Genomic DNA, 57671 nt, shown 5'->3' on the forward strand with positions numbered 1-57671 from the left:
GTTGCTCGATCGACGCCAGTCTCAGGTACAAGAACCCGCGTGTCGAGCGAAAGTGGCTGCTCCGCTAATCCGCCGCCAGTCGGCGTAACGGTATGGGTGGGCGATAGCACGTGGATAGTGAAAATCGAGGATAATATGAAACTGATTCAACTTTCTGACCTCCATCTGATCGCACAAGGTGGCAATTTGCATGGGCGCGATCCAGAGCAGCAGTTGAAGGCCGCGATTGCCGATATTAATGCCCATCATCGCGATACCGATCTGGTGGTGATCTCCGGCGATCTGTCCGATGACGGCAGTGCGGCATCCTATACGTTTCTGGCCTCAGCGCTGGCTGAATTGCAGGTTCCCTGGCGTGTGACGATGGGGAATCACGACGATCGGGAAATGTTTTTGGCTCAATTCCCGATGCTGGCGGATGAGAACGGATTTGTGCAGAGCGTGACGAGTGTGGGGGACGATTGCGTCATTCTGCTGGATTCGTTATATGCAGGTGAAGTCGCTGGAACGCTGTGTTCTGAACGGCTGACATGGCTTGCGCGACAACTTCAGGCAGCGGAAGGCAAGAACGTGTTCCTGTTTCTACATCACCCTCCGATGTCGATCGGGCTTCCAGCGCTTGATAGCGTGCGATTGGCTCCCGAGGCGGCAGAGGCGCTGTATCAGGTGTGTCACCGTTTCGGCAATGTGCGGCATATCTCCGCAGGGCACGTACATCGGCCTGCCAGCGGCAATTGGCGAGGAATGTCGTTCAGTACGATACGCGGCACCAATCATCAGTCTGCCCTGCGTTTCGCTCCTGGATTTGAAGTCAGCCTGGAAGCTCCGCAGTACGCCATTTTTCTGACGGCAGAAGACGGGCATACCGTACATTTTCACGATTTTCCCTGTGGCTGAGGGCGTATCCCCTTTCGTTTATGTAGCCCGAGAGATGGTTTCGTGCGTCACAATCCTGCCATTTTCATGCGACCTCGTAGCACACGCCCGACACGGGGCGGCTCAGCGCCGCTCGCGACATGCTCCCAGCATGGCGCAAGCTTTCGCCGCGTCCTTGTGGCTCATCCTAAGCCCGTACTCTCCTCAGCATAATTTTTTACGCCGGATAACGGCACAACTCACGATACTTCTGGGTTTGTGTATAAAAGTCACTACTCCTGATCCATCATGAACTTTTTTCATTTACCGTGAGTAATCATCACCACCTGCTGAGCTGAAAAACGTTGACTCTTTAAGCAGATTACGTCATTTTCTATATAGACGTCTAAACGTATAGACGTTTAACGAATGATAATAACAATCACGGTCAACGGGGTAGCAGGTATGAGCTTTTTTCACGCAAACCAGCGGGAAGCGCTGAATCAAAGTCTGGCGGAATTGCAGGGACGAATTAACGTGTCGTTCGAATTTTTCCCGCCGCGTACCAGCGATATGGAAGAAACCCTGTGGAACTCTATTGACCGACTGAGCAACCTGAAACCCAAGTTCGTTTCTGTGACCTACGGCGCGAACTCTGGCGAGCGTGACCGTACTCACAGCATCATCAAAACGATTAAAGAGCGGACTGGTCTGGAAGCGGCGCCTCACCTGACCTGCATTGATGCGTCGCGTGAACAACTGCGTGAAATCGCTCAGGATTACTGGCAGAGCGGTATCCGCCATATTGTCGCGCTGCGTGGCGATTTGCCTCCAGAAGGCGGCAAACCGGATATGTACGCGGCGGATCTGGTTTCCCTGCTGAAAGAGGTTGGCGATTTCGATATTTCCGTTGCCGCCTATCCTGAAGTACACCCTGAAGCGAAAAGCGCCCAGGCTGACCTGATTAACCTGAAACACAAGATTGATGCCGGCGCGAATCGCGCTATCACACAGTTCTTTTTCGATGTAGAAAGCTATCTGCGATTCCGCGATCGCTGTGTGGCGACGGGCATCGATGTTGAAATTGTGCCGGGTATCCTGCCCGTGTCGAACTTCAAGCAACTGCAAAAATTTGCCACGATGACAAACGTCCGTGTGCCGAACTGGATGACGGCCATGTTTGACGGTCTGGATAACGATCCCGAAACCCGCAAAATGGTGGGGGCGTCTATCGCGATGGACATGGTGAAAATTCTTAGCCGCGAAGGCGTAAAAGATTTCCATTTCTATACGCTGAACCGTGCTGAGCTGAGCTACGCGATTTGCCATACGCTGGGTGTTCGCCCTGATGTAGCACGCTAAGGCAACGCGCAAGATTTCAGGAAGAACGAGGCCGCAATGCGGTGATGAAGAAGAACGGTAGCGGAACACCTTTCAACGTCACTTACAGCGGCCATGAAAAGGGGGAGTCTCAGGGATGAGATTCCTATTCACACGGCGTACAGTAGGAACCGAATCACTTTCTTATTTCCCTTTTGATGGCAGCGTTACAAACCTTGCTAATCCCCTTCTGTGAGTTTGTCCTCCTCCGTATTGTTCATTATCGGCCTGTGCATCGGCTTTCTCTGCGTCTATCACACCTCTTTAGCTGACCGAACTACACAAAATGCTGTCAGCGTCAAATCACTTGAATATATTAGCCTGCTCGGTATAGCGTGACAGGTGGTTGGAAGAAGCAGACGCGCTTTAAGGGATATATTATTCATTTTGGATGTTGATAGGGATTATCGTTCATTGATATCCTATCTATCGCTGTTAGCTATCATGATAAGGAGAATAATAATGAATATTCGGGACTTAGAGTATCTTGTCGCGCTGGCAGAACATCGTCACTTTCGGCGTGCGGCAGATTCCTGCCATGTGAGTCAGCCAACACTCAGTGGACAGATTCGTAAACTGGAAGATGAACTCGGCGTGATGCTGTTGGAGCGTACCAGTCGTAAGGTCTTGTTTACGCAAGCTGGGCTGCTGCTGGTCGAGCAGGCACGAACGGTATTACGCGAGGTTAAGGTACTTAAAGAGATGGCGAGCCAGCAGGGCGAAACCATGTCCGGGCCTCTACATATCGGCTTGATCCCCACGGTGGGGCCTTACCTGCTGCCGCAAATCATTCCAATGCTGCATCGCACTTTTCCCAAGCTCGAAATGTATCTGCACGAAGCGCAAACCCATCAGTTATTGGCCCAGTTGGACAGCGGCAAACTGGACTGCGCCATTCTGGCGATGGTGAAAGAGTCCGAAGCCTTTATCGAAGTCCCCCTCTTCGATGAGCCGATGAAGCTGGCTATTTATCAGGATCACCCGTGGGCGAACCGCGAGCGCGTGGCAATGTCCGATCTGGCAGGTGAAAAACTGCTGATGCTGGAAGACGGTCACTGCCTGCGCGATCAGGCCATGGGCTTCTGTTTTCAGGCTGGAGCGGACGAAGATACGCATTTCCGGGCAACCAGTCTGGAGACGCTGCGTAACATGGTCGCCGCAGGAAGTGGGATTACGCTGCTGCCGTCGTTATCGGTTCCGCATGAACGCGAACGCGACGGCGTCTGTTATTTACCGTGCTATAAACCGGAGCCCAAACGCACAATTGCGCTGGTGTATCGCCCCGGTTCACCGCTGCGCGGACGCTACGAGCAGCTTGCTGATACCATCCGCGAGCATATGCAGGGCTATATGGAAAACCTGTCAAAATAAGCGGTTAAGCCCGTTCAGTGCCGCGACGCGGTACGCTTCTGCCATGGTTGGATAGTTGAAGGTAGTATTAACGAAATACTCGATAGTATTGCCTTCACCTTTTTGTTCCATGATGGCTTGTCCGATGTGGATAATCTCAGCGGCGCGCTCACCAAAGCAGTGAATACCCAGAATCTGTTTGGTTTCGCGGTGAAACAGAATCTTCAAGCTTCCCACATTCATCCCAACAATCTGCGCCCGCGCCAGATGCTTGAACTGCGCCCGCCCGACTTCATAAGGCACTTTCATCGCGGTGAGTTCTTGCTCGGTTTTCCCCACGGAACTGATTTCCGGGATGGTATAAATGCCCGTTGGGATATCTTCAATCAGATGCGCGCTGGCATCGCCTTTGATGATGGCCTGCGCGGCGAGCCGACCCTGATCGTACGCCGCTGATGCCAGGCTGGGATAGCCGATGACGTCGCCAATGGCGTAAATATGTGCCAGCGCCGTCTGGTACATGCTGTTGACCTTGAGCTGGCCGCGGCTGTCGGTGCTCAGGCCGATATTCTCCAACCCCAGTGTTTCCGTGTTCCCCGTGCGTCCATTGGCATAGAGCAGGCAGTCCGCCTTCATCTTCTTGCCCGATTTCAGATTGACGATAACGCCGTCTGACAGCCCTTCAATACTCTCGAACTCTTCGTTGTGGCGGATAACCACGCCGTTGTTCCAGAAGTGGTAGGACAGGGCATCCGACATTTCCTGATCGAGAAAGGCCAGTAGTCTGTCACGGGTATTGATTAAATCGACCTTAACACTCAGACCGCGAAAGATAGAGGCATATTCGCAGCCAATCACGCCCGCGCCATAGATGATGACGTGTTGAGGTTCGTGGTCGAGTTGCAGAATAGAATCGCTGTCGTAAATACGCGGATGGTTGAAATCAACTTCCGCTGGATGATACGGACGTGAGCCCGTCGCGATAATGATATTCGCGGCGGTCAGCGTTTCATGGGTGTTATCTGGATAGTGAACGGCAATCGTATGTGCGTCGATGAAGCTGGCTTCACCAGAGAACAACTCGCACTGGTTGCGCTCATAAAATCCTTGCCGCATACGGGTTTGCTGACCAATGACGCTGTCGGCATGGCGCAGGATGTCGGAAAATGAGGAGCGAATAATGCGGGAGTTGTCACTGTAGAGGGGGTTTTGATTGAACTCGATAATACGGCTGACGGCGTGGCGGAGGGCTTTGGAAGGAATTGTACCCCAGTGGGTACAGCCACCGCCGACATTGTAGTGACGTTCAATCACCGCAATTTTGGCACCGTGCTTGGCCAATCCCATTGCTGCACCTTCACCGCCGGGACCGGAACCAATCACAATGGCATCATAATCGAATTGATGTTCTAGAGTCATGGTAGGTTAAACCTGTTTTTATACAAAATAATAACGTGGCCTTAACATTGTGTGATTGTAACATCGACTGCGACAGAACCCAATCATCCCTGCTTTTTCTATGGAAACAGATTCTCACATTCTTAATATGGCAAACTTTGTCTCATTCTGCGGACAATAAAGTTTGCTATAGTGCCCCTCTGGAAAGGGGAGAGATCATTTGGGCAGCATAATGGGTGTCAGAGCACAACAAAAAGAACGGACACGTCGTTCCCTTATTGAAGCTGCATTTAGCCAGTTAAGCGCTGAGCGCAGTTTTGCCAGCCTGAGTCTGCGTGAAGTTGCCCGAGAAGCGGGTATCGCGCCGACATCTTTCTATCGTCATTTTCGTGACGTGGATGAACTGGGGCTGACAATGGTTGACGAAAGCGGGCTGATGCTGCGTCAGTTAATGCGACAGGCCCGGCAGCGTATTGCCAAGACTGGTAGCGTCATCAGGACGTCGGTTTCCACCTTCATGGAATTTATTGGCAATAATCCTAATGCGTTCCGGTTGTTGCTGCGTGAACGCTCAGGGACGTCGGCGGCCTTTCGTGCGGCAGTCGCGCGCGAAATTCAGCATTTCATCGCTGAACTGGCGGATTATCTTGAGGTGGAAAACCATATTCCCCGCAGTTTTGCGGAAGCGCAGTCGGAAGCGATGGTGACGATTGTTTTCAGCGCGGGGGCAGAAGCTCTGGATGTTTCTCTGGAACAACGTAAACAGCTGGAAGAGCGGCTGGTACTGCAACTGCGGATGATCGCCAAAGGTGCTTATTACTGGTACAGAAAAGAACACGATAGTAGCTTTACCGTGCCATAAAGCCTCTATACCAACAACATGAAAAGGGAGAAACCATGACAGAAAAACCTCACCAAGAAAAAGGTACGCTGGTGCTGGCGTTGATTGCGGGCTTATCCGTAAACGGCGCATTCGCCGCCTTATTCAGCAGTATTGTTCCGTTCTCGATTTTTCCCCTGATTGCGCTGGTATTGTCCGTTTACTGCCTGCATCAACGCTATTTGCACCACAGTATGCCGGAAGGTATTCCGATGCTGGCGGCGGCCAGTTTTCTGTTGGGATTACTGATTTACAGCGCCATCGTGCGTGTTGAATATCCCGCCATTGGATCGAACTTTATTCCTTCAATCCTGTGTGTAGTGTTGGTTTTCTGGATTGGTCTGAAGCTGCGCCGCAGAAAAGCCACGGAATCAGTATCCGCAGAAGAGAGCGAAACGCTGTAGCGGAGCATGCTGGCGGGGTGACCCGCCAGATTGTGTACTGTTACTGACGTTTTTCCAACAGCACACCACACTCCATATGGTGGGTGTAAGGAAATTGATCGAACAGTGCCAGACGGCGAATATCGTGGGTTTCTGAGAGCGTTTGCAGGTTATGGCTCAGCGTTTCCGGGTTGCAGGAAATATAAAGAATGCGCGGATACGCCTGCACCAGCTTCACCGTTTCGTCATCCAACCCGCTGCGCGGCGGGTCAACAAAAATGGTCTCGCACTGGTAGCTTGTCAGGTCGATGCCCTGTAAGCGGTTAAACTGACGCACACCCTGCATGGCCTGCGTAAATTCTTCGGCCGCCATGCGGATAATCTGCACGTTCTCTATTTGGTTCGCCGCGATATTATACTGTGCTGCCGCGACGGATGGCTTGGCGATCTCGGTCGCCAGTACGCGTTCGAAATTCCTTGCTAGCGCGAGTGAAAAATTGCCATTGCCGCAATACAGCTCCAGCAAATCTCCCGTCGATCCCGCCGTCGCATCCAGCGCCCATTCTAGCATCTGAATATTGATTGCGGCATTCGGCTGCGTGAAGCTGTTTTCTACCTGTCGGTAAATCATATCCCGACCTGCAATCGGCAGGCATTCATCGACATAATCGCGATCGAGGCAGATTTTGGTTTTTGTCGCACGGCCAATCAGTTGTAGGCGGAATCCCTGCGCCGTCAGGCTATCGCGCAGCGCACGGGCGTGTTCCTGCCATTCCTCGTCCAGAGCACGGTGATACAACAGCGAAACGATCACTTCTCCGCTCAGAGTGGACAGATAGTCTATCTGGAACAGTTTGCGGCGCAGGACGGAATCGGGCTGGATTGCGGCAAGCAGCTCCGGCATCAGGCGGTTGATTAACTCACTGGCTGCCGGAAAGCGATCGACCCGAATGCGCTGTTTGGTTTGCTGGTCAAACATGATGTGGTAAAGCTCGTCACCCTCGTGCCAGATACGGAATTCGGCGCGCATCCGATAGTGACTGACGGGAGAACGGAAGACGACAGGTTCCGGTGCATTGAAAGGCGCCATCATTCCACGCAGACGCTCGGTTTTCTCTGCAAGCTGGTCGTCGTATTGTTCGATGGGCAGGATTTCTGGCGTCATGGTTTTCTCGTCAACAGCGTCTAAAAGGGTGTTATTGGCCGGGAATTGTAGGGAATCCGGCCAGGAAGTCCAGTTTTGTTACGTTATTATCCTGTAGTGATATAGAAGTCTAGACTTCCACAATTCGCGATTGTAGGATGAGCGTCCGGTCTTGTATCACAAGTCAAAAGGGAATCCAGTGTAAATCTGGAGCTGACGCGCAGCGGTAAGGAATGCCCCGGCGATAGCATTATTATGCAGACACTGTCTTCAACTTTTGAGGATGGGAAGTCATCGCTTTCGTTGTATCCCTTACCGTTGTTGACGGTTTGTGGTAACAACGGCATCCGAGCCCGAAGACCTGCCGGAATACGTCGCAATTGGTTCTGCATATCGCGTGCTATTAACAGAGCCTGCGGCATCCTTATTATTTCTCGGATGCTTTAACAATGATTAAAAAAATTTCGCTGCTGACGGCGCTTTCCGTCACGGCATTTTCTGGCTGGGCGCAGGAAAATCAAAATTCGTCATCGGAAAAAAATGCTGATGACATGGTTGTAACGGCAAATCGTTTCGCACAGCCGGTGTCTTCGGTGTTGGCTCCAATTGATGTGGTTACTCGTGATGATATCAATAGGTGGCAAGCGAAAAATGTTTTGGAAGTTATGCGTCGATTGCCAGGGGTGAATATTGCTCAAACCGGTGGAGTGGGGCAAAGCGCATCAATGTATATTCGGGGCTCAGAAGCACGTCATACGTTGGTACTCATTGATGGTGTTCCTATTGCTAAATACGGTATTACAGGCAATCCAGATTTCAACCTTATTCCTATTGCTTTAGTACAACGCATTGAATTTATGCGTGGCCCACGTTCGGCGGTATACGGGGCTGACGCTATTGGTGGCGTAATTAATATCATTACGCAAACAACAGAAAATAAAACCGTACTCAGTACTGGGATTGGTTCGAACCGCTATCAGGAATACAGTGGCAGCCTGCATCAGTCGGTTGGTGATAACACTCGGGTCTCTTTAGCTGGAGCTTATCAGGATTCTCGGGGATTTAATGTTTACCCGAACTCTTCTAATCAAGCGTTAGACTCAGATAAAGATGGCTGGCGTAACAAAACATTCTGGGCGGGTGTTGAACACCAGTTTAACGATTCAATTTCTGGGTTCTTCCGTGGCTATGGCTATGGCAATAATAGCGATTATGATGCGCTGTCTGATGACACCTATGGCCCTATTAATGATGAACAGCAGATCTACAACCATACTTATAGTGGTGGTTTGCGGTTCTCTCATGAAAATTACGCTTCTCAGTTGATCGCCAGCTATCAGAAATACACTTCAATTCAGTATCTCAGCACTCAAGGACGTTATGGTGCCTATAATTCCCAAGATGATATAGATCAATATGACATGCTGTGGGGAAACACTTTGGCGTTAAGTCATGGCATGGTTAGTGCCGGTGTTGATTGGCGCCGACAGAAGTTAACTTCAGAAGGCGTTAGTTTTAATACGCTAAATCGTGAAAGTAATCGCTATAAGCAGGATAATTCAGGCGCTTATTTAACCGCGCAACAGCAGTATGGTGCTGTTATCTTGGAAGGATCTGTACGCGGTGATGATAATGAGAAATTTGGTAGACATGGTACTTGGCAGTTGGCATCAAGCTGGGAGTTTTTCCCCGACTATCGGGTAACCCTTTCCTATGCGACAGGTTTTCAAGCACCTACTTTAGGGCAGTTATATGGTCAGAAGCGTTTCGATATTGAATCAAATGAAAACTTAAAGCCTGAAGAGTCGAAACAATGGGAAGCTGGATTGGAAGGTGTAACCGGGCCATTAAGTTGGCGTTTGTCGGGTTATATTAATAAGATCGATAATCTGATCGCGTATGAGTATGCTTTTGCAACAAATACCGGGACTTATTATAACGTTGATGCAGCAACGATGAAGGGTTTGGAGTGGACGGGGTCATTTGAGACAGGTGTTCTGAATCATCAAGTCACTTTGGACTATCTCGATGCCCGCAACGATGAAAATGATAAGGTTTTGGCTCGTCGTGCGAAACAGCAAGCAAAGTACCAGGTTGATTGGAATTTGTATGACGTCGATTTTAATCTGAGTTATCAGTATGTGGGTAAGCGGTTTGATAATGCAGCGAATACTCGCCGCTTGCCAAGCTACAGTACTGTTGATCTCGCTGCCTCATATCCAGTCACCTCTCATCTGACAGTTCGTGGTAGAATCGCCAACCTGTTTGATAAAGATTACGAGACGGCATATGGCTACCGCACGGCAGGGCGAGAATACTATCTCACCGGAAGCTATACCTTCTAACCTGCCATCCCGTCCTACGGTTCTGGTCTTCGATTCCGGCGTAGGCGGGCTGTCTGTTTATGATGAAATCCGGCAGCTCTTGCCGGATCTTCACTATATATACGCATTCGATAACGAAGCGTTTCCGTATGGTGAGAAATCACAGCAGTTTATTATCGAGCGCGTGGTTGAGATTGTTAATGCAGTTCAACTACGTCATCAGCTCGCACTGGTTGTGATTGCCTGTAATACGGCGAGTACGATTTCCCTTCCTGCGTTACGTGAGCGTTTTACTTTCCCTGTCGTGGGCGTCGTCCCAGCGGTGAAGCCTGCAGCTAAACTGACACGCAATGGCGTTGTTGGTTTATTGGCGACGCGCGCAACGGTTCAACGTCCATATACGCACGAACTGATTGCACGTTTTGCGACGGATTGCCAAATTTTGTCTCTCGGGTCGTCAGAGCTGGTTGAGTTGGCAGAGGCAAAATTGCAGGGGGAGACGATCTCCATTTCTGAGCTGCAAAAAATCCTTCGTCCTTGGCTGCGTTTGCCGGAGCCGCCAGATACGGTTGTACTCGGTTGTACGCATTTTCCGTTGTTAGCAGAAGAGCTGAAAGCGGCGTTGCCAGATGGAACACGCCTTGTTGATTCTGGTGCTGCTATTGCCAGAAGAACAGCATGGCTAATTGCTAATCTGGATAATCCGCCACTTTCGACAGATAAGAATCTGGTTTATTGCCTGGCGATTACACCTAAAGTCGCTACTTTGTGGCCAATATTGCAGCGCTATGGCTTCGATTCGCTGGAAAAACTACCACTTTGATAGCTTTGTGGGTGAATAGTAGACAAACGGAAATTATTTTGCATTTAGCGCTTGTCAGGCGGTGAGAAGTCCCTATAATGCGCCTCCACTGACACGGCAACAGCGACTTACGAAGTTGGTGTGACAGAAAAAGATTCAACGAAGGCGGTCAGTAATGACTTGACTTCACAGCGGAAAAACATAATATATGCGGCCCGCGCCACGGAAGATGTGGCACTGCTCTTTAACAATTTAATCAGACAATCTGTGTGGGCACTCACAAGACCGTATCTTAACGATATAAAAAGTCTTGAAGAGTGAACAACAGTAAATTCATTACGAATAAACAGTTTTAATTCTTTGAGCATCGCTGACGAGTTCAGCAAATCAAACAAATCTTAAATTGAAGAGTTTGATCATGGCTCAGATTGAACGCTGGCGGCAGGCCTAACACATGCAAGTCGAGCGGTAGCACAGAAGAGCTTGCTCTTCGGGTGACGAGCGGCGGACGGGTGAGTAATGTCTGGGAAACTGCCTGATGGAGGGGGATAACTACTGGAAACGGTAGCTAATACCGCATAACGTCTTCGGACCAAAGAGGGGGACCTTCGGGCCTCTTGCCATCAGATGTGCCCAGATGGGATTAGCTAGTAGGTGAGGTAATGGCTCACCTAGGCGACGATCCCTAGCTGGTCTGAGAGGATGACCAGCCACACTGGAACTGAGACACGGTCCAGACTCCTACGGGAGGCAGCAGTGGGGAATATTGCACAATGGGCGCAAGCCTGATGCAGCCATGCCGCGTGTGTGAAGAAGGCCTTCGGGTTGTAAAGCACTTTCAGCGGGGAGGAAGGCGGTGAGATTAATACTCTCACCGATTGACGTTACCCGCAGAAGAAGCACCGGCTAACTCCGTGCCAGCAGCCGCGGTAATACGGAGGGTGCAAGCGTTAATCGGAATGACTGGGCGTAAAGCGCACGCAGGCGGTTTGTTAAGTCAGATGTGAAATCCCCGAGCTTAACTTGGGAACTGCATTTGAAACTGGCAAGCTAGAGTCTTGTAGAGGGGGGTAGAATTCCAGGTGTAGCGGTGAAATGCGTAGAGATCTGGAGGAATACCGGTGGCGAAGGCGGCCCCCTGGACAAAGACTGACGCTCAGGTGCGAAAGCGTGGGGAGCAAACAGGATTAGATACCCTGGTAGTCCACGCTGTAAACGATGTCGATTTGGAGGTTGTGCCCTTGAGGCGTGGCTTCCGGAGCTAACGCGTTAAATCGACCGCCTGGGGAGTACGGCCGCAAGGTTAAAACTCAAATGAATTGACGGGGGCCCGCACAAGCGGTGGAGCATGTGGTTTAATTCGATGCAACGCGAAGAACCTTACCTACTCTTGACATCCACAGAATTCGGTAGAGATACCTTAGTGCCTTCGGGAACTGTGAGACAGGTGCTGCATGGCTGTCGTCAGCTCGTGTTGTGAAATGTTGGGTTAAGTCCCGCAACGAGCGCAACCCTTATCCTTTGTTGCCAGCGGTTCGGCCGGGAACTCAAAGGAGACTGCCAGTGATAAACTGGAGGAAGGTGGGGATGACGTCAAGTCATCATGGCCCTTACGAGTAGGGCTACACACGTGCTACAATGGCGTATACAAAGAGAAGCGACCTCGCGAGAGCAAGCGGACCTCATAAAGTACGTCGTAGTCCGGATTGGAGTCTGCAACTCGACTCCATGAAGTCGGAATCGCTAGTAATCGTAGATCAGAATGCTACGGTGAATACGTTCCCGGGCCTTGTACACACCGCCCGTCACACCATGGGAGTGGGTTGCAAAAGAAGTAGGTAGCTTAACCTTCGGGAGGGCGCTTACCACTTTGTGATTCATGACTGGGGTGAAGTCGTAACAAGGTAACCGTAGGGGAACCTGCGGTTGGATCACCTCCTTACCAAGAAGATGTGCGTTAAGTGAAGTGCTCACACAGATTGTCTGATGAAAATAACGAGCAGAAATACCTTAATAGGCTTGTAGCTCAGGTGGTTAGAGCGCACCCCTGATAAGGGTGAGGTCGGTGGTTCAAGTCCACTCAGGCCTACCAACTCTTCCGTGAGTGGTATCTAAGGTATCTGTAAGCAACGATGGGGCTATAGCTCAGCTGGGAGAGCGCCTGCTTTGCACGCAGGAGGTCTGCGGTTCGATCCCGCATAGCTCCACCATTAAAAAGACTTCAGAGCGTATTGGAAACAGTATGCTGCGAAGTATTTTGCTCTTTAACAATCTGGAACAAGCTGAAAATTGAAACATGACAGCTGAACGTGCGTTGATACCTTCGGGTGTCGATGGCGATGCAGTCTGTCAATGAGTCTCTCAAATAATCGCAGCGCGACAGTGACTTTGATTTATCAAAGACACCTTCGGGTTGTGAGGTTAAGCGACTAAGCGTACACGGTGGATGCCTAGGCAGTCAGAGGCGATGAAGGGCGTGCTAATCTGCGATAAGCGTCGGTAAGCTGATATGAAGCGTTATACCCGACGATACCCGAATGGGGAAACCCAGTGTGTTTCGACACACTATCATTATGTGAATCCATAGCGTAATGAGGCGAACCGGGGGAACTGAAACATCTCAGTACCCCGAGGAAAAGAAATCAACCGAGATTCCCCCAGTAGCGGCGAGCGAACGGGGAAGAGCCCAGAACCTGAATCAGTTTGTGTGTTAGTGGAAGCGTCTGGAAAGTCGCACAGTAAAGGGTGATAGTCCCGTACACAAAAATGCACAGGCTGTGAGTTCGATGAGTAGGGCGGGACACGTGACATCCTGTCTGAATATGGGGGGACCATCCTCCAAGGCTAAATACTCCTGACTGACCGATAGTGAACCAGTACCGTGAGGGAAAGGCGAAAAGAACCCCGGCGAGGGGAGTGAAATAGAACCTGAAACCGTGTACGTACAAGCAGTGGGAGCATCCTTCGGGGTGTGACTGCGTACCTTTTGTATAATGGGTCAGCGACTTATATTCTGTAGCAAGGTTAACCGAATAGGGGAGCCGCAGGGAAACCGAGTCTTAACTGGGCGTTAAGTTGCAGGGTATAGACCCGAAACCCGGTGATCTAGCCATGGGCAGGTTGAAGGTTGGGTAACACTAACTGGAGGACCGAACCGACTAATGTTGAAAAATTAGCGGATGACTTGTGGCTGGGGGTGAAAGGCCAATCAAACCGGGAGATAGCTGGTTCTCCCCGAAAGCTATTTAGGTAGCGCCTCGTGAATTCATCTTCGGGGGTAGAGCACTGTTTCGGCTAGGGGGTCATCCCGACTTACCAACCCGATGCAAACTACGAATACCGAAGAATGTTATCACGGGAGACACACGGCGGGTGCTAACGTTCGTCGTGAAGAGGGAAACAACCCAGACCGCCAGCTAAGGTCCCAAAGTCATGGTTAAGTGGGAAACGATGTGGGAAGGCATAGACAGCCAGGATGTTGGCTTAGAAGCAGCCATCATTTAAAGAAAGCGTAATAGCTCACTGGTCGAGTCGGCCTGCGCGGAAGATGTAACGGGGCTAAACCATGCACCGAAGCTGCGGCAGCGACACTTAGTGTTGTTGGGTAGGGGAGCGTTCTGTAAGCCTGCGAAGGTGGCCTGTGAGGGTTGCTGGAGGTATCAGAAGTGCGAATGCTGACATAAGTAACGATAATGCGGGTGAAAAACCCGCACGCCGGAAGACCAAGGGTTCCTGTCCAACGTTAATCGGGGCAGGGTGAGTCGACCCCTAAGGCGAGGCTGAAAAGCGTAGTCGATGGGAAACAGGTTAATATTCCTGTACTGGGTGTTACTGCGAAGGGGGGACGGAGAAAGCTAGGTTATCCGGGCGACGGTTGTCCCGGTTTAAGCGTGAAGGTGGGTGACTTTGGTAAATCCGGGTCATCGTTAACACTGAGGCGTGATGACGAGTCACTACGGTGATGAAGTAACTGATGCTACGCTTCCAGGAAAAGCCTCTAAGCTCCAGGTAACACCGAATCGTACCCCAAACCGACACAGGTGGTCAGGTAGAGAATACTCAGGCGCTTGAGAGAACTCGGGTGAAGGAACTAGGCAAAATGGTGCCGTAACTTCGGGAGAAGGCACGCTGATGGTAAGTGAAGTGACTTGCTCATGGAGCTGAAATCAGTCGAAGATACCAGCTGGCTGCAACTGTTTAATAAAAACACAGCACTGTGCAAACACGAAAGTGGACGTATACGGTGTGACGCCTGCCCGGTGCCGGAAGGTTAATTGATGGGGTCAGCCGCAAGGCGAAGCTCTTGATCGAAGCCCCGGTAAACGGCGGCCGTAACTATAACGGTCCTAAGGTAGCGAAATTCCTTGTCGGGTAAGTTCCGACCTGCACGAATGGCGTAATGATGGCCAGGCTGTCTCCACCCGAGACTCAGTGAAATTGAACTCGCTGTGAAGATGCAGTGTACCCGCGGCAAGACGGAAAGACCCCGTGAACCTTTACTATAGCTTGACACTGAACCTTGAGCCTTGATGTGTAGGATAGGTGGGAGGCTTTGAAGTGTGGACGCCAGTCTGCATGGAGCCAACCTTGAAATACCACCCTTTAATGTTTGATGTTCTAACGTAGACCCGTAATCCGGGTTGCGGACAGTGTCTGGTGGGTAGTTTGACTGGGGCGGTCTCCTCCCAAAGCGTAACGGAGGAGCACGAAGGTTAGCTAATCCTGGTCGGACATCAGGAGGTTAGTGCAAAGGCATAAGCTAGCTTGACTGCGAGAGTGACAGCTCGAGCAGGTGCGAAAGCAGGTCTTAGTGATCCGGTGGTTCTGAATGGAAGGGCCATCGCTCAACGGATAAAAGGTACTCCGGGGATAACAGGCTGATACCGCCCAAGAGTTCATATCGACGGCGGTGTTTGGCACCTCGATGTCGGCTCATCACATCCTGGGGCTGAAGTAGGTCCCAAGGGTATGGCTGTTCGCCATTTAAAGTGGTACGCGAGCTGGGTTTAGAACGTCGTGAGACAGTTCGGTCCCTATCTGCCGTGGGCGTTGGAAGATTGAGAGGGGTTGCTCCTAGTACGAGAGGACCGGAGTGAACGCACCACTGGTGTACGGGTTGTGATGCCAATTGCATTGCCCGGTAGCTAAGTGCGGAAGAGATAACCGCTGAAAGCATCTAAGCGGGAAACTTGCCTCGAGATGAGTCTTCCCTGGACACTAGATGTCCCTGAAGGGCCGTTGAAGACGACGACGTAGATAGGCTGGGTGTGTAAGCGTAGCGATACGTTGAGCTAACCAGTACTAATGACCCGAGAGGCTTAACCTTACAACACCGAAGGTGTTTTGTGAGATGACTCATAGAGAACGATATTCAGCTTGTTCGAAGATTGGTTCTGGTGGTTACGGAGATGACAAAGAAATAAGGTCATGTTAAGTAACGGTCGGAATGAAACAGAATTTGCCTGGCGGCGATAGCGCGGTGGTCCCACCTGACCCCATGCCGAACTCAGAAGTGAAACGCCGTAGCGCCGATGGTAGTGTGGGGCTTCCCCATGTGAGAGTAGGGAACTGCCAGGCATCAAATTAAGCAGTAAGCCGGAGCAATCTGGTGGTTGTAGAGAAATTCGGTGGAGCGGTAGTTCAGTTGGTTAGAATACCTGCCTGTCACGCAGGGGGTCGCGGGTTCGAGCCCCGTCCGTTCCGCCACCCTATTTAGGGGCGTAGTTCAATTGGTAGAGCACCGGTCTCCAAAACCGGGTGTTGGGAGTTCGAGTCTCTCCGCCCCTGCCAAATAAAAACCCTTCACAGCAATGTGAGGGGTTTTTTTTGATCTGAACTTTATGCCTAATCCTGTCTTTCATCCTTCTTCTTGGTCCCTTCGCTATTTCCCCTTTCTAGATGCCAAATCAATCTAACGTATTGTTATTTAATCGATAAAACTATTTTACGAACTCCTGTCAGATCGTGCTGATTTAGCTGTAAATATGCACAAAATCACCGTAATACCAGGTTGTGAACTTGCTCATCTACCTTGTTCGATATTTGAACTAAAACTATCTACAACCTGAGTGAAGGGTAAATCGTTTTTTAGAGCGATCCTTCAGGTTGCATTATCTGCCAACATCACATCGGTAGCGCTATAGCATAAATAGGTAGCGCTATGCTGTACCTGAAATCTGACTAAGTAGCTGTAAGACTACACAGAAGGAGTTTAAGTATGTACAGACGTTTACTGGTAGCTGTTGCTGTAAGCACGGCGTTATGTGGTGCCGTACAGGCAAAACCCTTAACTGTTGGGTTTTCCCAGATTGGTTCAGAATCAGGATGGCGCTCTGCAGAAACTAAAGTGTCAAAGCAGGAAGCCGAGAAGCGTGGAATAACGTTAAAAATAGCTGATGCTCAACAGAAGCAGGAGAACCAGATTAAGGCCGTGCGGTCCTTTATCGCCCAGGGGGTTGATGCCATCTTTATTGCGCCGGTTGTCGCCACAGGATGGGCGCCAGTGTTACAGGAAGCTAAGGAAGCAAAAATACCAGTGTTCCTGCTCGATCGAACGATTGAGGTAAGCGATCCATCGCTGTACACCGCTGCTATCGCCTCTGACAGCGTCTATGAGGGAAAAGTGGCAGGGGAATGGCTTGTGAAGGAGGCCGCAGGCAAGCCTTGTAATGTTGTTGAACTACAGGGAACTGTTGGGGCGAGTGTCGCGATAAATCGCAAGAAAGGGTTTGCTGAGGGGATAGCTTCAGATCCGCAGATAAAAATTATTCGTTCACAATCGGGAGACTTTACCCGCAGTAAGGGTAAAGAAGTCATGGAAAGCTTTATTAAAGCTGAGCAGAACGGAAAAAACATCTGTGCGGTTTATGCACATAATGATGACATGGCTATAGGCGCTATTCAGGCAATTAAAGAAGCGGGTTTGAAACCAGGTTCACAGATAAAAGTTGTCTCCATTGACGGTGTCCCTGACATTTTCAAAGCTATGATGAATGGCGAAGCTAATGCTACCGTTGAATTAACGCCTAATATGGCTGGGCCTGCTTTTGATGCTTTATTAGCGATGAAGAAGGATGGCAAACAGCCTGAAAAATTCATTCAAACCGAATCACGTTTATTACTGCCTGATACGGCAAAACAGGAATATGAAACTAAGAAAGATCTCGGTTATTGATATTTATATTGTGGATGCATCGTTGATATAAATTTGCCAAATACCTGGCAGAAATATGAATATGGAAAAGTGGGTTTGCTATGTTTTCTGCACCGTTAAACTACGGAACAGTGAATATTGCCAGCCTACTTATCCATCATATTGCTCAGGTGTGATATAGCCTAGTTTAGTTGTCGCATAGGTGATGCTGATGGAAACGACACGGTTGTTAGATATTCGGGGCATGAGCGTTGAGTTTCCGGGGGTAAAAGCATTAGATCAGGTGGATTTCACGCTTAATCGCGGCGAAATAGTGGCGCTATTAGGGGAGAATGGTGCAGGGAAATCAACCTTAATTAAGGCGTTGACTGGCGTTTATCACCGTTCGTCTGGTGATATTATCCTCGATGGTCTGGCGATTAATCCTGTTAATACTGCCCACGCTCAGTCATTGGGAATTGGTACGGTATATCAGGAGGTCAATCTATTACCGAATCTGTCCGTTGCGGCAAATCTATTTATTGGTCGTGAACCCACCCGCTGGGGCATCGTTGATCAACATAAAATTCTGCGTCAGGCTGAAGCACTTTTATTGAATTATGGGCTGGTGATTGATGTTAGCCATCCGCTTGGTAATTACTCCATTGCAGTCCAGCAAATTGTCGCTATTGCCAGAGCTATTGATCTTTCCGCTAAAGTCTTAATTCTTGATGAGCCCACCGCAAGCCTTGATGCAAAAGAAGTTGATATGCTGCTGGATATATTGCGGAAATTGCGGGATCGCGGAATTGGCATGATATTTGTCACGCACTTTCTGGATCAGGTTTATCGCATTAGCGACAGAATTACCGTTTTGCGTAATGGTCGACTCGTGGGGACATTACCGGTTGAAGAATTACCGCGTATTGAATTAGTCCAAATGATGCTGGGACACAGTTTTGATGAAACGTTATTGAAGCGGGGTGAACACAGTGACGTGGCGGGCGAACCCATCGTGCAATTTAAACACTATGGTCGGCGTGGTTCGATTAATGACTTCGAGCTTTCCGTGCGTCCTGGAGAAATTGTTGGCCTTGCTGGTCTACTGGGTTCCGGTCGGACAGAAACCGCGCAGCTGATATTTGGTATTAACGTGCCTGATGCCGGAGAAGCCAGGGTTGATGGCAAACAAGTCAGCATTCGTACGCCGCGTGCAGCAGGGAAACTGGGCTTTGGTTATTGCCCTGAGGATCGCAAAACTGACGGCATTGTTGGTGCGGCAACGGTACGAGAGAACATCATTCTGGCGCTTCAGGCGCAGCGAGGCTGGCTGAAACCCATTTCCCTGCGTGAGCAAACCCGTATCGCTGAAAAGTTTATTAGCCTGTTAGGGATTCGTACGCCCAATCCAGAGCAGGAAATTCAGTATCTATCGGGTGGGAATCAGCAAAAAGTCCTGCTATCGCGCTGGCTGGCAACAGAGCCGCGCTTTTTGATTCTGGATGAGCCAACGAGAGGGATTGATGTTGGTGCACATGCTGAAATTATTCGTCTTATAGAGAAACTGTGTGAACAGGGAATGGCGCTACTTGTGATTTCTTCTGAGCTGGAAGAACTGACAGGCTATGCCGATCGCATCATCGTGCTACGTGACAGGCAACACGTTGCACATCTCGAACATAGCGAGATCTCGGTTGCCGCAGTGATGCAGGCTATCGCAGTACAAACGGGAGCAGCCGATGACAGACAATAACGTCAAACCTGCCAAAAAAGTGCGTCTAACGTTCACCAAGGGCATGCCACAGCTTTTGGCGCTGGTCGCTATCTTGTTGATTGATAGCATGGTCGCGCCAAACTTCTTCTCCCTCCACATTCAGGATGGACGCTTGTTCGGTAGCCTTATCGACATTCTTAACCGTGGAGCACCCGTTGCGCTGCTGGCATTAGGCATGACGTTGGTGATTGCCACTGGCGGTATCGACTTATCGGTTGGCGCAGTTATGGCGATCGCAGGAGCGACGGCGGCAACGCTGACTGCTGCTGGTCACCCACTCCCTTCTGTGCTGCTGACTGCGTTATTGGTTGGCGCACTGTGTGGACTGTGGAACGGGTTTCTGGTTGCGGTATTACAGATTCAGCCGATTGTTGCGACGCTAATGCTAATGGTGGCCGGACGGGGTATCGCTCAGTTGATTACCGAAGGGCAGATTATTACGTTTGATAACGCTGGGTTAGCCAAGTTAGGCAGCGGAACTCTGTTCTATCTGCCTATGCCGGTGATTATTGCCTGCGTGGTATTGCTGGCGCTGTGGATTCTGACGCGTAAAACGGCGCTTGGGCTGTTTATCGAATCAGTTGGCATTAATCTGCGATCGGCTCGCAACGCTGGTGTGAGTACGAAGCTGGTATTAATCGCGGCTTATGTCATATGCGGCGTGTGTGCCGCCGTAGCGGGCGTTATCGTAACGGCGGATATCCGTGGTGCCGATGCGAATAACGCGGGTCTCTGGTTGGAATTAGACGCGATTCTGGCCGTCGTAATCGGTGGTGGTTCGCTACTCGGTGGCCGTTTTAACCTACTGCTCTCTGTCGTCGGGGCATTAATTATTCAGAGTATGAATACCGGCATCCTGCTTTCGGGCTATCGGCCGGAATTTAATCTGGTTCTAAAGGCTCTCGTCGTTCTGCTGGTTTTGGTTATGCAATCTCCGCGTATTTCACTGCATCACCTGTTCAGGAGGAAAACATAATGCTGAAACGCCACTTTCCCCTGTTGATGACGATTCTGGTATTTATTGCAGGTTATTTATTCTGTCTTAGCCAGTTTCCTGGCTTTGCTTCGACGCGAGTTTTCTTTGATTTACTGACGGATAATGCTTTTTTGGGGATCGTTGCAGTAGGGATGACGTTTGTCATCCTCTCTGGCGGGATCGACCTCTCCGTGGGGTCAGTTATTGCCTTTACCGGCGTGTTATTGGCCAAACTGATTGGTACATATGGCATCGATCCTTTCTTTGCATTCACAATCGCACTGGTGATGGGAGCTATGTTTGGCGGGGTGATGGGGTGGATTATTGATACGCTCAAGTTGCCTGCATTCATTATCACCCTAGCGGGGATGTTCTTTGTTCGTGGCATGAGCTTCATCGTCTCTCAGGAGTCGATACCCATCGATCATCCGGTCTATAGCCAACTGGCAGGTTTAGCATGGCGCATGCCTGATGGGGGACGTTTTACCTTTCTGGCGCTGATTATGCTGGTTGTTGTGCTGCTGGGGATTGTGATGGCGCATCGTACCCGTTTCGGTAACCGTGTTTATGCGATTGGCGGTAATAGCTATTCTGCGGAGCTGATGGGCGTGCCCGTCAGGCGGACGACGATTCAGATATACATGCTTTCCAGTACATTAGCAGTACTGTCAGGCATTGTTTTTTCGCTCTATACCTCGGCGGGCTATGCTCTGGCGGCAAGCGGTGTGGAATTGGACGCCATCGCGGCCGTTGTAATCGGCGGTACGCTCCTGACCGGCGGTGTTGGCACCGTATTGGGAACGCTATTTGGTGTATTGATTCAGGGGCTGATTCAGACGTATATCACGTTTGATGGCACCTTAAGCTCATGGTGGACAAAAATCGTCATCGGCTTCCTGCTGTTTGCTTTCATTGGGTTACAGAAAGCGTTAAGCACCTTCTGGTTAGCCAGACGTGCTTAAATCACCTATGAGCTGGATGGATCATGCGTTTATTAAAATAGGCGTTTTCAACAACTGACGGATCATTGTCTGTTGATCGCTATTTTGTAACCAAACGGCATAAAACGGGCGCACGACAGGCTGGCTATCGCCGACTATCCGCAGATTGGAATAGGTTTGTAACCAATGACTGGGTAAAAACGCGCAACCGCCGGTTGTTTCAAGCAACTGGCGGGTCAAATGAGCTGATGTTGTTGTCAAAACGGGAAGCTGATCGCTGGCTAAGAGGCGATGTTCCTGCTGATGAAAGTCCGCACCCCACTCCAATTTTATATAGGGCAATTCCTGTCCAGGTGGATGCGCTTCTGCCGCGAACAGCGAAAGGGAAAAATTTCCTAGTAACTGACTCGCCAGCTCCTCCATTTTGGGTTGCTCGGTCGTAATCAACAGATCCAGTTGACGCTCATGGAGTTGTTTTACCAGTGAATGACGTAAGGCAATGCGTGCTTCTAATTGGAGCAGCGGGCGCTGTTGGTACAGCGATTGTAGCCAGGGAGTCAGATAGGCTTCCCATAGTGAAGCAGTGGCACCCACTGACAGTAGGCTATGTTGTTGTGAGCGAGCGACTTCTTTTTTGGCGATCTGCCAGGTACCGATAAGGCTTTCCGCATAGGGCAGAAGCCGTTCTCCTGCGGGAGTCAGGCGTATATTGTTCCGATGGCGTGTGAACAGGTTGGCACCAAGCTGTGTCTCTAGCTGGCGAATCCGAAAACTCACCGCTGACTGCGTCAGATACAGGGATTCGGCAGCACGGCCAAAGTGTCTTGTCCTGCTGACTTCCAGAAAGGTTTTTAGTAATTCGGTATCCACGCCCATCTCCAAAAAAATTTTGTCGTAATGATTTAAATGTTTTGTTTTACACAATGTCAAGCCTATCTAATACTCCGCGCCATAAACAACACGACCATAGAAGAATTAGGAGCGTGTAAGATGGCAGAAAGCTTCTCTACCACTCATCGTTTTTTTGATAACAAGTTCTACCCGCGTGGTTTTTCCCGACATGGCGACTTTACGATTAAAGAAGCACAACTGTTGGAGCGCCACGGTTACGCGTTTAACGAGCTGGATTTGGGCAAACGTGAACCAGTGACTGAGGAAGAAACATCGTTTGTTGCCATGTGTCGCGGCGAACGTAAAGCGGAAACAGAACTGGAAAAAATCTGGTCCAAGTATCTGGAACGTGTCCGTCGCCCTAAACGCTTCCATACCTTATCTGGCGGTAAGCCGCAGATGGATGCGGTGGAAGAATACACGGAAAGCGATGATTAATTAAGAATGGGGCGTTAGCCCCATTTTCTTTTGCGGTGAATACATCTAACGCTTTGCTATTCAAGACTTCTGTGGAGCTGGATGAGCAATCGATCCATACTGCGATAGCTCAGTGCTTCGGCAAGATGTTTTCTCTCTATGCTCTTTCGATCGCCGAGGTCAGCGATTGTGCGTGCGACTTTCAATATCCTGTGCCAGGCGCGTACGGATAAGCCGAGTTTGTTCATCACTTCTTCCAGATAAGCCGCATCAGGCGCTTCTAACGCACAGTGTTGTTCTATTTCTCGTGAGGTGAGCAGCGCGTTGATTTTATTTGCCCGCTTCAGCTGTATCTGCCGTGCGATCAGCACGCGCTCGCGAATTGTTGCGCTGCTCTCTCCCTGATGACGTTGCTGAGATAAAACCCCTGGTGGTAGCAAAGGAACTTCGATCGAAAGGTCAAAGCGATCCAAAAAGGGACCGGAAAGTTTGCTGAGATAGCGCAGTATTTGTTGTGCGGGTAAGCGGTTATGGATGCCTTGATAGTGGCCTGATGGGCTGGGATTCATTGCAGCGACGAGCTGCACGCGTGCCGGGTAGCACACTTTGGCGCGCGTCCGGGAAATGATAATTTCACCGGACTCCAGAGGCTCTCGTAGAGAATCCAGAACGCGTCGCTCAAACTCCGGTAATTCATCCAGAAACAGCACGCCGTTGTGAGCAAGCGAGATTTCTCCGGGTTTTGGCAACGATCCTCCCCCCACGAGTGCGGCCATAGAAGAACTATGGTGAGGCGCTCTGAACGGTCTGGCACGCCAGCGCGTCATGGTGGCATCAATGTTGATGAGGCTGTTGATAGCGGCGCTTTCCAGCGCTTCTTCATCGCTTAATGGTGGCATCAGATTGCCTAATCGGCTCGCCAGCATGGTTTTCCCTGTTCCCGGCGGCCCCAGCAATAGCAGATTGTGACCGCCAGCCGCCGCGATTTCCAACGCGCGTTTAGCCTGCTCCTGACCGATGATATCCTTCAGGTCGAGTGCATCTTCTTCTGACTGCGGAGCCAGTGCGATATCGGAGCAACTGAGTAGCTCCTCTTCCCCGCTGAGAAAAGCACACACTTCCAACAAATGCCCAGCCATTAACGCTTCACCCTGCGGTATCAGCGTCATCTCCCGTTTGTTGTCATCTGGCAGGATTAGCTGGCGGCCTGACTTTATGGCTTCCAGTGCGGCGGGAATTGCGCCATTGACGCCACGTAGCGTGCCAGACAGGCCGAGTTCGCCAAGAAACTCGTAGCGGCTTAGCTTTTCCCCATCGATTTGTTCTGATGCCGCCAGAATCGCCAGAGCAATCGGCAGGTCGTAGCGTCCCCCTTCTTTTGGCAGGTCTGCGGGAGCAAGGTTGACCGTGATGCGCTTGGCTGGAAAGGTAAATCCGCAATTGATGAGTGCGCTGCGCACGCGATCGCGCGCTTCCTTAACGGTAGTTTCTGGTAAGCCAACTAGCGTTAGGGCCGGTAGCCCACTGCTGATGTGAACTTCGATATAAACGTCCGGCGCTTGTACGCCAATCATTGCTCGAGTATAGGTAACTGCCAATGACATACTATTTCCCCTTTGCTGATGGCGTGCATCATGTCTGGCAAGGGAGAAGAAGTAGAGGTCGTCGTTATCGGTCTGCGCGGCGGTATCATGAAATAATGCTCTGTTTCAGCAATGACGAAAATTTGTGCGTGATACGTCGCAATGATTTAGCGCTAATCGCTCGCTTAATGTTATCTGGCGATCGGCAACGTTCTTATTCACTTGCCATGTTCGCCGTGCAACGTTCATTTTTACGTCAATGGATGAAAATAATTTGATGCGATTCTACCTTATGATTACGTTGTATTTTTTTCCGTATCATAGGTAATTCTTACGGGGCGTCATGAAAAAAAGTTGTTGTCATGCCATATCTTACTGTGATAACTCTGTAGGCATTCGTTCGACAGAAGATTAATGAACAACCTATTATGAAAGCCCTATCCCTAGTGATTAGCCTAGTCGTGATTAGCGTGGTGGTGATTATTATCCCACCGTGCGGGGCTGCACTTGGACGAAGAATGGCTTAGAAATCAAGGCCTAATTCAAGAAAACCCCCGCACCGAAAGGTCGGGGGTTTTTTGTTGGGCGTAATCTATAACGGAAAGGAACAGAAAATGAACATCAGCATAAAATTCTGTTATTCCCATAAGATGTCGGGGAAATAACTATGAATGGGGCTCAGTGGGTGGTACAAGCGTTGCGAGCACAGGGAGTGGACACCGTTTTTGGATATCCGGGTGGCGCGATAATGCCCGTCTATGATGCACTTTATGACGGCGGCGTTAAACACCTGCTGTGTCGCCATGAGCAAGGCGCGGCAATGGCGGCGATTGGTTATGCCCGCGCTACAGGTAACGTGGGCGTTTGCATTGCGACGTCTGGCCCTGGTGCTACCAACCTGATCACCGGTTTAGCCGATGCGCTGCTGGATTCTGTGCCTGTGGTGGCGATCACCGGACAGGTCGGGTCGGCGCTGATTGGTACCGATGCTTTTCAGGAAATCGACGTGTTGGGGCTGTCGCTGGCCTGTACAAAACACAGCTTTCTGGTTGAGTCTCTCGAATCACTGCCGGAAGTGATGGCAGAAGCGTTTGCGATTGCCAATAGCGGCCGCCCCGGCCCTGTTCTGGTCGATATTCCTAAAGATATTCAGCTGGCCATGGGCGATTTCACCCCGAACTTTGCGCCTGTTGCTAACGATGTTGATTTCCCCGAGCAAGATATCACGCAGGCATGTGCCCTGTTGGCGAAAGCACAAAAACCGGTACTGTACGTTGGTGGCGGAGTCGGCATGGCGAATGCGGTTCCGGCACTGCGCGAATTCCTGAGTGTAACGGATATCCCCTCCGTTTCGACGCTGAAAGGCTTGGGTGTCGTGGATGCCAATCATCCCTATTACCTCGGTATGATTGGTATGCACGGCACGAAGGCGGCGAACCTGATTGTGCAGGAGTGCGATCTGTTAATCGCCGTCGGGGCGCGTTTTGATGACCGCGTGACCGGCAAGCTGAATGCCTTCGCGCCTCATGCCAGCGTTATTCACATGGATATCGACCCAGCAGAATTGAGCAAATTGCGCCATGCCAATGTGGCGTTGCAAGGCGATCTGAAAACGATATTACCGGCGCTGCAACAGCCGCTGAACATCAGCGCGTGGCGTCAGCAGGCGACCATGATGAAGGCGGAATACCCGTGGCGTTATGATCATCCCGGTCAGGCGATTTATGCGCCTGCGCTGCTGAGAACGATCTCTGAACGAATGGATGCGGATACCGTGGTGACGACCGACGTCGGCCAGCACCAGATGTGGGCTGCACAACATATGACGTTCAGCCGTCCTGAGAATTTCATTACTTCCAGCGGCCTTGGCACAATGGGCTTCGGCGTGCCAGCGGCGGTGGGGGCACAGGTTGCGCGCCCAGACGACATGGTTATCTGCATTTCTGGCGACGGTTCTTTCATGATGAACGTTCAGGAACTGGGCACCATCAAACGAAAACGGCTGCCGTTGAAGATCGTGCTGTTGGATAACCAACGGTTAGGCATGGTACGTCAGTGGCAGCAGTTATTCTTTGATGAACGCTATAGTGAAACCGACCTCTCCGATAACCCTGATTTCCTGACGCTGGCGAGCGCGTTTGATATTCCCGGCCAGCGCATCACCCGTAAAGATCAAATTGATGTCGCGCTGGATGCCATGTTTAACAGCGAAGGACCCTACTTACTGCACGTATCGATCGATGAATATGAAAACGTCTGGCCACTGGTTCCGCCGGGTGCGGGTAATGAAACGATGCTCGATAAAACCGAATAGGCTCGACAACACCCAATAATGGCCGACTTACACAGAATAAGTGCTGGAGACAACAGAATGACACATCATCAACTTTCGATTCAGGCACGCTTTCGTCCCGAGGTTCTGGAGCGTGTATTGCGTGTTACCCGTCATCGCGGTTTCAAAGTTTGCGCGATGAATATGGTGCAAACCACCAATGCCGATCACATTAATATTGAACTGACCGTTGCCAGCCATCGCTCGGTGGATTTATTGTCAACACAACTAAGTAAGCTGTTGGATATTGCCTGCGTTGACATTCAACCGATGACGACATCACAGCAGATCAGCGCCTAACGCATAAAGAGTAAGGAAAAAAAAGAATGACAAAAAAAGCGGATTACATTTGGTTCAATGGCGAAATGGTTCCATGGGCTGAAGCAAAAGTACACGTGATGTCGCACGCCTTGCATTATGGTACCTCTGTGTTTGAGGGCGTTCGTTGCTACAATTCACACAAAGGTCCGGTGGTTTTTCGTCACCGCGAGCACATGCAGCGCCTGCGTGATTCGGCAAAAATTTACCGTATGCCAGTCGCGCAGAGTGTGGATGAACTGATGGAAGCCTGTCGTGAAACGCTGCGTAAAAATAATCTGACCAGTGCGTATATCCGCCCGCTGGTGTTTATTGGCGATGTGGGGATGGGCGTTAACCCGCCAGACGGCTACCAAACTGATGTGATTATCGCGGCCTTTCCGTGGGGCGCGTATCTGGGTGAAGAAGCGCTGGAAGCGGGCATTGATGCGATGGTGTCGTCCTGGAATCGCGTTGCGGCGAATACCATTCCAACCGCCGCTAAAGCGGGTGGCAATTATCTGTCCTCCCTGCTGGTGGGCAGCGAAGCACGTCGCCACGGCTATCAGGAAGGGATTGCACTGGATGTCCACGGCTATGTTTCTGAAGGTGCAGGCGAGAACCTGTTTGAAGTGAAGGACGGTATTATCTTCACGCCGCCGTTTACCTCTTCGGCGCTGCCGGGCATTACGCGTGATGCCATCATCAAGCTGGCGAAGGACGCGGGATATGAAGTGCGTGAGCAGGTGCTGTCCCGCGAGTCACTGTATCTGGCGGATGAAGTGTTCATGTCCGGCACGGCGGCGGAAATTACCCCAGTGCGTAGCGTAGACGGTATTCAGGTCGGCATTGGCAAACGCGGTCCGGTCACCAAAGCCTTGCAGGAGGCGTTCTTTGGCCTCTTCACGGGTGAAACCGAAGATAAATGGGGCTGGTTGGATCCGATAAATCAGTAATCAATTAAGACAGATAGTCAGGCGGTGATACGTTCCATCATCGCCCAATTCGTAATTTTTGGAGTAATAGAGCATGCCTAAGTACCGTTCAGCCACCACCACGCACGGCCGTAATATGGCCGGCGCCCGAGCCTTGTGGCGCGCCACCGGGATGACCGACAATGATTTTGGTAAACCCATTATCGCCGTGGTCAACTCCTTCACCCAATTCGTGCCCGGCCATGTGCACTTGCGCGATCTGGGTAAACTGGTTGCCGAGCAAATCGAAGCTTCTGGTGGTGTCGCGAAAGAATTCAACACGATCGCAGTGGACGACGGCATCGCGATGGGCCACGGCGGTATGCTCTATTCTCTGCCTTCCCGTGAACTGATTGCCGACTCGGTGGAATACATGGTGAATGCCCACTGCGCGGATGCGATGGTGTGTATCTCCAACTGCGACAAAATCACCCCGGGGATGCTGATGGCGTCGCTGCGCCTGAATATCCCGGTGATTTTCGTGTCTGGTGGCCCGATGGAAGCGGGAAAAACCAAATTATCCGATCAGATCATCAAGCTGGATCTGGTGGATGCCATGATTCAGGGCGCGGACCCGAAAGTCTCCGATGAACAGAGCGAACAGGTGGAGCGTTCTGCCTGCCCGACCTGTGGTTCCTGTTCCGGTATGTTTACCGCTAACTCCATGAACTGCCTGACCGAAGCGCTGGGTTTGTCTCAGCCGGGCAACGGCTCGCTGTTGGCGACGCACGCCGACCGTAAGCAGCTGTTCCTGAACGCAGGCAAACGCATTGTCGGTCTGGCGAAGCGTTACTACGAGCAGGATGATGAGAGCGTGCTGCCGCGCAACATCGCCAATAAAGCCGCATTTGAAAACGCCATGATTCTGGATATCGCGATGGGGGGATCCACCAATACCGTTCTGCATCTGCTAGCTGCGGCGCAGGAAGGTGAAGTGGACTTCACTATGACTGACATCGACAGACTGTCACGTCAGGTTCCGCACCTGTGTAAGGTGGCACCGAGTACGCAGAAATATCACATGGAAGACGTACACCGCGCGGGTGGCGTGATCGGTATTCTGGGCGAGCTAGACAGAGCTGGTCTGCTGAACCGTGAAGTGAACAACGTGCTGGGCAAAACGCTGCCGGAAACACTGGAAGCCTACGACGTCATGCTGACGCAGGATGACAGTGTGAAAAGCATGTATTCCGCCGGTCCGGCGGGTATCCGCACCACGCAGGCGTTTTCGCAGGATTGCCGCTGGGATTCACTGGATACCGATCGTCAGGAAGGCTGTATTCGTTCCCGCGAATTTGCCTACAGTCAGGATGGCGGTCTGGCCGTGCTGTACGGCAATCTGGCAGAGAATGGCTGTATCGTGAAAACCGCAGGCGTGGATGAAGGCAGTCTGGTCTTCCGCGGTCCGGCAAAAGTTTATGAAAGTCAGGATGATGCGGTAGACGCCATTCTGGGCGGCAAGGTCGTGGCGGGCGACGTGGTTGTGATCCGTTACGAAGGGCCGAAAGGCGGGCCGGGTATGCAGGAAATGCTGTATCCAACCACCTACCTGAAATCGATGGGGCTGGGTAAAAGCTGTGCACTGATCACTGACGGACGCTTCTCCGGCGGTACTTCTGGCCTGTCTATCGGCCATGCGTCTCCTGAAGCAGCCAGCGGCGGCACCATTGCGCTGGTACAGGACGGTGACATTATCGCGATTGATATTCCGAACCGCAGCATTGCGCTGGTTCTGGATGACAATGCGTTAGCAAGCCGCCGTGCAGCGGAAGAAGCGAGAGGCGATCAGGCCTGGACACCGCACAATCGTGAACGTCAGGTTTCTTTTGCGCTGCGCGCGTACGCCAGCCTGGCAACCAGCGCGGATAAAGGCGCGGTGCGGGATAAAAGCAAGCTGGGAGGCTAATGCTGATGGCTGTGTCACAACCTCTTCCTGCCGCGCCGGGAGGCGCGGAGTACCTGCGGGCGATCTTGCGCTCGCCCGTGTATGAAGTCACGCAGGTCACACCGCTGGAGAAGATGGAGAAGATCTCTTCGCGGCTGGGTAATGTCATTCTGGTAAAACGTGAAGATCGGCACGCGGTGCACAGCTTCAAGCTGCGCGGCGCGTACGCGATGATGGCGGGGCTGAGTGACGAGCAAAAGTCACACGGCGTGGTGACGGCATCGGCGGGTAACCATGCGCAGGGCGTGGCGCTCTCCTCCACCAAGCTGGGCATTAAATCGCTGATTGTGATGCCAGTGGCGACGGCCGATATCAAAGTGGATGCGGTACGTGGTTTTGGCGGCGAAGTGCTGCTATACGGCGCGAACTTTGATGAAGCCAAGGCAAAGGCCATTGAACTGTCGCAGCAGCAGAAAATGACGTTTCTACCGCCGTTCGATCACCCGGCAGTGATTGCGGGTCAAGGCACGCTGGCGCTGGAATTGCTACAGCAGGATGCCCATCTGGATCGCGTGTTTGTGCCCGTCGGTGGCGGCGGTCTGGCGGCAGGTGTTGCCGTGCTGATCAAACAACTGATGCCGCAGATTAAGGTGATCGGCGTGGAAGCGGAAGATTCCGCCTGTCTGCGCGCGGCGCTGGATGCCGGGCAACCGGTCGATCTGCCGCGTGTCGGGCTGTTTGCCGAAGGCGTCGCGGTGAAGCGCATCGGCGATGAAACGTTCCGCCTGTGTCGGGAATATCTGGATGACGTGATCACCGTCGACAGTGATGCCATCTGTGCCGCAGTGAAAGATCTGTTCGAAGATGTTCGTGCGATTGCTGAACCGTCCGGCGCGCTGGCGTTAGCGGGGATGAAAAAATACATCCAGCAGCACCAGATTCAGGGTGAGCGTCTGGCGCATATTCTGTCCGGTGCGAACGTTAACTTCCACGGGTTACGCTACGTTTCCGAACGCTGCGAGCTGGGTGAACAGCGTGAAGCCTTGCTGGCCGTGACGATCCCCGAGCAACAGGGCAGCTTCCTGAAGTTTTGCCAACTGCTGGGCGGTCGTTCCGTTACCGAATTTAACTATCGCTATGCGGATGCCAAAGATGCCTGCATTTTTGTCGGCGTACGCCTGACGCGTGGCTATGCGGAACGGCAGGAGATTATCGCCGAGCTTTCTGCAGACGGTTATGAAGTGGTGGATTTGTCCGACGATGAAATGGCGAAGCTGCACGTTCGCTACATGGTCGGTGGACGCCCCTCCAAACCGCTACAGGAACGGCTTTATAGCTTTGAGTTTCCAGAATCGCCGGGTGCGTTACTGAAATTCCTGCATACGCTGGGGACGCACTGGAATATTTCGCTGTTCCATTACCGCAGCCACGGTACGGATTTTGGCCGCGTGCTGGCCGCGTTCGAACTGCAAGCGGGCGATCGGGAATTCGAGCAGCATCTACAGGCGCTGGGCTATGAATGCCACGACGAAACCAATAATCCGGCGTTCCGCTTCTTTTTAGCGGGTTAAGTTAGCGGTTAAACGTTGAGTGTTCCCTTCACGCCGCCGATGGTGTTTCACCGTCGGCGGCGTTATCTTTATGTCATCTGATTAGTAACAGGGATGGCATTTCTTTATGGCAACGCAATTCACGGGTTTTTCTCAAGCGGGTTTAACGTTCCTTCAGCAGGTGTCTCATGGTGTTGTTGAATCAATCTAATTTTAGTCTGTTATTATTATTTTAAAATTAATTGTTTATTTTTCTAATTTCTTTAAATATTGCTAATAATTATTTTCTAGGTTAGTTTTGTGAAAAGTGGAATAACACATGGAGACCGAGTGTGAAAAATAAAGAAAAACTTGCCATTCAGTTAAATGAACAATTAAAGAATAGCCTTATTAATAGTTCGTTACCTCCTGAAGAAATACTCGCATTGATGATGAAGCTATGCCTTTCTCTGATGCAGGTGACTCAAAGTAATCTTGTGGAAATGAAGACGTCAGATGGGCGAAAACTTTCACTCAAGCTTGATACACCATCAGTGCATTGATAATATTTATTCTTAGAGGCTGCTAAAAATGTCGAGTATTATCTATTTAGAGTTGACGGGTGATAAGCAAGGGTTAATTTCTTCTGGCTGTTCAACATTACAGTCAATTGGTAATAGAAGTCAAATTGGTCATGAAGATCAGATTCAGGTGTTAAGTTTAAATCACGCAATGAGTCATGCTGATAATCTATCTTGTCATCCCGTTGAAATAATTAAACTTATCGATAAATCGTCACCGTTGCTTGGTGTTTCTACCTCTTCCAATGAAAAGCTAAGTGCAAATTTCTTTTTGTATAGGATAAATGCCGCTGGGCAATTAGAGTTGTTTTATGTCATTAAATTAACAGATGCCCGCATTGTTGACATTTCTTGTAGTTATCCGCATTCGATTAATGACAATGACGTAATGCCATATGAGAAAGTTTTATTAAAGTATAACTCCATATCATGGGAACACAAAGTTGCGGGAACATCAGGTTATAGTATCTGGAATGATAGTGGTATTTAGTTTTATGTGGAAATAAAAATACAGCCATTGATAATTATATTATCTATGGCTGCTTTTATTAGCTAATTCATCATTGCCCTAAAGAGATGCTAATTAATTTCGCACATTGATGCTGCGTATTAATAAAAAGGAATTTACTCAATGCTAAGAGTACCTCAAGGACAAATAACCTTTGATGGCGAAGGGAATGATATACCCAATAGTCGTGATTTTAGCCGAGTTATTCACTGGCCAGGAAATGATAAGTCTGGTGTGACGCTGGGGCGAGGTTATGATATGGGGAAGAGAACCAAGGGAGAAGTCTATTCGGATATGCTCAGAGTAGGTATTGGGAGTGAAAAAGCGAGTTTAATCGCGATGGGGGCTGGGTTAAAGGGCGGTGCCGCCGCCACTTTCGTGAAAGAGTACAAAGAAAAAATTGGCGTGATTACACATCAACAGCAGGTGGATTTGTTTAATATTATTTATGGTGGGTATATAACAATAGCGAAAAATCGCTACGCAGATCGTTCTGCTAATATACCTGATAGGGCGAATTGGAATGAGCTTCACCCCGCTATCAGAGATATTCTGGTGGATCTGGCCTATCAAGGGATGGAGGGGAAGAAAACTATCCCTGTGGCGGCAAAGAATGATATCGATCTGTTAATAAAGTTAATAGAGAGTGAGACTGAGTTGCTAAAATATGAGGTTGGAAGAAACCGAGCGGGTTATTTAAGGATGAGGAAATGAAAAATATCTACTTCTGTCTGTTGATGTTATTTGCTGTAAACGGTATATCCCCTGCATTTGGTGAGATTTATTGGAGTAAACTGGAATTAATGGAGAAAACGTTATGTAAAGATATAATGAGAGGGGAAAACTATCATGAAATTTATATTTGTACTGACCGAATGCTTGCTGATTCGACGGAAAAACTAGAGAAAAAAAATAAAGAAGCAATAGACTTTCTCTCAACACTCATAACTATAGAGGGTGAGGACGATGCCGTTAAGCTTTTCAAAGCAGATCAAGCCGCGTGGAAAAATTATGTTGTCCATCGTTGTGCGTATAGAGGGCACCCATATATTAAAGATAGCCCCGTTTATTTATCAAATAAAGATCTTTGCGAGGCGGTAGAAAACTACAGACGGATCGAGTCGCTAGACGGTGAGCTCAATATCCCTTAATACTCATCCTTTGGATAAGTGTGTCACGCCGCCGATGGTGTTTCACCGTCGGCGGCGTTATCTTTATGTCATCTGACAGCAACAGGGATGGCATTTCTTTATGGCAACGCAGTTCACAGGTTTTTCTCAAGCGGGTTTAACGTTTCTTCAGCAGGTGCGTCAGTACAACGATAAAGCGTGGTTTGACGAGCATCGTGCGGTTTACGATGAGCAACTGGTTGCGCCGTTCCGTACGCTGGTGGATGAGCTCAGTCTGACCATGTTGCAGATTGACGACCATTTTGAAACGCGTCCCGCTATCGGTAAGACTCTCTCCCGTATTCATCGCGATACGCGTTTTTCTCACGATAAATCACGCTACCGCAGCCATATGTGGCTCACATTCAAGCGGACACGCAAAGACTGGACGGATGCACCGGTGTATTTCTTTGAAATCACGCCGGATACCTGGCGCTACGGGCTGGGCTATTACAGTGCGACGCGCAATACGATGGATTTGTTCCGTCAGACGCTGCGGGGTAATCCGTCACAGTTTCTTGAAGTAGCAAGCTGTCTGGGAGATACCTTCACCCTGGAGGGGGACAGCTACAAACGCCAGCTGATTAAAGATCAGGAGCCGGAACTGGCCTACTGGTATAACCGTAAATCGTTTGCCGCGATATGTACCCGGCAGGATATGGAAGCGCTGTTTTCTGGCGATTTGGTGACGCGTCTGTCACAGGGTTTTACCCAGCTTGAACCGCTCTACCATTACCTGATGAATATCGAAACCATGAAGAAAGCCGCGCAGGAAACGGAGTCCGATACGCGGGCCTTTTCGGCGGAGAAGTGGTTCGAACGCTAGCGCCAGGGATAGCCAGCGCTATGGCGTTTTCTGCTGCTCCGGCGGGGTTTTATCGCGCTCCAGCAACGTGTTAAACAGGTAACCTTCTTCCTGATTGCTGCCGAAGGTGGCGATTTGCAGATGATCATCGTCAATGCAGGTGAGCAGGATTTTCACCTGCTGGCCGAAGCTGCTTTCGCCTTTGCCGATGGCTTGTACATCGCTCATCTGACGGGCGGTGAAGTCGGAATCATCCAGCTTGTTGCCGTAACGGAACGCAATGGACGCGCCGCCTTCAATCTTGCCACGTTGGTTGGTCATGGTCAGGCTGACGGCGTGGTAGGGCGCTTTCTGATCGTACATTTCCCGAAAATACTCCCCCAGATCGCGATATTCCTCGGCGGAAAGCCCTGACATCACATACTCATAGCTGAATGAGCCGTGGAAACAGGACGTGCTTTTCACGGGGGTAATCGGCGAAGGCAGCGCGTGCTGTGCGATGTCATTCAGGTAGCGTAGCCGATTTAACTGCTGCTGATAGCGCTGACGCAGGCAGTCTTCGTCTTTGCATTGATCGCGCGTGGTTAGCCAGCTGCGCTGAAACTGATTGAGCGTTTTTTCCCACAGTGCGCTGTTGCTGTACGCGGTCAGGAACGCGCGAGATGTCTTCCAGGCCTGCGCCAGTTCTTCATCCAGCTGTCCGAGCAGCGGGCTGGCACAAATCAGTTTCTCTTGCTCCGAAGTGGCCTTGTCGCAGGGGAAACTGGCGGCTTGCGCATTGTAGTTGAAGGCGGCCAGCGTCATGCCGGCGGCGATAATGGTCGTGAAGGCGATCTTCATTGTGTGTCCTGTAATATGTCCCAAAAGGCGGCAATCAGCGGTTCGCTAAGCCGTTTTTTCTGTACGCAAACGCCGAGTTCAAGTGGTTCCATTACCTGTTCGACGAAGACGGAAACGCGGTTGCGTACGGGTTCCGGGCTGTTTTCCAGCACGACGTTGGGAATCAGCGCGATACCACAGCCTAGCGCGACCATCGATACCATCGCTTCATGCCCGGAGATGGTGGCGTAAATCTGCGGATTGGCGATGTGATTGCGGCGGAACCATTGATCGATGCGCTTACGCACCGGGCCGTGTTCCGGCAGAATGAAGGGAATCTGTGACCAGTCCGGATCGGTTTGGCGTACCAGCGATTGCACGGGGCAGGGAAGCGCCGGGATGATCAACGCCAGAGGCAGTTTGTCGAGTGGCATGAAGTCAACGCTGATAGGCAGCGCTTCCGGGCGTCCCGCAATCCCTAAATCCCCATCATTCGACTGAATTTTCTCAACGGCATCGGCGGCGTCGCCGGTCGTCAGTTTAATTTCTACCAGCGGGTGCAGCGCCCGGAAACGATCCAGAATCGGCGGCAGGTGGCTGTAGGCGGCGGTAACGGAACAAAAAATCCGCAGATCGCCGCTTAATGACGGCCCATGCTGGTCTATCGTGTGGCGTAGCTGCTGGTATTGCAGCAGCGTTTGCTGGGCAAATAGTTTCAGGTGCTCGCCAGCATCGGTGAGCTGCACGGTGCGGTTATCACGCAGAAACAGCGTCTGCCCTAAATCCTCTTCCATCCGCTGAATTTGCCGTGACAGCGTGGACGGGCTGATGTGCATCGCCTTGGCTGTACGGCCAAAGTGTCGACTTTCCGCCAGATGTAGGAATAATTTGAGATCACGTAAATCCATGCGACGCAGGCCCCGTTTTTTATCTTGCAGCCGTTTTTTATATTGCAAATAGTGCAATATGACGTTGCTAATATATCAATTTAAGCAACGCAATTCCTGTCATATGATGGGGTCATAGTGAATTCCCATCTGGCGGGAATCCTTTCTCGAATAATAGACAAACAAAACCGTATACGGAGCACGACATGGCTAACTATTTCAACACATTAAACCTGCGTCAGCAGCTGGATCAATTGGGCAAGTGCCGCTTTATGGGGCGTGATGAATTTGCCGATGAGGCGAGCTACCTGAAAGGGAAAAAAGTGGTGATCGTCGGCTGTGGTGCTCAGGGCCTGAACCAGGGTCTGAACATGCGCGATTCTGGTCTGGATATCGCTTATGCCCTGCGTGCTGAAGCGATTGCAGAAAAACGTGCATCATGGCGCAAGGCGACCGAAAACGGCTTCACCGTCGGCACCTACGAAGATCTGATCCCGCAGGCTGATTTGGTGGTTAACCTGACGCCAGACAAACAGCACTCCGCTGTTGTTCAGGCGGTACAACCGCTGATGAAACAAGGCGCAGCGCTGGGCTACTCCCACGGCTTCAACATCGTTGAAGTGGGCGAGCAAATCCGTAAAGACATCACCGTCGTGATGGTGGCGCCGAAGTGCCCAGGTACGGAAGTACGTGAAGAATACAAACGTGGTTTCGGCGTACCAACGCTGATCGCGGTTCACCCGGAAAACGATCCGAAGGGCGAAGGCATGGCAATTGCTAAAGCCTGGGCTGCGGCAACCGGTGGTCACCGTGCTGGCGTTCTGCAATCTTCATTCGTTGCGGAAGTGAAATCTGACCTGATGGGTGAGCAGACTATTCTGTGCGGTATGTTGCAGGCAGGTTCTCTGCTGAGCTTCGACAAACTGGTTGCTGAAGGCACCGATCCTGCGTATGCAGAAAAACTGATTCAGTTCGGCTGGGAAACCATCACCGAAGCGCTGAAGCAGGGCGGCATTACGCTGATGATGGATCGCCTGTCCAATCCGGCAAAACTGCGTGCTTATGCGCTGTCTGAGCAGTTGAAAGGCATCATGGCGCCGCTGTTCCAGAAACACATGGATGACATCATCTCCGGCGAATTCTCCAGCGGCATGATGGCTGACTGGGCGAACGATGACGTGAAACTGCTGACCTGGCGTGAAGAGACCGGTAAAACGGCATTCGAAAACGCACCGCAGTTCGACGGTAAAATCGCTGAGCAGGAATACTTTGATAACGGCGTGCTGATGGTTGCGATGGTGAAAGCGGGCGTTGAGCTGGCGTTTGAAACCATGGTGAGCTCTGGCATCATCGAAGAATCCGCTTACTACGAGTCACTGCATGAGCTACCGCTGATCGCCAACACCATCGCGCGTAAGCGTCTGTATGAAATGAACGTGGTTATCTCTGATACCGCAGAATACGGTAACTACCTGTTCGCTAACGCCGCCGTTCCATTGCTGAAAGATGCGTTCATGGCATCTCTGCAGCCGGGCGATCTGGGCAAAGCGGTAGCGGGTACCGAAGTGGACAACGCGCAGCTGCGTGATGTTAACGAAGCTATCCGTAACCACCCAATCGAAACCGTAGGACAAACGCTGCGCGGTTACATGAAAGACATGAAGCGTATCGCCGTTGCGGGTTAATGTGACGTTCTACGTTTACTGAAACACGATGATTGCTATGCTGCTCCTCAGGGAGCAGCATTTTTTATCCGTAGTTATCCCTTAGCCTGCGTTATTTACGTCGTGTATCGTCGGTATGTTACGTGAGGCAAGCGTCAGCGCAGTGGTTAATTCTGCTTTTGTCATACGAATACAGTAAGACGGCATACCTCTTTCAAAGCGCCATCCTTCAGACAATTCTCCCGCATCGACCACATCAAATCCGAATGCATCATAGAGTTCAGCCACAATAGCTTTTTCCTGCTCATCATCACCTGCAAGCGGTAGCGCGCGGCGATTGGCTGAGCCGGTCGGGAGCCCATCGCTTTCAAGCTGCGTCATAGGGATGGCATTGAACGCTTTGGTGATCCTGGCGTCTGGTAAATAACGCGCCAGTAGCTCGCTGGTCGTGGTGCTGCGCGTATCAAGTGCGGTGACCTTACCATCTCGCTCGGTATAGTAATTGACGGTATCGATGACGGATTTTCCCCGTAAAGCCTGTTCAGGGAGTTTATCGATGGCGGTAAAGGGAACGGCGATAACCACAATGTCACCAAATAGCGAGGCCTGAGTGGCGGTTCCGATGTCGCAGCCGATCATCGGGCGGAGGCTGAAAAGTGATTGGGGGTCGCGTGAGTTACTGAGCATGACCTGATGACCGTTCTGGAGCGCTAATTTAGCTATCGCCCGCCCAACAAAGCCTGCACCAATAATGCCGATATTCATCTTCTTCTCCTTAATGCTTTTGAGAGAAGCATCTTAATTGCCTACAATTTGAAGATAAATTGTGATTTTAAAAGCAAACAAACAACAAATATGAGCGAATAATGGACCGGCTGACCAGTATGAGTGTCTTTGTCAAAGCATCGGAGTTAGGGTCTTTTGCCGCCGCCGCAGAAGCGTTAGGCATATCTTCACAGATGGTGGCGAAGCAGGTGGCGTGGCTTGAAGCGAGGCTTGGCGTTCGGTTGCTGAATCGTACGACGCGGAGGCAAAGCCTGACGGATATTGGTTTGCGTTATTATGAGCGCTGCAAGGTTGTTCTTGCCGAGGCAGAGGATGCTGACGCAGTCGCCCGTGAGATGCAGGTGACACCTTCAGGAATTATCCAGGTTAACGCGCCGGTTACCTGGGGATCGCATCTACTCGCGCCGTTTATCACGCACTATCTCGCCCGCTATCCTGACACGCAAATTGCGCTGACGCTGAATGATCGTATGGTCGACCCGATAGAAGAGGGGTTTGAAGTCATTATTCGTATCGGTGAATTGGCGGATAGTTCGATGGTGGCCTGGCCGCTTCAGCCTTACTCGTTGATTGCCTGTGCATCGCCTGACTATCTGGCGCGTGAAGGCGTGCCGGAGACGCCAGCAAGCCTCGCACGTCACGCGTGCCTGATTTATGGCGTACGCACCGCCGCGACGTCTTGCCGATGGGTATTCCAGAAAGAGGGTAAGTCCGAAGAAGTCAGGCCACAGGGTAGGCTTTTTGCTAATGACTGGAACGCGTTGCTACATGCAGCGATAGAGGGATATGGTATTACGCTTGGGCCGGAGGCCGTGCTACGTAAGGAAATTGACCGCGGACGACTGGTTCAGGTGCTATCTGACTATGACGGCCCTGCTCGCCCGGTTCATGTTATGGTGCCGATGGGACGGCGGTCGGCGGTTAAAATTAAAACCTTTGTCGATGCAGTCAGAGCCACTTTCGGATAAAGATAAGCCCGTGGCACAGCGAACGATGCCACGGGCGTGATGATTAAACGGATTGGTATTCCGCTTCCGCCTGATTGAAGCGGTCGGTAATCGCTTTTGATGGCGCTTTACCCAGCAGGCTGACAATAAAAATGGTCAGGCTGTTGAAGATGAAACCAGGGATAATTTCATACAGACCCAGCCAGGCGTACTGTTTCCAGATCAGCACGGTTGCTGCGCCCACGATCATACCGAGCAGTGCACCGTTGCGCGTCATGCGCGGCCACAGCAGAGAAATCAAAATCACCGGACCGAATGCGGCGCCGAAACCAGCCCAGGCATAGCTCACCAGACCCAGTACGCGGTTTTCAGGATTAAGCGACAGCGCGATAGCGATGATAGCGACGAGCAGCACCATTGAGCGCCCTACCCACACCAGCTCTTTCTGGCTAGCATTCTTGCGCAGGAATGGCTTGTATAGATCCTCAGTGATGGCGCTGGAACACACCAGCAACTGGCAGCTCAGCGTACTCATCACGGCGGCCAGAATTGCAGACAGCAGCACGCCAGCAATCCACGGATTGAACAGCAGCATGGACAGCTCGATAAAGACGCGTTCGCTGTTTTGCGCCACGTTACCAGCCTGATCCGGGTTGTTATGGAAGTAGGCGATGCCGAAGAAGCCCACCGTCACAGCACCGGCCAGACAAAGAACCATCCAGGTCATACTGATACGGCGTGCACTGTGGATCGTGTGGTGTGAATCGGCGGCCATAAAACGCGCCAGAATGTGCGGTTGGCCAAAATAGCCCAGACCCCAACCCATCAGTGAGATGATGGCGACAAAATTCAGCCCTTTGAACATATCCAGATTGGCCGGGTTTTTCGCTTCAATTACCATGAGTGAGGTGTCTATTCCTCCCAGCGATAAAATGACCATCACCGGCGTCAGGATCAGCGCGAAAATCATCAGGCTGGCCTGAACGGTGTCCGTCCAGCTCACGGCCAGAAAGCCGCCAATAAAGGTATAGGCGATAGTGGCCGCAGCCCCTGCCCATAAGGCCGTGCCGTAGCTCATGCCAAAGGTGCTTTCAAACAGACGAGCCCCTGCAACCACGCCGGATGCGCAATAAATGGTGAAGAAAATCAGGATCACTAACGCGGAAATCACACGCAGTAATTTGCTGTTATCTTCAAAGCGGTGGGTGAAATAGTCAGGAAGGGTAAGCGCGTTGTGGTTGACCTCAGTGTGTACGCGCAGGCGTCCGGCGACCCATTTCCAGTTCAGGTAGGCGCCTAACGTCAGGCCGATCGCGATCCAGCTTTCCGAGATCCCGGAAATGAAAATGGCACCCGGTAACCCCATGAGCAGCCAGCCGCTCATATCGGAAGCGCCTGCCGACAATGCGGTCACCACACTGCCCATCCGACGTCCGCCCAGAATGTAATCGCCAAAGTTATTCGTTGCGCGATAGGCAAACAGGCCGATGAGAACCATCCCGAAAATATACACCAGAAACGTCACCAACATAGGTGTGCTTATTGTCATTCAACTCTCCACATTATTTTTCGTGCCGCTGTCGCGGCGACGCTGTGTTTTATTGTCATCACTCAGGCCGGAACGAGGTCTGAAGGTGATAAGGGGTTGCAACCGCTCCATTTGTTAACAAGGTTGCACAAAGTTGCAACATGGTCGATATTGACGTTTTCCCGATGTGCATCTTCTAATGACAGGAGTGGACGCTATGGGCTCTACCACGATGGGTGTAAAACTCGATGAGGAAACGCGCGAACGCATCAAGGCTGCAGCACAGCGAATTGATCGTACACCGCACTGGCTGATCAAGCAGGCTATTTTCCATTACCTCGAACGCCTCGAAAGTGGCCTCGACACTCCTGAAACACCGCAATGGGCGAACGTCAGCCACATTGAAGCGGAAGAGATTATGCCGCAATCTCGGGAAGAAGAAACCCACCAACCCTTCCTTGATTTCGCTGAGCAGGTTCTTCCCCAGTCAGTTATCCGCGCAGCCATCACTTCTGTTTATCGCCGACCCGAAAATGAACTGGTGCCTATCTTGCTTGAACAGGCAAGACTTACCGATGAAATGTCGGCATTAACGCAGCAACTGGCTTATCGACTGGCAGAGAAATTACGTAGCCAGAAAGCCGGGAGCGGGCGTGCAGGCATCGTGCAAGGACTGCTACAGGAATTCTCACTTTCTTCTCAGGAAGGGGTGGCGCTGATGTGTTTAGCTGAAGCGCTGCTACGTATTCCTGATAAATCTACGCGCGATGCGCTGATCCGCGACAAAATCAGCCGAGGAAACTGGCAGGCGCATCTTGGTCACAGCCCGTCGCTTTTTGTGAATGCCGCAACCTGGGGGCTATTGTTTACCGGAAAGCTGGTGGCGACACACAACGAGGCGCACCTGTCGAATTCTCTGAACCGCATGATCGGGAAAAGCGGCGAGCCGCTCATCCGCAAAGGCGTGGATATGGCCATGCGGCTGATGGGAGAGCAGTTTGTTACTGGCGAAACCATCGGTGAAGCACTGGCGAATGCCCGTGAGCGAGAGGAAAAAGGCTTCCGCTACTCTTACGATATGTTAGGTGAAGCGGCGCTGACGGAGCATGATGCTGCCGCGTATCTGGCGGCCTATCAGCAGGCGATTCATGCTATCGGCAAAGCCTCGAACGGGCGCGGGATTTACGAAGGGCCGGGCATCTCCATCAAGCTATCGGCGCTGCATCCACGTTATAGCCGGACGCAGTACGACCGCGTGATGGAAGAACTCTACCCGCGTTTGTTGACGCTAACGCTGCTGGCGCGCCAGTACGATATCGGCATCAATATTGATGCGGAGGAAGCCGATCGACTGGAGATCTCACTCGATCTGCTGGAAAAACTCTGCATGGAACCGCAACTGGCGGGATGGAATGGCATCGGGTTTGTCATTCAGGCGTATCAGAAACGCTGCCCGTATGTGATCGATGCGCTGATTGAATTGGCACAGCGCAGCCGTCGGCGGCTGATGATTCGTCTGGTGAAAGGTGCGTACTGGGATAGCGAAATTAAACGGGCACAGGTTGACGGGCTGGAAGGCTACCCGGTCTACACGCGTAAGGTCTATACCGATGTGTCTTATCTGGCGTGCGCCCGTAAGTTGCTGGCCGTACCGAATCTGATTTATCCGCAGTTCGCCACGCACAATGCGCAGACGCTAAGCGCGATCTACCACATGGCGGGCAACAATTACTATCCCGGTCAGTATGAGTTTCAGTGCCTGCACGGCATGGGGGAACCGCTCTATGATCAGGTGGTTGGCACGGTTGCGGACGGTAAATTGAACCGACCGTGCCGTATTTATGCCCCGGTTGGCACCCATGAAACGCTGCTGGCTTATCTGGTGCGACGCTTGTTGGAAAACGGTGCGAATACTTCATTTGTTAACCGCATTGCGGATACCTCAATGCCGCTGGAAACGCTGATCGCCGATCCGATTCGTGGTGTAGAAGCGCTGGCAAAAGTGGAATGGAGTATGGGCGCACCGCATCCCCGCATTCCCCTGCCGCGTCAGCTATATGGTCGAGAGCGGCAGAATTCGAGCGGGTTGGATCTCTCGAACGAGCACCGGCTGGCTTCGCTCTCCAGCACGTTGCTGAGTCACGCGCTTCTGCCGTGGTATGCCGCACCGATGCTTGAGGGAGAAAGCGTGGCGAGTGAAGAAAAGCCCGTGGTGAATCCTGCCGATGTGCACGATGTGGTGGGCTATGTTCGCGATGCCTCCGTGGCGGATGTTGAACTGGCGATAGAAACAGCGGTACATGCTGGCACCATCTGGTTTTCGACGCCACCTGCGGAGCGTGCTGCGATACTGAATCAGGCCGCCTCGCTGATGGAAAGTCAGTTACAGAGCCTGCTGGGCTTGCTGGTGCGGGAAGCGGGGAAATCCTTCAGTAACGCGATTGCGGAAGTGCGCGAAGCGGTGGACTTCTTGCGCTATTACGCGGGGCAGGTACGGGATACGTTCACTAATGATACCCATCGTCCGCTGGGGCCGGTGGTTTGCATCAGCCCGTGGAATTTCCCGCTGGCGATCTTCACCGGACAAATCTCTGCTGCACTGGCGGTGGGAAATAGCGTATTAGCGAAGCCGGCTGAACAGACGCCGCTGATTGCGGCACAGGCAGTACGTATTTTACATGAGGCGGGTGTCCCTCAGGGCGTGCTGCAACTATTGCCTGGTCAGGGAGAAACGATTGGCGCAGCGTTGGTCGGCGATGAACGGGTACGCGGCGTGGTCTTTACCGGATCGACGGCCGTTGCCAAAACGCTGCAACGCAGCATCGCTGGCAGGCTCGATCCACAGGGGCGTTTGACACCGTTGATTGCCGAGACCGGCGGCCTGAATGCGATGATTGTCGATTCCTCTGCACTGACGGAACAGGTGGTGAATGACGTTATCGCTTCTGCGTTCGATAGCGCCGGACAGCGTTGCTCAGCGTTGCGTCTTTTGTGTCTGCAAGACGATATTGCGGATCGCACTCTGACTATGCTGCGGGGCGCGATGGCGGAGTGTCGAATGGGGAATCCTGAACGCTTATCAACCGATATCGGCCCGCTGATTGATGCGGAGGCGAAAGAGAATGTGGAACTGCATATTCAGACGATGCGGGCGCAAGGCCATACCGTGTTTCAGGCCGCGTATCCACAGGATGAAGAGACATGGCGGCACGGGACGTTTGTGAAGCCGACGCTGATCGAACTGGGCAATATAGGCGAGCTGAAAAAAGAAGTTTTTGGTCCAGTTTTACACGTTGTTCGCTATCAAAGCCAGCAGTTGGATACCGTGATTGAGCAAATCAACACGGCAGGATTCGGCCTGACGCTGGGCGTGCATACCCGCATTGATGAAACCATCCAGCGTGTGACAGGCAAGGCAAGGGTGGGCAACCAATATGTGAACCGTAATATGGTTGGTGCCGTTGTCGGGGTTCAGCCGTTTGGCGGTGAAGGCTTATCGGGAACCGGACCAAAGGCAGGTGGGCCGCTTTATCTGTACCGTTTGCTGGCTCATCGGCCGGACGATGCGCTCGCGGCAGGATTTGCGCGGCAGGATCGTGAGCCGTCTCCCGATATTTCTACCCGAACGTCGCAGCTGGCGGGGCTTCAGGCGCTGGAAACATGGGCGATTGCCGGGGAACGTCACGGTTTGGCGACGCTGTGCCAGCGTTACAGAGAAGATAGCGTCAGCGGGATAACGCGACCGCTGCCGGGTCCGACAGGAGAAAGCAATAGCTATACGTTGTTGCCGCGTGAACGGATTTTGTGTCTGGCGGATAACGAGGAAGATCGCTTGATTCAGACGGCGGCGGTGCTGGCAATCGGTGGGCAACTGCTGTGGCCGGAAGGTGAACAGGAGAAAACGCTCTATGACCGATTACCCGCAGAAGTGCAGCCGCATATTCAGTTCACGCCTGACTGGCAGCGGGACGATGTGTCTTTTCATGGCGTCATTTATCACGGAGATGCCGATCGGTTACGGCTGTTGAGTAAAACGCTTGCCGAACGAGACGGTCCGATTATCCTGCCGTTGGGCTACGCGCAGGGGGATACCCACGTTCAGCTTGAACGTCTGCTGAATGAACGTTCTCTGAGTATTAATACCGCGGCAGCGGGGGGGAATGCGAGTCTGATGACAATAGGCTAAGGTATTCAATAGAAAAAAGCGCGCCAAACCAGAAGGTCGGCGCGCTTTTTATGTTCGGGGCATCAGCGTAACGACTTAGTTGCGGTATAGCACCTTGATCACATGGTATCCAAACTGGGTTTTCACCGGACCAAACGGCTTCAGCAATTCGCAGGAAAACACGGCCTTATCGAACGCTGGCACCATGTCACCTTTACGAAATTCACCTAAATCGCCACCGTTGCGTTTTGACGGGCAGGTCGAGTGTTTTTGCGCCAGTTTCTGGAAGTCAGCGCCTTTTTCCAGTTGAGCAAGGATATCGTTAGCCTGCTGTTCAGTGTCTACCAGAATGTGCAAAGCTGCTGCGGTATTTGCCATGTTGTTACCTTTTTTGCAAAAGAGATTCCGGTGCGCAATGTAACATTTGCAACGCAAGATGTGGACTGCGACGTGCTTTCCTTAATAACAAATCCCCGGTCAAGATCGATACGGCTTTCTGCTACAATCGCCTTCCGTTTTATGAGTGAGCAACATCGTTATGCGCTTAAACCCCAGCCAACAGCACGCCGTCGAATTCGTCACCGGACCTTGTCTGGTACTGGCGGGTGCAGGTTCAGGCAAGACCCGCGTTATCACCAATAAAATTGCGCACCTTATCCGTCAGTGTGGTTATCAGGCGCGGCATATTGCTGCTGTGACGTTTACCAACAAAGCGGCGCGTGAGATGAAGGAGCGCGTGGCGCAAACGCTGGGGCGCAAAGAAACACGCGGGCTGATGATTGCGACTTTCCATACGCTGGGGTTGGAGATCATCAAGCGTGAATACGCCGCATTGGGGATGAAATCCAATTTCTCCCTGTTCGACGATCAGGATCAGATGGCGCTGCTGAAAGAGCTGACGGAGCAGTGGCTGGAAAATGATAAGGTTCTGCTGCAACAGCTGATCTCGACGATCTCAAACTGGAAAAACGATCTGATCGATCCTGCCGGTGCGGCAGCGACGGCGCGTTCTGAACGCGACAAGCTATTTGTGCATTGCTACTCGCTCTATCACGAACATCTGCGTGCCTGTAACGTACTGGACTTCGACGATCTGATTTTGCTGCCTACGCTACTTCTGAAGCAGAATGCTGAGGTACGCGAACGTTGGCAGAACCGCTTACGCTACCTGCTGGTGGATGAATATCAGGACACCAACACCAGCCAGTATGAGCTGGTTAAGCTGCTGGTCGGCACCCGTGCGCGTTTCACCGTCGTTGGCGATGACGATCAGTCTATTTACTCCTGGCGCGGGGCACGTCCACAGAATCTGGTGCTGCTGCAGCAGGATTTCCCCACGCTTGACGTGATCAAACTGGAACAAAACTACCGCTCATCCGGACGTATTCTGAAAGCGGCCAATATTCTCATCGCCAATAACCCGCACGTCTTTGAAAAACGGTTGTTCTCGGAACTGGGTTACGGTGATGAGCTTAAAGTGATTACCGCCAACAACGAAGATCATGAGGCGGAACGGGTCGTTGGTGAGCTAATCGCCCATCACTTTATTAAAAAGACCCAGTATGGCGACTATGCAATTCTGTATCGTGGTAACCACCAGTCGCGCCTGTTTGAAAAGATGCTGATGCAGAACCGTATTCCGTATCGCATTTCCGGCGGCACGTCCTTTTTCTCCCGTCCTGAAATTAAAGACTTGCTGGCTTATCTGCGCGTTCTGACCAATCCGGATGATGACAGCGCATTCTTACGCATCGTGAATACGCCCAAACGTGAAATTGGCCCGGCGACGATGAAGAAGCTGGGTGAGTGGGCGGGGCAACGCAATAAAGGCCTGTTTAGCGCGAGTTTTGATCTGGGGCTGAGCCAGTCGCTGACTGGTCGTGGGCTGGAATCCTTGCAACGGTTTACGCAGTGGATGGCGGAAATCGCCCGTTTGGCAGAGCGTGAACCGGTAGCCGCCGTGCGCGACCTGATTCATGGATTGGACTACGAAAGCTGGCTGTATGAAACCTCACCTAGCCCAAAAGCGGCGGAAATGCGGATGAAGAACGTCAATCAGCTATTCAGCTGGATGACGGAAATGCTGGAAGGGTCTGAACTGGATGAGCCGATGACGCTGACGCAGGTGGTGACGCGCTTCACGCTGCGAGACATGATGGAGCGTGGTGAAAGTGAAGAGGAACTGGATCAGGTACAGTTGATGACACTGCATGCGTCCAAAGGTCTGGAATTTCCGTACGTCTTTTTGGTCGGAATGGAAGAGGGACTACTGCCGCACCAAAGCAGTATTGATGAGGACAACGTTGATGAAGAGCGTCGTCTGGCATATGTGGGGATTACGCGTGCACAGCGTGAACTCATCTTCACGCTTTGCAAAGAGCGCCGCCAGTATGGTGAATTAGTTCGCCCTGAGCCGAGCCGTTTCCTGCTTGAATTGCCGCAGGATGATGTGGTGTGGGAAACGGAACGGAAAGTGGTTAGTGCACAAGAGCGGATGCAGAAAGGTCAGGCGAACGTTGCCAACATCCGGGCGATGTTGGCGAAGGCAAAAGGGGAAGGGGAGTAATTTTCTCCCCGTTAAGCTGGAGTTTCTTCCAGCATCAGCGGCCAGTGTACGTAGCTCTGCCAGCGGCTTTCCTGTTCCAGCATTTCTGCCCGTAATGGATGCTGCGCCAGCCAGCCAGCAGGCAGAATCAAACGCAGCGTTTCGCCTTCTACGCGCAATCGTACGGCTGGCAGCGTGTCATCGCGGCGGCGGCTGGCAAAAATAATCGCCAGACGCAACAGGCGACACAGGCGCTGTGCCTGGTTGACCGGCAGCGCGTTCTGCTGACTCAGCGGCATTAAATCGACAGGGTTAATCTGGTTTTGCAGGAGTGTGGCTAACAGCTTCTTCTGGGCTGGCGTAAAGCCGGGGAGATCGCTATGGCGAATCAAATAGGCTGCATGCTGGGGAGACTGGCGAAAATCGATGCTCAAACCGATTTCGTGCACCAGACAGGCACTGCGCAGTAACTCGCGACATCGGTTATCTAACTGCCAGTCACGGGCAACCTGTTGCAGAAAATTGTCCGCCAGCGTACTAACGCGTTTCGCCTGTTCGACATCCAGAAGATAGCGACGTTGCAGCGTTTCCAGCGTGCGATGGCGAATATCCTGATCGACAGGCAGATGCAACATGCCATAGACCAGACCTTCACGCAGCGCTCCGCCTGCCAGCGTCATCGTTTTGATGTCGAGTTCCTGGAAGATCGCCAACAGGATGGCTAATCCGCTGGGAAAAACCAGCGCGCGTTCCAGCGTCAGGCCTTCAATTTCCAACTCTTCCAGCTTATCGCACTGAATCGCATGTTCTTTAAGCTGTCTGAGCTTCGGCAGGGTAATGTACTCATCCATTCCCTGCGCGACCATGATTTCCTGTAGCGCTTGTACTGTGCCGGAGGCACCGACGCAGATTTGCCAACCCTGCTCGCGCAGAGAAGCGGCAACGGGACGCAGCATTTCACGTGCCGCCTGTTCAGCACGTTCAAAATTACCGGCTTCCAGATTGCGATCGCTGAAATAGCGATCCAGCCACGTTACGCATCCCATCGGGAGGCTGATCAACTGGGTCGTTTTTGCGCCAACCCCTGTTGCCAGCTCGGTGCTGCCACCGCCGATATCCACGACCAGACGCGCATCCGGGCCGCCCGTCGTATGTGCTACGCCTTGATAAATCAGGCGTGCTTCTTCTTCACCGCTGATAACCTGAATCGGTAAACCCAGAATTTCCTGAGCCCGTTGCAGAAACTCGTCAGCATTCGTTGCCAGCCGCAGGGTGGCGGTCGCGACGACGCGCACCTGATCCTGCGGGATGTCCTGCAACCGTTCAGAGAACAGTTGTAGACACTGCCAGCCGCGCTGCATTGCGTCCTGCGAGAGCCGATTCTGTTTATCCAGCCCTGCCGCAAGGCGGACTTTACGCTTTATTTTCGCCAGCGTCTGAATGCTGCCTGCGGTTTCCCGGGCGACCAGCATATGGAAGCTGTTCGAGCCGAGATCGATGGCAGCGTAAAGTGAAGAAGAGCTCAGCATCGACGGTTAATCCGCTCGTTTACGGTTATTACGGGGCGCTCCACTGCGGCGCGGCGCATTGTTGTGTCGGCGCGGGCCATTATTGGAGCGCGGTGGGCGCGTTAAACGCTTCGGCGCGGGTAAATCATTCATCAGTGCATCGCTGTTGTATTTGCTGACCGGGATGCTGTGGCCAATATAGGTCTCGATAGCCGGGAGGTTCAGCGCGTACTCTTCGCAGGCCAGGCTGATAGAAAATCCGCTTTGTCCCGCACGGCCAGTACGGCCAATACGGTGAACGTAGTCTTCGCAGTCATCCGGCAGGTCGTAGTTGAAAACGTGGGTCACAGAAGGAATATGTAAACCGCGTGCTGCAACGTCCGTTGCGACCAGAATATCCAGATTACCTTGGGTAAATTCTTCCAGAATACGCAGACGTTTTTTCTGTGCGACGTCGCCCGTCAGCAGCCCAACGCGATGGCCGTCAGCAGCCAGGTGACCCCAGATGTCTTCGCAACGATGTTTGGTATTCGCGAAAATGATGCAGCGATCCGGCCACTCTTCTTCCAGCAGTGTCTGGAGCAAGCGCATTTTTTCTTCGTTGGATGGATAAAACAGTTCTTCTTTAATGCGATGGCCGGTTTTCTGTTCCGGTTCAACTTCCACGTACTCTGCGTTATTCATCTGTTCAAACGCAAGTTCACGCACCCGGTAGGAGAGCGTTGCGGAAAAGAGCATGTTCAGACGCTGTGCTGCTGGCGGCATACGGCGGAACAACCAGCGAATATCTTTGATGAAGCCGAGATCGTACATACGGTCCGCTTCGTCCAGCACGACGACCTGAATCGCGCCCAGATTGATATGGTTTTGTTTGGCGTAATCAATTAGGCGACCGGTGGTGCCGATCAGAATATCAACGCCGTTTTCCAGCACCTTAAGCTGCTTGTCGTAGCCGTCTCCACCGTAGGCTAAACCCAGTTTTAACCCGGTAAGGTGAGACAGCGCTTCTGCGTCAGAGTGAATCTGGACGGCCAGTTCACGCGTTGGTGCCATAATTAAGGCACGGGGTTGATTGGTTTGACGCTCTGCGTTTGCAGGGTGTGAAAGCAAATAATGGAAAGTAGACGCGAGAAAAGCCAGCGTCTTGCCGGTACCGGTTTGCGCCTGACCTGCAACATCACGCCCTGACAGAGCCAATGGCAGAGCTAACGCCTGAATAGGCGTACAGTTATGAAACCCTTTGCTTTCAAGAGCTTCAATAACCTGCGGGTGCAGGGCGAAGTCGGAAAACTTCTGTTCAGTTAAGTGTGTTTTGCTCATAGTGTGGTAGAATATCAGCTAACTATTGCTTTACGAAAGCGTATCCGGTGAAATAAAGTCAAGCCGTTGTTGGTCAATGCTACACCAACAAGGTAGAAATAATCCTGCGGAGTAAAATATGAGCGATAAAATAATTCACCTGACTGATGACAGTTTCGGCACGAAAGTACTGCAAGCTGAGGGCGCTATCCTGGTTGATTTCTGGGCTGAGTGGTGCGGTCCTTGCAAAATGATCGCTCCTATTCTGGATGAAATCGCCGAAGAGTTTGAAGGCAAACTGACGGTTACCAAACTGAACATTGATGAAAACCCGGCAACTGCGCCGAAATATGGTATCCGTGGCATTCCTACTCTGTTGCTGTTTAAAAACGGCGAAGTCGCTGCGACAAAAGTCGGCGCACTGTCCAAAGGGCAACTGAAAGAGTTCCTGACGGCGAATCTGTAATTAGCTTGATACCCTTCAAAAGGGTATTGTCGGCGGGCGCAATCGGGCAATATGCAATTCTCATATTGACTGCTTGCCGCTCGTCGGGAAGCGTGTTAGATTCTTCATCACTGCATATCGTACTTGCCTATGTTTAAGCCCTTAGGCTTAAGCCTGAAAGTTAGAGTCTAAAGCATTATTCTGTGTCGAAATCGAAAAACTCGTTGTTTTATAAAGTAATTTTTACAACGCGATCGTGGTTCGATTTGGGCAGTCTACTAGTTTTATAATACTTGGTTTTATGTGTCTTCGATCTCCTGCCGTTGATTTATGCGGATATCGTTTATGCGGATGTTGTTTTGCGCGGATGTAATGCGCTTCAGGTGTGAAACCAGACAGGAATCCGGTGGTTGAAGGCTGTTATAGAGGCACGGATGATCCTGCCATACCATTCACGTTAATAGTTCGAGATTTACCCCGAGTTAAAGAACCCACCACTATGAATCTTACCGAATTAAAGAATACGCCAGTTTCTGAGTTAATTGCTCTTGGCGAAAATATGGGTCTGGAAAACCAGGCTCGCATGCGTAAACAGGATATTATCTTCGCTATTCTGAAACAGCATGCCAAAAGCGGCGAGGATATTTTCGGCGATGGTGTGCTGGAGATATTGCAGGATGGCTTCGGCTTCCTCCGCTCAGCAGACAGCTCCTACCTCGCAGGCCCCGATGATATCTACGTTTCTCCCAGCCAAATCCGCCGTTTTAACCTCCGCACTGGTGACACCATTTCTGGCAAGATTCGTCCGCCGAAAGAAGGTGAACGCTACTTTGCGCTGCTGAAAGTTAACGAAGTCAACTACGACAAACCTGAAAACTCCCGCAACAAGATCCTGTTCGAAAACCTCACGCCACTGCATGCAAACTCTCGTCTGCGTATGGAACGCGGTAACGGGTCGACAGAAGATCTGACGGCGCGTGTGTTGGATCTGGCTTCGCCGATTGGCCGTGGTCAACGTGGTCTGATCGTTGCGCCGCCTAAAGCAGGTAAAACCATGCTGCTGCAGAACATTGCGCAGAGCATTGCTTACAACCATCCTGACTGCGTACTGATGGTTCTGCTGATTGACGAACGTCCGGAAGAAGTTACCGAGATGCAGCGTCTGGTGAAAGGCGAAGTGGTTGCGTCAACGTTCGACGAACCGGCTTCTCGTCACGTTCAGGTTGCCGAAATGGTGATCGAAAAAGCGAAGCGTCTGGTTGAGCATAAGAAAGACGTTATCATCCTGCTGGACTCCATTACCCGTCTGGCGCGTGCCTACAACACCGTTGTTCCTGCCTCGGGCAAAGTGTTGACTGGTGGTGTGGATGCCAATGCCCTGCATCGTCCGAAGCGTTTCTTCGGTGCGGCACGTAACGTTGAGGAGGGTGGTAGCCTGACCATCATCGCCACCGCGCTGGTTGATACCGGCTCCAAGATGGACGAAGTGATTTACGAAGAGTTTAAAGGTACAGGTAACATGGAACTGCACCTGGCGCGTAAAATCGCAGAAAAACGCGTCTTCCCAGCGATTGACTACAACCGCTCTGGTACGCGTAAAGAAGAATTGCTTACCACCTCTGAAGAATTGCAGAAGATGTGGATTCTACGCAAGATCATCCACCCAATGGGTGAGATCGACGCGATGGAATTCCTGATCAACAAGTTGGCGATGACAAAAACCAACGATGAATTCTTCGATATGATGAAACGTTCATAAATCCGGGCGTTCATCCATTACGGATAACTCGGGGAACGCCACGCTGGGTCGTGGCGTTTTTTTTATCCCCTAATTGATCGGATGTGAAGGGGCTTTCTACTCGGAAGTCGCCGTTATCACTCAATTTGTACTGGCGATCAACGTGGGCGATAGGATATAAGGCGTAAACCGAGTCTATACTGAACAGCTACAGCGCAGCTGTTAACGGTGAACTTACTCACTATGAGTACCGAATTACTATTTATTTTCTTATTTTCTCTGGGCTTTCTTTTTTTTGCTCGCAGCATCGCGGGTAAAATAGGGCTTGTCGATCGTCCCAACTACCGTAAACGTCATCGGGGTCTTGTGCCTTTGGTTGGCGGTATTTCTGTGTATGCGGGTATCTGCTTTACCTACTTTATTACCGACCAATATATCCCTAACTTCCGTCTTTACCTGCTGTGCGCGGGCGTGCTGGTGTTCGTCGGCATTCTGGACGATCGTTTTGATATCAGTGTGAAAATTCGTGCCGTTGTGCAGGCGTTTGTCGCGGTAGTGATGATGGCCTTTGCCGGCTTGACGCTACACAATCTGGGACACATTTTCGGACCATGGCAGATGGCACTGGGGCCGTTTGGTTATCTGGTCACGCTGTTTGCCGTCTGGGCAGCGATTAATGCGTTCAATATGGTGGACGGCATCGATGGGTTACTCGGCGGCTTGTCCAGTGTCTCGTTTGGGGCGATGGGGATTTTGCTGTATCTGAGCGGCCATACGAATCTGGCATTGTGGTGTTTTGCCATGATCGCGGCGACGCTGCCTTATATTCTGCTTAATCTCGGTATTTTTGGGCGACGCTACAAGGTCTTCATGGGGGATGCGGGCAGCACGATGATTGGCTTCACGGCGATCTGGATCCTGATTCAAACGACACAAGGCCCACAGCATCCGATTAATCCGGTAACGGCATTGTGGATCATCGCTATCCCGCTGATTGATATGATCGCCATTATGTATCGGCGCTTACGCAAAGGGATGAGCCCATTCTCACCTGATCGACAGCACATTCATCATTTAATGATGCGCGCGGGGTTTTCTTCCCGCCAGGCATTTGTGCTGATTACGCTTGCTGCCGCCTTGTTGGCTGCGGTCGGCGTGTTGGGAGAATATTTCTTTTTTATACCCGAATGGTTGATGTTGGCATTATTCTTGCTTGCATTTCTACTGTATGGCTACTGCCTGAAACGAGCATGGCGGGTCGCCCGTTTTATCAAGCGAATCAAACGCCGTATGCGGCATTCCGATGAGCAAAAGCAGTCATCCTGACCAAATAATTTTGGGGAAGTAATGAAATCAGAGAACTTGTCTACCGGGAATGCGTTGATTGATAACGAACTGGATATCCGTGGTTTATTTCGTCTGCTGTGGCAGGGAAAGGTGTGGCCGATAGCGTTCGGCCTGCTTTTTGCCGTTGTGGCATTAGGCTATTCCTATCTTGTTAAACAGGAGTGGAGTGCGACAGCGATTACCGACAAGCCGACGGTCAATATGCTAGGGGGGTATTATTCGCAGCAGCAATTCCTGCGTAACCTCGACGCCCGGTCTTTTTCCACTCCTCAGCCAGAGCAACCGTCTATTTCGGCTGATGCTTATGATGAATTCATCATGCAATTAGCGGCTTACGATACCCGGCGCGATTTCTGGTTGCAGACTGACTATTACAAGCAGCGTCTGGAAGGCGACGCGAAAGCGGATGCCGCTCTGCTGGATGACATGGTCAGCAATATTCAGTTTACACCGCGTGACGATGGTAAAAAAACCAATGATTCCGTGAAGCTGGTGGCGGAAACCTCTGCGGATTCCAACACATTGCTGCGTCAATATGTGGCTTTTGCCAGCCAGCGTGCCGCCAACCACCTGAATGAAGAGATCAAGGGGGCCTGGGCTGCCAGAACCATTTTCATGAAGTCGCAGATCAAACGTCAGGAAGCGGTAGCAAAAGCGATTTACGATCGTGAAGTCCGCAGTGTTGAACTGGCGCTGAAAATCGCCCAGCAGCAAGGTATTAGCCGTAGCCAGACGGATACGCCGGCAGACGAAATCCCCGCATCGGAAATGTTCCTGCTCGGCAGGCCGATGCTCCAAGCCCGACTGGAGGCGTTGCAGACCAGCGGTCCACATTACGAACTGGATTACGATCAAAATCGCGCGATGTTAGCGACGCTGAACGTTGGCCCAATGCTTGAGGCCAGTTTCCAGACGTATCGTTATTTGCGTACGCCGGAAGAACCGGTGAAGCGCGACAGCCCACGCCGGGCATTCCTGATGGTGATGTGGGGTGCGATTGGTGCGCTCGTTGGCGCCGGTGTTGCCTTGGCTCGCCGTCGACGCTAACCAACCAGCTTGCTAATGTGCGTTGGGCGCTCGCGAGCGTCTGCGTCTAACCTGATTAAAGAGATTCAATGTGAAAGTATTGACTGTTTTCGGCACCCGGCCGGAGGCCATTAAAATGGCGCCGCTGGTTCATGCTCTGGCTCAGGATGGAGCCTTTGAATCGAGAATTTGCGTAACAGCCCAGCATCGGGAGATGTTGGATCAGGTGCTGCGTTTGTTCGATATTACGCCGGACTATGATCTGGATATTATGCGACCGGGACAGGGACTCAGTGAGATATCCTGCCGGATTTTATCGGGGCTTGAACCGGTCATGGCAGAGTTCAAGCCGGCTCTGGTGTTGGTACACGGTGACACCACGACGACGCTGGCAACCAGCCTGGCGGCCTTTTATCAGCGTATTCCCGTCGGCCACGTAGAAGCAGGATTGCGTACAGGCAATCTGTATTCACCCTGGCCGGAAGAGGCTAACCGTAAACTGACCGGGCATCTGGCGATGTACCATTTTGCCCCGACGGAAAATTCCCGCCAGAATTTACTGCGTGAGCATCTGTCTGATCGGCATATTTTTGTGACAGGGAATACGGTGATTGATGCGCTGTTCTGGGTTCGTGACCGTATTCTCGGGGATGCCGCGCTGCGCCGCAGCCTCGATGAAAAATATGACTTTTTGGACGACAACAAGAAGCTGATTCTGGTTACCGGACATCGACGCGAGAGTTTTGGCGGCGGTTTTGAGCGCATTTGTAGCGCGTTGGCGGATATCGCCCGTCGACACCCTGAAGTGCAAATTGTGTATCCGGTTCACCTCAATCCTAACGTCAGCGAACCCGTGAATCGCATCCTGAGCGGTATTGATAATGTCATGCTGATTGCACCGCAGGATTATCTGCCCTTCGTGTACCTGATGAATCGTTCTTACATGATTTTGACCGACTCTGGCGGCATTCAGGAAGAAGCCCCGTCGTTAGGCAAGCCAGTACTGGTGATGCGTGATACGACGGAACGACCGGAGGCGGTGGAAGCGGGTACGGTCAAGCTGGTGGGGACAGAGGTGGCTAACATTGTCGATGCGGTATCTATGCTGCTAACGGATGACGAGGCGTATCAGGCAATGAGCCGCGCCCACAATCCTTATGGCGACGGTCAGGCCTGTCAACGCATTGTTGAGGCGTTAAAAAATCATAGGCAATGATTTTTAGCGCTGCTTTTGCAGCGACCCGCAGGGTGTCGGGCAGGGATAGCCCGACATAAAAAATCGCTAAGCGTAGCACCCATCAGCGCCCGAAAATTACTCGGAGTCATGTTGAACGTCGCCTTGCGGTGACAGACATAAAAATTATGGTGACACTATGAGCTTTACTACCATTTCCGTAATCGGCTTAGGCTATATCGGTTTACCCACCGCCGCGGCCTTTGCATCGCGCCAGAAAAAAGTCATCGGTGTTGATGTGAACAAACTGGCGGTCGAAACCATTAATCGCGGCGAAATCCATATTGTCGAGCCCGATTTGGATTCATTGGTCAAAGTGGCAGTAGAAAATGGCTACCTTCAGGCCATGACAAAACCCGTGCCCGCCGATGCTTTCCTGATTGCGGTTCCTACCCCTTTCAAAGGCGATCACGAACCCGATCTGGCTTACGTTCAGGCAGCAGCAGCGTCCATCGCACCAGTCCTGAAGAAAGGCGATCTGGTGATTCTGGAATCGACATCCCCCGTAGGTGCAACTGAGCAAATGGCCGAATGGCTAGCCGATGCGCGTGCGGACTTGACGTTTCCGCAGCAGGTGGGAGAAACGGCGGATATCAATATTGCCTATTGCCCTGAACGCGTGCTGCCTGGCCAGGTTGTGGTTGAGCTGATTAAAAACGATCGCGTCATTGGCGGCATGACCCCAGTGTGCTCTGCGCGCGCCAGTGAGTTATATAAAATCTTCCTCGAAGGTGAGTGTGTGGTTACTAACTCTCGCACCGCCGAAATGTGCAAGCTGACGGAAAACAGCTTCCGCGATGTCAACATTGCTTTCGCCAATGAGCTCTCGCTGATTTGTGCCGAACAAAACATTAACGTATGGGAACTTATCCGATTGGCAAACCGCCATCCCCGCGTCAATATCCTGCAACCCGGCCCTGGCGTCGGCGGGCACTGTATTGCGGTCGATCCCTGGTTTATCGTGGCGCAGAATCCACAGCAGGCTCGCTTGATTCATACCGCCAGACTGGTGAACGATGGCAAGCCACTCTGGGTCGTGGATCGCGTTAAAGCGGCCGTGGCGGATTATCTGGCACAAACGGATAAACGCGCCAGCGAGGTCACGGTGGCCTGTTTTGGGCTGGCCTTCAAGCCCGACATTGACGATCTGCGCGAAAGCCCCGCTGTAGGGATTACGTCCATGATTGCACAGTGGAATACCGGCGTGACGTTAGCCGTTGAACCTAATGTTAAACACTTGCCGTCCGTATTGACCGGGCAGGTAAAACTGGTCGATACCAGCAGTGCATTAAAAGAAGCCGATGTGCTGGTAATGCTGGTCGACCACCGTCAGTTTAAAGCGATTAATCCAGAAGATGTGAAACAACAGTGGGTTATTGATACCAAAGGAGTATGGCGTTGAAACGTATTTTAATTACCGGTG

At 51.6% G+C, this 57671-nt stretch carries 46 protein-coding genes, 4 tRNA genes, 3 rRNA genes and 1 riboswitch (2 of these 54 cut by a window edge); of the genes, 42 read left to right on the forward strand and 11 right to left on the reverse strand.

Translation table 11 applies throughout. The annotated features are described in order from the left end of the window. The 4 genes from I2D83_RS00970 to oxyR form a co-directional block, all read left to right on the forward strand. Window positions 1–88 carry the end of a LacI family DNA-binding transcriptional regulator gene (locus I2D83_RS00970; protein ID WP_205947387.1) on the forward strand. The gene continues 917 nt to the left of window position 1, outside the view, so the window shows 88 of its 1005 coding nt (coding positions 918–1005); its start codon lies beyond the left edge, outside the window; the stop codon is at window positions 86–88. A gap of 47 nt (window positions 89–135) precedes the next feature. Continuing rightward, a complete protein-coding gene (locus I2D83_RS00975; protein WP_205947388.1) occupies window positions 136–897 on the forward strand; it encodes a phosphodiesterase in 762 nt (253 codons plus the stop codon). Window positions 898–1320: 423 nt separating this feature from the next. Continuing rightward, window positions 1321–2217, forward strand: a complete 897-nt coding sequence (gene metF, locus I2D83_RS00980) for a methylenetetrahydrofolate reductase (protein ID WP_012772920.1) — start codon at window positions 1321–1323, stop codon at window positions 2215–2217. A gap of 480 nt (window positions 2218–2697) precedes the next feature. Next, window positions 2698–3606: a DNA-binding transcriptional regulator OxyR gene (gene oxyR, locus I2D83_RS00985; protein ID WP_012772921.1), complete on the forward strand. Its 909-nt coding sequence runs from the start codon at window positions 2698–2700 to the stop codon at window positions 3604–3606. Here oxyR and sthA read toward each other — a convergent pair. Beyond that, window positions 3598–5004, reverse strand: a complete 1407-nt coding sequence (gene sthA / locus I2D83_RS00990) for a Si-specific NAD(P)(+) transhydrogenase (protein WP_012772922.1) — start codon at window positions 5002–5004, stop codon at window positions 3598–3600. The genes oxyR and sthA overlap by 9 nt on opposite strands. Before the next feature lie 211 nt (window positions 5005–5215). On the opposite strand from sthA, the gene fabR reads away from it, so the two are divergent. Both fabR and I2D83_RS01000 read left to right on the forward strand, forming a co-directional pair. After that, window positions 5216–5845, forward strand: a complete 630-nt coding sequence (gene fabR, locus I2D83_RS00995) for an HTH-type transcriptional repressor FabR (protein WP_010308157.1) — start codon at window positions 5216–5218, stop codon at window positions 5843–5845. Between the two features lie 35 nt (window positions 5846–5880). Next, complete coding sequence (locus tag I2D83_RS01000; protein WP_181830182.1) at window positions 5881–6267, forward strand: YijD family membrane protein; 387 nt, start codon at window positions 5881–5883, stop codon at window positions 6265–6267. Between the two features lie 40 nt (window positions 6268–6307). Here the strand turns inward: I2D83_RS01000 and trmA are convergent, their stop codons facing one another. Beyond that, window positions 6308–7411, reverse strand: a complete 1104-nt coding sequence (gene trmA, locus I2D83_RS01005; protein ID WP_181845661.1) for a tRNA (uridine(54)-C5)-methyltransferase TrmA — start codon at window positions 7409–7411, stop codon at window positions 6308–6310. A gap of 131 nt (window positions 7412–7542) precedes the next feature. Then, window positions 7543–7773, forward strand: a riboswitch (cobalamin riboswitch). Between the two features lie 66 nt (window positions 7774–7839). On the opposite strand from trmA, the gene btuB reads away from it, so the two are divergent. The 13 genes from btuB to yjfF all read left to right on the forward strand — a co-directional run bounded on the left by btuB (window position 7840) and on the right by yjfF (window position 21360). Continuing rightward, the gene (gene btuB / locus I2D83_RS01010) at window positions 7840–9735 is read left to right on the forward strand and encodes a TonB-dependent vitamin B12 receptor BtuB (RefSeq protein ID WP_205947389.1); all 1896 of its coding nucleotides are present in this window, start codon (window positions 7840–7842) and stop codon (window positions 9733–9735) included. Continuing rightward, a complete protein-coding gene (gene murI, locus I2D83_RS01015; protein ID WP_012772926.1) occupies window positions 9680–10537 on the forward strand; it encodes a glutamate racemase in 858 nt (285 codons plus the stop codon). Before btuB ends, murI begins: the two co-directional genes overlap by 56 nt. A gap of 379 nt (window positions 10538–10916) precedes the next feature. After that, window positions 10917–12458, forward strand: a 16S ribosomal RNA gene (locus tag I2D83_RS01020). Between the two features lie 73 nt (window positions 12459–12531). Continuing rightward, a tRNA-Ile gene (locus tag I2D83_RS01025) sits at window positions 12532–12608 on the forward strand. 42 nt (window positions 12609–12650) lie between these two features. Further along, a tRNA-Ala gene (locus I2D83_RS01030) sits at window positions 12651–12726 on the forward strand. A gap of 209 nt (window positions 12727–12935) precedes the next feature. Continuing rightward, window positions 12936–15842, forward strand: a 23S ribosomal RNA gene (locus I2D83_RS01035). A 135-nt stretch (window positions 15843–15977) separates the two neighbouring features. Continuing rightward, window positions 15978–16093, forward strand: a 5S ribosomal RNA gene (gene rrf, locus I2D83_RS01040). The 16S, 23S and 5S rRNA genes sit together here with 4 tRNA genes alongside, the layout of an rRNA operon. A gap of 52 nt (window positions 16094–16145) precedes the next feature. Then, window positions 16146–16222: transfer RNA gene (locus I2D83_RS01045), tRNA-Asp, on the forward strand. A gap of 8 nt (window positions 16223–16230) precedes the next feature. After that, window positions 16231–16306, forward strand: a tRNA-Trp gene (locus I2D83_RS01050). A gap of 427 nt (window positions 16307–16733) precedes the next feature. After that, complete coding sequence (ytfQ, locus tag I2D83_RS01055) at window positions 16734–17690, forward strand: galactofuranose ABC transporter, galactofuranose-binding protein YtfQ (protein WP_130637827.1); 957 nt, start codon at window positions 16734–16736, stop codon at window positions 17688–17690. Between the two features lie 190 nt (window positions 17691–17880). Next, window positions 17881–19401, forward strand: a complete 1521-nt coding sequence (gene ytfR, locus I2D83_RS01060) for a galactofuranose ABC transporter, ATP-binding protein YtfR (protein WP_205947390.1) — start codon at window positions 17881–17883, stop codon at window positions 19399–19401. Next, window positions 19388–20398: a galactofuranose ABC transporter, ATP-binding protein YtfT gene (gene ytfT, locus I2D83_RS01065; protein ID WP_205947391.1), complete on the forward strand. Its 1011-nt coding sequence runs from the start codon at window positions 19388–19390 to the stop codon at window positions 20396–20398. The genes ytfR and ytfT overlap by 14 nt, the downstream gene beginning before the upstream one ends. Then, complete coding sequence (gene yjfF / locus I2D83_RS01070) at window positions 20398–21360, forward strand: galactofuranose ABC transporter, permease protein YjfF (protein WP_015842128.1); 963 nt, start codon at window positions 20398–20400, stop codon at window positions 21358–21360. Before ytfT ends, yjfF begins: the two co-directional genes overlap by 1 nt. 21 nt (window positions 21361–21381) lie before the next feature. On the opposite strand, the gene hdfR is transcribed toward yjfF, so the two are convergent. After that, window positions 21382–22209 (reverse strand): HTH-type transcriptional regulator HdfR, encoded by an 828-nt coding sequence (gene hdfR / locus I2D83_RS01075; RefSeq protein WP_015842127.1) that lies wholly within the window; start codon window positions 22207–22209, stop codon window positions 21382–21384. 120 nt (window positions 22210–22329) lie between these two features. On the opposite strand from hdfR, the gene I2D83_RS01080 reads away from it, so the two are divergent. Beyond that, complete coding sequence (locus tag I2D83_RS01080; protein WP_014701822.1) at window positions 22330–22668, forward strand: MaoP family protein; 339 nt, start codon at window positions 22330–22332, stop codon at window positions 22666–22668. A 56-nt stretch (window positions 22669–22724) separates the two neighbouring features. Here the strand turns inward: I2D83_RS01080 and I2D83_RS01085 are convergent, their stop codons facing one another. Beyond that, a complete protein-coding gene (locus I2D83_RS01085) occupies window positions 22725–24251 on the reverse strand; it encodes a YifB family Mg chelatase-like AAA ATPase (protein WP_180779396.1) in 1527 nt (508 codons plus the stop codon). A 407-nt stretch (window positions 24252–24658) separates the two neighbouring features. Here I2D83_RS01085 and ilvL point away from each other — a divergent pair, with 407 nt between their 5' ends. From ilvL to I2D83_RS01140, 11 genes are all read left to right on the forward strand, one after another. Then, complete coding sequence (gene ilvL / locus I2D83_RS01090) at window positions 24659–24757, forward strand: ilv operon leader peptide (protein ID WP_071531109.1); 99 nt, start codon at window positions 24659–24661, stop codon at window positions 24755–24757. A 140-nt stretch (window positions 24758–24897) separates the two neighbouring features. Continuing rightward, complete coding sequence (gene ilvG, locus I2D83_RS01095; protein ID WP_205947392.1) at window positions 24898–26544, forward strand: acetolactate synthase 2 catalytic subunit; 1647 nt, start codon at window positions 24898–24900, stop codon at window positions 26542–26544. A 57-nt stretch (window positions 26545–26601) separates the two neighbouring features. Then, window positions 26602–26862, forward strand: a complete 261-nt coding sequence (gene ilvM / locus I2D83_RS01100; protein WP_010294673.1) for an acetolactate synthase 2 small subunit — start codon at window positions 26602–26604, stop codon at window positions 26860–26862. A 26-nt stretch (window positions 26863–26888) separates the two neighbouring features. Next, window positions 26889–27815: a branched-chain amino acid transaminase gene (locus tag I2D83_RS01105; protein WP_015842124.1), complete on the forward strand. Its 927-nt coding sequence runs from the start codon at window positions 26889–26891 to the stop codon at window positions 27813–27815. Window positions 27816–27888: 73 nt separating this feature from the next. After that, the gene (gene ilvD, locus I2D83_RS01110) at window positions 27889–29739 is read left to right on the forward strand and encodes a dihydroxy-acid dehydratase (RefSeq protein ID WP_015842123.1); all 1851 of its coding nucleotides are present in this window, start codon (window positions 27889–27891) and stop codon (window positions 29737–29739) included. Window positions 29740–29744: 5 nt separating this feature from the next. Continuing rightward, window positions 29745–31289 carry a threonine ammonia-lyase, biosynthetic gene (gene ilvA / locus I2D83_RS01115; protein ID WP_015842122.1) on the forward strand — a complete coding sequence of 515 codons (1545 nt, stop codon included), beginning with the start codon at window positions 29745–29747 and terminating at the stop codon, window positions 31287–31289. Between the two features lie 311 nt (window positions 31290–31600). Then, window positions 31601–31810 (forward strand): hypothetical protein, encoded by a 210-nt coding sequence (locus I2D83_RS01120; RefSeq protein ID WP_039286275.1) that lies wholly within the window; start codon window positions 31601–31603, stop codon window positions 31808–31810. A gap of 28 nt (window positions 31811–31838) precedes the next feature. Next, entirely contained in the window at window positions 31839–32318 is a 480-nt protein-coding gene (locus I2D83_RS01125) for an Hcp family type VI secretion system effector (protein ID WP_181847981.1), read from the forward strand. 141 nt (window positions 32319–32459) lie between these two features. After that, window positions 32460–33050: a lysozyme family protein gene (locus tag I2D83_RS01130; RefSeq protein WP_015842120.1), complete on the forward strand. Its 591-nt coding sequence runs from the start codon at window positions 32460–32462 to the stop codon at window positions 33048–33050. Continuing rightward, window positions 33047–33487, forward strand: a complete 441-nt coding sequence (locus I2D83_RS01135) for a lysozyme inhibitor LprI family protein (RefSeq protein ID WP_015842119.1) — start codon at window positions 33047–33049, stop codon at window positions 33485–33487. Before I2D83_RS01130 ends, I2D83_RS01135 begins: the two co-directional genes overlap by 4 nt. 100 nt (window positions 33488–33587) lie before the next feature. Next, window positions 33588–34331, forward strand: a complete 744-nt coding sequence (locus tag I2D83_RS01140; RefSeq protein ID WP_205947393.1) for a DUF2461 domain-containing protein — start codon at window positions 33588–33590, stop codon at window positions 34329–34331. Window positions 34332–34349: 18 nt separating this feature from the next. Here I2D83_RS01140 and I2D83_RS01145 read toward each other — a convergent pair whose 3' ends face one another. Beyond that, window positions 34350–35150 carry a lysozyme inhibitor LprI family protein gene (locus I2D83_RS01145; RefSeq protein WP_205947394.1) on the reverse strand — a complete coding sequence of 267 codons (801 nt, stop codon included), beginning with the start codon at window positions 35148–35150 and terminating at the stop codon, window positions 34350–34352. Beyond that, window positions 35147–36037 carry an HTH-type transcriptional activator IlvY gene (gene ilvY / locus I2D83_RS01150; protein WP_205947395.1) on the reverse strand — a complete coding sequence of 297 codons (891 nt, stop codon included), beginning with the start codon at window positions 36035–36037 and terminating at the stop codon, window positions 35147–35149. Before ilvY ends, I2D83_RS01145 begins: the two co-directional genes overlap by 4 nt. Window positions 36038–36222: 185 nt before the next feature. Here ilvY and ilvC point away from each other — a divergent pair, with 185 nt between their 5' ends. Then, window positions 36223–37701, forward strand: a complete 1479-nt coding sequence (gene ilvC, locus I2D83_RS01155; protein ID WP_015842115.1) for a ketol-acid reductoisomerase — start codon at window positions 36223–36225, stop codon at window positions 37699–37701. A gap of 81 nt (window positions 37702–37782) precedes the next feature. Here ilvC and I2D83_RS01160 read toward each other — a convergent pair whose 3' ends face one another. Beyond that, window positions 37783–38445 (reverse strand): NADPH-dependent F420 reductase, encoded by a 663-nt coding sequence (locus I2D83_RS01160; protein WP_205947396.1) that lies wholly within the window; start codon window positions 38443–38445, stop codon window positions 37783–37785. Between the two features lie 101 nt (window positions 38446–38546). Between I2D83_RS01160 and I2D83_RS01165 the strand changes: the two genes are divergently transcribed. After that, entirely contained in the window at window positions 38547–39434 is an 888-nt protein-coding gene (locus I2D83_RS01165) for a LysR family transcriptional regulator (protein ID WP_205947397.1), read from the forward strand. 43 nt (window positions 39435–39477) lie between these two features. On the opposite strand, the gene putP is transcribed toward I2D83_RS01165, so the two are convergent. After that, complete coding sequence (putP, locus tag I2D83_RS01170; RefSeq protein WP_180779384.1) at window positions 39478–40962, reverse strand: sodium/proline symporter PutP; 1485 nt, start codon at window positions 40960–40962, stop codon at window positions 39478–39480. 196 nt (window positions 40963–41158) lie between these two features. Here putP and putA point away from each other — a divergent pair, with 196 nt between their 5' ends. Then, window positions 41159–45127 carry a trifunctional transcriptional regulator/proline dehydrogenase/L-glutamate gamma-semialdehyde dehydrogenase gene (gene putA, locus I2D83_RS01175; protein ID WP_205947398.1) on the forward strand — a complete coding sequence of 1323 codons (3969 nt, stop codon included), beginning with the start codon at window positions 41159–41161 and terminating at the stop codon, window positions 45125–45127. A 75-nt stretch (window positions 45128–45202) separates the two neighbouring features. On the opposite strand, the gene ppiC is transcribed toward putA, so the two are convergent. Beyond that, the gene (gene ppiC, locus I2D83_RS01180; protein WP_015842110.1) at window positions 45203–45484 is read right to left on the reverse strand and encodes a peptidylprolyl isomerase PpiC; all 282 of its coding nucleotides are present in this window, start codon (window positions 45482–45484) and stop codon (window positions 45203–45205) included. Between the two features lie 160 nt (window positions 45485–45644). Between ppiC and rep the strand changes: the two genes are divergently transcribed. Beyond that, window positions 45645–47672, forward strand: coding sequence for a DNA helicase Rep (gene rep / locus I2D83_RS01185; RefSeq protein ID WP_181830517.1), 2028 nt, complete (start codon window positions 45645–45647; stop codon window positions 47670–47672). Window positions 47673–47683: 11 nt separating this feature from the next. Here the strand turns inward: rep and ppx are convergent, their stop codons facing one another. Beyond that, on the reverse strand, window positions 47684–49180 hold the full coding sequence (ppx, locus tag I2D83_RS01190; protein WP_180779381.1) for an exopolyphosphatase: 1497 nt from the start codon (window positions 49178–49180) through the stop codon (window positions 47684–47686). Window positions 49181–49186: 6 nt separating this feature from the next. Further along, window positions 49187–50479 carry an ATP-dependent RNA helicase RhlB gene (gene rhlB / locus I2D83_RS01195; protein WP_015842107.1) on the reverse strand — a complete coding sequence of 431 codons (1293 nt, stop codon included), beginning with the start codon at window positions 50477–50479 and terminating at the stop codon, window positions 49187–49189. A gap of 118 nt (window positions 50480–50597) precedes the next feature. On the opposite strand from rhlB, the gene trxA reads away from it, so the two are divergent. From trxA to rffG, 7 genes are all read left to right on the forward strand, one after another. After that, a complete protein-coding gene (gene trxA, locus I2D83_RS01200; protein WP_010283883.1) occupies window positions 50598–50924 on the forward strand; it encodes a thioredoxin TrxA in 327 nt (108 codons plus the stop codon). Between the two features lie 478 nt (window positions 50925–51402). Then, on the forward strand, window positions 51403–52662 hold the full coding sequence (gene rho / locus I2D83_RS01205) for a transcription termination factor Rho (RefSeq protein WP_180743812.1): 1260 nt from the start codon (window positions 51403–51405) through the stop codon (window positions 52660–52662). A 207-nt stretch (window positions 52663–52869) separates the two neighbouring features. After that, window positions 52870–53967, forward strand: a complete 1098-nt coding sequence (gene wecA, locus I2D83_RS01210) for a UDP-N-acetylglucosamine--undecaprenyl-phosphate N-acetylglucosaminephosphotransferase (protein WP_182100867.1) — start codon at window positions 52870–52872, stop codon at window positions 53965–53967. Between the two features lie 21 nt (window positions 53968–53988). Further along, window positions 53989–55035, forward strand: coding sequence for an ECA polysaccharide chain length modulation protein (wzzE, locus tag I2D83_RS01215; RefSeq protein WP_205947399.1), 1047 nt, complete (start codon window positions 53989–53991; stop codon window positions 55033–55035). 70 nt (window positions 55036–55105) lie between these two features. Beyond that, window positions 55106–56230, forward strand: coding sequence for a non-hydrolyzing UDP-N-acetylglucosamine 2-epimerase (wecB, locus tag I2D83_RS01220; protein ID WP_205947400.1), 1125 nt, complete (start codon window positions 55106–55108; stop codon window positions 56228–56230). A gap of 157 nt (window positions 56231–56387) precedes the next feature. After that, the gene (gene wecC, locus I2D83_RS01225; protein WP_205947401.1) at window positions 56388–57650 is read left to right on the forward strand and encodes a UDP-N-acetyl-D-mannosamine dehydrogenase; all 1263 of its coding nucleotides are present in this window, start codon (window positions 56388–56390) and stop codon (window positions 57648–57650) included. Then, window positions 57641–57671 carry the 5' end (the start) of a dTDP-glucose 4,6-dehydratase gene (gene rffG, locus I2D83_RS01230; protein ID WP_180779377.1) on the forward strand. 1043 nt of this gene lie beyond the right edge of the window, so only the first 31 of its 1074 coding nucleotides appear in the window; it begins with the start codon at window positions 57641–57643; its stop codon lies beyond the right edge, outside the window. Before wecC ends, rffG begins: the two co-directional genes overlap by 10 nt.

The organism is Pectobacterium aroidearum (genome assembly GCF_015689195.1).
GTDB lineage: Bacteria > Pseudomonadota > Gammaproteobacteria > Enterobacterales > Enterobacteriaceae > Pectobacterium > Pectobacterium aroidearum.

What these genes read in the sequence shown, in the direction of transcription:
- I2D83_RS00975 (WP_205947388.1), top strand. Translation starts at nt 136, where the DNA reads ATGAAACTGATTCAACTTTCTGACCTCCATCTGATCGCACAAGGTGGC.
- metF (WP_012772920.1), top strand. Translation starts at nt 1,321, where the DNA reads ATGAGCTTTTTTCACGCAAACCAGCGGGAAGCGCTGAATCAAAGTCTG.
- oxyR (WP_012772921.1), top strand. Translation starts at nt 2,698, where the DNA reads ATGAATATTCGGGACTTAGAGTATCTTGTCGCGCTGGCAGAACATCGT.
- sthA (WP_012772922.1), bottom strand. Translation starts at nt 5,004, where the DNA reads ATGACTCTAGAACATCAATTCGATTATGATGCCATTGTGATTGGTTCC.
- fabR (WP_010308157.1), top strand. Translation starts at nt 5,216, where the DNA reads ATGGGTGTCAGAGCACAACAAAAAGAACGGACACGTCGTTCCCTTATT.
- I2D83_RS01000 (WP_181830182.1), top strand. Translation starts at nt 5,881, where the DNA reads ATGACAGAAAAACCTCACCAAGAAAAAGGTACGCTGGTGCTGGCGTTG.
- trmA (WP_181845661.1), bottom strand. Translation starts at nt 7,411, where the DNA reads ATGACGCCAGAAATCCTGCCCATCGAACAATACGACGACCAGCTTGCA.
- btuB (WP_205947389.1), top strand. Translation starts at nt 7,840, where the DNA reads ATGATTAAAAAAATTTCGCTGCTGACGGCGCTTTCCGTCACGGCATTT.
- murI (WP_012772926.1), top strand. Translation starts at nt 9,680, where the DNA reads ATGGCTACCGCACGGCAGGGCGAGAATACTATCTCACCGGAAGCTATA.
- ytfQ (WP_130637827.1), top strand. Translation starts at nt 16,734, where the DNA reads ATGTACAGACGTTTACTGGTAGCTGTTGCTGTAAGCACGGCGTTATGT.
- ytfR (WP_205947390.1), top strand. Translation starts at nt 17,881, where the DNA reads ATGGAAACGACACGGTTGTTAGATATTCGGGGCATGAGCGTTGAGTTT.
- ytfT (WP_205947391.1), top strand. Translation starts at nt 19,388, where the DNA reads ATGACAGACAATAACGTCAAACCTGCCAAAAAAGTGCGTCTAACGTTC.
- yjfF (WP_015842128.1), top strand. Translation starts at nt 20,398, where the DNA reads ATGCTGAAACGCCACTTTCCCCTGTTGATGACGATTCTGGTATTTATT.
- I2D83_RS01080 (WP_014701822.1), top strand. Translation starts at nt 22,330, where the DNA reads ATGGCAGAAAGCTTCTCTACCACTCATCGTTTTTTTGATAACAAGTTC.
- I2D83_RS01085 (WP_180779396.1), bottom strand. Translation starts at nt 24,251, where the DNA reads ATGTCATTGGCAGTTACCTATACTCGAGCAATGATTGGCGTACAAGCG.
- ilvL (WP_071531109.1), top strand. Translation starts at nt 24,659, where the DNA reads ATGAAAGCCCTATCCCTAGTGATTAGCCTAGTCGTGATTAGCGTGGTG.
- ilvG (WP_205947392.1), top strand. Translation starts at nt 24,898, where the DNA reads ATGAATGGGGCTCAGTGGGTGGTACAAGCGTTGCGAGCACAGGGAGTG.
- ilvM (WP_010294673.1), top strand. Translation starts at nt 26,602, where the DNA reads ATGACACATCATCAACTTTCGATTCAGGCACGCTTTCGTCCCGAGGTT.
- I2D83_RS01105 (WP_015842124.1), top strand. Translation starts at nt 26,889, where the DNA reads ATGACAAAAAAAGCGGATTACATTTGGTTCAATGGCGAAATGGTTCCA.
- ilvD (WP_015842123.1), top strand. Translation starts at nt 27,889, where the DNA reads ATGCCTAAGTACCGTTCAGCCACCACCACGCACGGCCGTAATATGGCC.
- ilvA (WP_015842122.1), top strand. Translation starts at nt 29,745, where the DNA reads ATGGCTGTGTCACAACCTCTTCCTGCCGCGCCGGGAGGCGCGGAGTAC.
- I2D83_RS01125 (WP_181847981.1), top strand. Translation starts at nt 31,839, where the DNA reads ATGTCGAGTATTATCTATTTAGAGTTGACGGGTGATAAGCAAGGGTTA.
- I2D83_RS01130 (WP_015842120.1), top strand. Translation starts at nt 32,460, where the DNA reads ATGCTAAGAGTACCTCAAGGACAAATAACCTTTGATGGCGAAGGGAAT.
- I2D83_RS01135 (WP_015842119.1), top strand. Translation starts at nt 33,047, where the DNA reads ATGAAAAATATCTACTTCTGTCTGTTGATGTTATTTGCTGTAAACGGT.
- I2D83_RS01140 (WP_205947393.1), top strand. Translation starts at nt 33,588, where the DNA reads ATGGCAACGCAGTTCACAGGTTTTTCTCAAGCGGGTTTAACGTTTCTT.
- I2D83_RS01145 (WP_205947394.1), bottom strand. Translation starts at nt 35,150, where the DNA reads ATGAAGATCGCCTTCACGACCATTATCGCCGCCGGCATGACGCTGGCC.
- ilvY (WP_205947395.1), bottom strand. Translation starts at nt 36,037, where the DNA reads ATGGATTTACGTGATCTCAAATTATTCCTACATCTGGCGGAAAGTCGA.
- ilvC (WP_015842115.1), top strand. Translation starts at nt 36,223, where the DNA reads ATGGCTAACTATTTCAACACATTAAACCTGCGTCAGCAGCTGGATCAA.
- I2D83_RS01160 (WP_205947396.1), bottom strand. Translation starts at nt 38,445, where the DNA reads ATGAATATCGGCATTATTGGTGCAGGCTTTGTTGGGCGGGCGATAGCT.
- I2D83_RS01165 (WP_205947397.1), top strand. Translation starts at nt 38,547, where the DNA reads ATGGACCGGCTGACCAGTATGAGTGTCTTTGTCAAAGCATCGGAGTTA.
- putP (WP_180779384.1), bottom strand. Translation starts at nt 40,962, where the DNA reads ATGACAATAAGCACACCTATGTTGGTGACGTTTCTGGTGTATATTTTC.
- putA (WP_205947398.1), top strand. Translation starts at nt 41,159, where the DNA reads ATGGGCTCTACCACGATGGGTGTAAAACTCGATGAGGAAACGCGCGAA.
- ppiC (WP_015842110.1), bottom strand. Translation starts at nt 45,484, where the DNA reads ATGGCAAATACCGCAGCAGCTTTGCACATTCTGGTAGACACTGAACAG.
- rep (WP_181830517.1), top strand. Translation starts at nt 45,645, where the DNA reads ATGCGCTTAAACCCCAGCCAACAGCACGCCGTCGAATTCGTCACCGGA.
- ppx (WP_180779381.1), bottom strand. Translation starts at nt 49,180, where the DNA reads ATGCTGAGCTCTTCTTCACTTTACGCTGCCATCGATCTCGGCTCGAAC.
- rhlB (WP_015842107.1), bottom strand. Translation starts at nt 50,479, where the DNA reads ATGAGCAAAACACACTTAACTGAACAGAAGTTTTCCGACTTCGCCCTG.
- trxA (WP_010283883.1), top strand. Translation starts at nt 50,598, where the DNA reads ATGAGCGATAAAATAATTCACCTGACTGATGACAGTTTCGGCACGAAA.
- rho (WP_180743812.1), top strand. Translation starts at nt 51,403, where the DNA reads ATGAATCTTACCGAATTAAAGAATACGCCAGTTTCTGAGTTAATTGCT.
- wzzE (WP_205947399.1), top strand. Translation starts at nt 53,989, where the DNA reads ATGAAATCAGAGAACTTGTCTACCGGGAATGCGTTGATTGATAACGAA.
- wecC (WP_205947401.1), top strand. Translation starts at nt 56,388, where the DNA reads ATGAGCTTTACTACCATTTCCGTAATCGGCTTAGGCTATATCGGTTTA.